The following is a 43,997-nucleotide window of genomic DNA, read 5'->3' on the forward strand; positions in this document are numbered from 1 at the left end:
TCCAGCACCGTCCACGCCTGCTCGGACAACCAGAACAACCGCGCCATGGCCAATCTCCACCGCTGAACCTCAATCAGTGGCGAAACGCACAAACGATTCAATGGGTTGTATTGGTTCCCTACCTAGGGCGTGATCCCGCCTGCCGGGATCACGCCTTGGCGCGCGTGAGAAGGCGATCCGCCGCGATGGCGACCCGCCGCCGCGGACCGCGCCCTAGTGAGCGCCGACGCCGGGCGGGAAGGGATACTGCCCCGGGCGCGTCTCCACGGTGATCCAGCGCAGCTCGGTGAACTCCGCCACGCCGGCGCGGCCGCCGAAGCGGCCATAGCCGCTGGCCTTCACGCCGCCGAAGGGCATCTGCGCCTCGTCATGCACGGTGGGGCCGTTGACGTGGCAGATGCCGCTCTCGATGCGCTGCGCCACCGACAGGCCGCGGCTGACATCGCGGGTGAACACGGCGGCCGACAGCCCGTATTCGGTGTCGTTGGCCACCCGCACCGCCTCCTCCTCGTCGCGCACGCGGATGACCGCGACGACGGGGCCGAAGGATTCCTCGGCGTAGAGGCGCATCTCCGGCGTCACCTTGTCCACGATCCGCGCCGGCATCACCGTGCCCTGCCGGGTGCCGGCGCCATGGATTTCAGCCCCCTTGGCGCGGGCGTCCTCCACCAGCCCATCCACCATGGCGGCCGCGCCCTCATCCACCACGGAGCCGAGGAAGACCGGCCCGCCGCGCGGGTCGCCCACCGGCAGGGTGGCGGTGAACCTGGCGAAGCGGCGCACGAACTCGTCGGCCACGGCGTCCACCACCACGATGCGCTCGGTGGACATGCAGATCTGGCCCTGGTTCATGAAGGCGCCGAAGGCCGCGGCCTTCACCGCCTCGTCCAAATCGGCATCCTCCAGCACCACCAGCGGCGCCTTGCCGCCCAGTTCCAGCAGCACCGGCTTCAGGTGCCTGGCGCATTCGGTGGCGATGATGCGGCCGACGCGGGTGGAGCCGGTGAAGCTGATGCGCCGCACCGCCTTGTGGCCGATCAGCGCGTTCACCACCGCCGGCGCGTCCTCCGCCGCATGGGTGACGACGCCGACCACGCCCGGCGGCAGCCCCGCCTCCTCGAACACCTGGGCGATCAGCGCGTGCACGCCCGGGCAGGTCTCGGAGGCCTTGAGCACCACGGTGTTGCCGCAGGCCAGTGGCAGCGCCACGGCGCGGATGCCCAGGATCACCGGCGCGTTCCACGGCGCCATGCCGAACACCACCCCCACCGGGGCGCGGATGGTCATGGACAGGCAGCCCGGCTTGTCGGAGGGGATAGTCTCGCCCACCACCTGGGTGGTCATCGCCGCCGCCTCGCGCAGCATGCCGGCGGCGAGGTGGACGTTGAAGCCGGCCCAGCCGGCGGTGGCGCCCAGTTCCTCCGCCATCAGGCGGATGAACTCGGGGGCCTTGGCGGCCAGGGTGTCGGCGGCCTTCAGCAGGTGGGCGCGCCGGGCGTTCGGGCCCAGCGCGGCCCAGGCGGGGAAGGCGGCGGCGGCGGCATCGGCCACCGCCGCCGCCTCCGCCACGCCCATGGCGCGCGCCGTGGTGGCGACGTCGCCGGTGATGGGGTTGCGGCGCGTGAAGCCGTCATCGGGCATGGTCGTCTCCTCCGGGTTTCGGGCCGAAGGTGGGATGCGCCGCCCCGCACCGCAAGCCGATCAGCCCTTCCAGAAGTCCCGCACCTTGGCGAAGAACCCCTCGCTCTCGGGCGAGGAGGTGTCGCCCTTGGCGCTCTCGGCCTCGAAGGCCTCCAGCAACTCGCGCTGGCGGGGCGTGAGGTTCTGCGGCGTCTCCACCACGATCTGCACGTACATGTCCCCCCGCGCGGCGGAGCGCAGCACGGAGAAGCCCTTGCCGCGCAGGCGGAAGCTGTCGCCGGTCTGGGTGCCGGGCGGGATCTTCACCGCGGCGCGCCCGCCCTCGATCACCGGCACCTCCACGCTGCCGCCCAGCGCGGCCTGGGCCATGCGGATGGGCACGCGCACCATGATGTTCGGCCCCTCGCGGGTGAACAGGGCGTGCGGGGCGATGCCGATGTCCACGTAGAGGTCGCCCGCCGGGGCGCCGCGCAGCCCGGCCTCCCCCTCGCCGGACAGGCGGATGCGCGTGCCGTCCTCCACCCCCGCGGGGATGGAGACGGACAGCGTGCGGTCGCGCTGCACCCGGCCGGCGCCCTGGCACACCTTGCAGGGGTTCTTGATGGTGCGCCCGGTGCCCGAGCAGGTGGGGCAGGTGCGCTCTATCAGGAAGAAGCCCTGCTGGGCGCGCACCTTGCCCGCGCCCCGGCAGGTGGCGCATTGCTGGACATTGGCCGAGCCGCCCTCGGCGCCTGAGCCCGAGCACGCCTCGCAGGAGACGCTGCTGGGCACGCGCACGGTCTTCTTCAGCCCGGCGAAGGCTTCCTCCAGCGTGATCTGCACCTCGGTCCGCAGGTCGGCGCCGCGGCCGGCCGAGGCGCGGCCTGCCCCGCCGCCCTGCCTGCCGCCGAAGCGGCCGAACATCTCCTCGAAGATGTCCTCGAAGCCGCCGCCGCCGAAGCCGCCCGCGAAGCCGCCGCCGCCCGCGCCCGGCCCGCCGCCCTCGAAGGCGGCGTGGCCGTAGCGGTCGTAGGCGGCGCGCTTCTCCGCGTCCTTGAGCGTGTCGTAGGCCTCGTTCACTTCCTTGAACTTGGCTTCCGCCTCCGCGTTCCCCGCGTTGCGGTCGGGGTGCCACTTCATGGCGAGCTTGCGGTAGGCCTTCTTGAGGTCCTCCTCCGCGGCGTCGCGGGCGACGCCCAGCACCTCGTAGTAGTCGCGCTTGGCCATGGGCCTGGATTCCTCAGCCTGAACGAAGCGACGCCCGGTTCATCGCTGAACCGGGCGCCCGAAGGGTGATGCGGTCGCCCGCCCTCACGGCTTCTGCTGCTTCTTCGGGTCCACTTCCTCGAAGTCGGCGTCCACCACCTTGTCGCCGTTCGGGCCGGTGCCCGCGGCGTCGCCCTGCGGGTTCGCCTGCTGGCTGGCCTGCTCGGCCTTGTACATGGCCTCGCCCAGCTTCATGGACGCCTGGGAGAGCTTCTCCGCCGCCGCGTTGATGGCGTCGGCCTCGCCGCCCTCCATCGCCGCGCGCGCCTCGGCGATGGCGGCCTCGGCGGCCTCCTTCTCCGGGCCCGGCACCTTCTCGGCGTTGTCGCGGATGGTCTTCTCCGTCGCGTGCACCAGGGCGTCGAGGCCGTTGCGCGCCTCCACCGCCTCGCGCCGCTTCTTGTCGGCCTCGGCGTTCGCCTCGGCGTCGCGCACCATCTTCTCGATGTCGGCGTCGCTCAGGCCGGACTTGGCCTGGATGCGGATCTGCTGCTCCTTGCCCGTCGCCTTGTCCTTGGCGGAGACCGACACGATGCCGTTGGCGTCGATGTCGAAGGTGACCTCGATCTGCGGCACGCCGCGCGGCGCGCCGGGGATGCCGGTCAGGTCGAAGTTGCCCAGCAGCTTGTTGTCCGCCGCCATCTCGCGCTCGCCCTGGAACACCTTGATGGTCACGGCCGTCTGGTTGTCGTCCGCGGTGCTGAAGGTCTGCGACTTCTTGGTGGGGATGGTGGTGTTGCGGTCGATCAGGCGCGTGAACACCCCGCCCAGCGTCTCGATGCCGAGGCTCAGCGGCGTCACGTCCAGCAGCAGCACGTCCTTGACGTCGCCCTTCAGCACGCCGCCCTGGATGGCGGCGCCGATGGCCACGACCTCGTCGGGGTTGACGTTGCGGGCCGGCTCCTTGCCGAAGAAGCCCTTCACCGCCTCCACCACCTTAGGCATGCGCGTCATGCCGCCGACCAGGATCACCTCGTCGATCTCGCCCGCGGCGAGGCCGGCATCCTTCAGCGCCTGGCGGCAGGGCTCCAGCGTGCGCTGCACCAGGTCGTCCACCAGGGCTTCCAGCTTGGCGCGCGTCAGCTGCATCACCAGGTGCTTGGGCCCGGAGGCGTCGGCGGTGATGAAGGGCAGGTTGATCTCGGTCTGCTTGGACGACGAAAGCTCGATCTTCGCCTTCTCGCCGGCCTCCTTCAGGCGCTGCAGCGCCAGCTTGTCGCCGCGCAGGTCGATGCCGTTCTCGCGCTTGAACTCGTCGGCCAGGTAGTCGATCACGCGCTGGTCGAAGTCCTCGCCGCCCAGGAAGGTGTCGCCATTGGTGGACTTCACCTCGAAGACACCGTCGCCGATCTCCAGGATGGAGACGTCGAAGGTGCCGCCGCCGAGGTCATAGACCGCGATGGTGCCGGTGGCCTTCTTGTCCATGCCATAGGCCAGCGCGGCGGCCGTCGGCTCGTTGATGATGCGCAGGACTTCCAGGCCCGCGATGGCGCCGGCCTCCTTGGTGGCCTGGCGCTGGGCGTCGTTGAAGTAGGCGGGGACGGTGATGACAGCCTGCGTCACCTTCTCGCCCAGGTAGGCCTCGGCGGTGTCCTTCATCTTGGTCAGCACGTTGGCGCTGATCTGCTGGGGGGCGTACTTCTTGCCGTCCACCTCGACCCAGGCGTCGCCATTGTCGGCGCGCACGATGTTGAAGGGGGCGAGGCCCTTCTCCTTCTGCACCATGGCGTCGTCGAACTTGCGGCCGATCAGGCGCTTGACGGCGTACAGGGTGTTGGTGGGGTTGGTGACGGCCTGGCGCTTGGCGCTCTGTCCCACCAGACGCTCGCCGGTCTTGCTGAAGGCGACCATGGAGGGGGTGGTGCGCGCGCCCTCCGCGTTCTCCAACACCTTCACCTCGCCGCCTTCCATGATGGCGACGCAGGAATTGGTGGTGCCGAGGTCGATGCCGATGACTTTGCTCATCCGTCTTCTCCTGGTGCGGCGGCGTGGGAGGCGGCCCTGAGGAGGCACCGCGTCCCGCCCCTCGCGGATGGGGTGGAAACAAGGATGGGTGGGACATATTCACCGCGCCGCGCCGCCGCAAGGGGGCGGTCTGGACGCCCCGCCCACATGCGCGCATGGTCCGCCGCCGAAGGGGGAAGCGCGCATGGCATCCTACGTCCACATCCCGGCCCTGGAGCTGCAGGGCTTCGTCACCCGCATCTTCCTGGCCGCCGGCTGCACGGAAGCGGAGGCCGGGCGCATCAGCCACCACCTGGTCGGCGCCAACCTGGCCGGGCATGACAGCCACGGCGTGGTGCGGGTGCCGCGCTACGTGGAATGGCACCGCGCCGGGCACATCGTCGGCGGCCGCAAGGCCGAGGTGGTGACGGATGGCGGCGGCTTCCTGCTGCTCGACGGCGGCTACGGCTGGGGGCAGGTGGTGGCGGAGCAGGCGACGCGCCTGGCCATCGCCCGCGCGCGGCAGCTCGGCGCCTGCGTCATGGGCCTGCGCAACTCCGCCCACCTGGGGCGGGTGGGCGACTACGCCGAGATGGCGGCCGCCGAGGGCCTGATCTCCATCCATTTCGTCAACGTCGGCGGCTCGGTGCTGGTGGCGCCCTTCGGCGGGGCGGAGCGGCGCTTCTCCACCGCGCCGTTCAGCGTCGGCGTGCCGCTGCCCGGCGGGCCGGTGGTGCTGGACTTCGCCACCTCCCTGGTGGCGGAGGGCAAGGTGCTGGTGGCCAGCAACGGCGGCAAGGCGCTGCCCGAGGGCGCGCTGGTCAGCCCCGACGGCACGCTCTCGGCCGACCCGCGCACCCTGTACGGCGACTACGCCCCGGTCGGCCCGCGCAACCCGGAGAACGGGCTGGGCGCCATCCGCGCCTTCGGCGAGCACAAGGGCTCCGGCCTCGCCTTCATGTGCGAGCTGCTGGCCGGCTGCCTCACCGGCTCGCCCACCTCCGGCCCGGTGGAGGCGCGCGGGCGCGTCGTCAACGGCATGCTGTCCATCCACCTCTCGCCGAAGCATTTCGGCGACGAGGCCGCCTTCCACGCCGCCGCGCAATCCTACGTGGACTGGGTGAAGACCTGCCGCCCGGTGCACCCGGACGAGCCGGTGCTGGCCCCGGGCGAGATGGAGTCCCGCCGCCGCGCCGAGCGGCTGGTGAGCGGCGTGCCGCTGCCGGAGGAGGCCTGGGCCAACATCCGCGCCACCGCCGCCGCCCTGGGCGTGGAGGCCCCCTGATGGACCACGCCGCCGTCTCAGCGCTGCGCGCCCGCCTGCTCTCGGCGGCGGCCAAGCGCATCCCCAAGGCGGCCGCGGCCTCCTGCGCCCGCGCCCTGGGGCTGTGGCGCGACGAGGAGGTGAAGTTCACCACCGAGGCGCAGTTCCTGCTGGTGCTGGACCTGGGCGTCTTCGCCCCGCCCGGCGGCCACACCCCCGCCCTGGCGAGGGAGGCGAGGCAGCCGCACGACGCCGAGGAGGCGGCGGTGCTGGCCGCGCTGGCCGATGCGCGCTTCACCCTGTTCCGCCTCGGCGCCGCCCACCCCGAGGGCGGCGCCCGCGCCGAGGACCTGCTGCGCGGCACGGAGATCCGCCTGCGCGACGACCGCCTGCAGCAGCCGGAGTTCGAGGGCGTGGCCTTCGCCGGCCGGCTGATGCGGCTGGACGGGCTGGACTGGACCTGCGGCGCCGTCGCCCCGCTGACCGACGAGGTGCTGGAGGAGCTGCTGGGCCGCCCGGTGGCCCGCCCGCCCGCCCCGCGCATGCTGCCCCCGCTGACGCCCCCGGCGCCGGAGGACCTGGCCGTGCTGCGCGCCGCCGCCCTGGCGGAGGACTTCGCCGCCCGCACCTACCGCGCCGCGCTGGACCACGGGCTGCTGGGCAAGCGGCCTTGATGCGGCGCGCCTGAGGCGCCACCCTCCGGGCAACGAGAACCCTGGAGGCGTCCCATGTCCATCCCCCGCCGGCTGCTGCCCGGCCTCGCGCTGCTGCCCGCCGCGCCCGCCCTGGCCCAGGGCTTCCCCGAGCGGCCGATCACCCTGGTCACCGGCTTCGCGCCCGGCGGGTCCACCGACATCGCCTCGCGCCTGATCTCCGAGCGGTTCGCCGCCAACATCGGCCCCGGCGCGCGCATGGTGGTGGAGAACCGGCCCGGCGCCTCCGGCACGGTGGCGGCGGACTGGCTGCGGCGGCAGGCCCCGGACGGCCACACCATCATGCTGATCGAGGTGTCGTCGCACGCCATCGCGCCCGCCGCGCTGCAGGGCGGCACGCCCTTCGACCCGGTGGGCGACTTCACGCAGATCGGGCTGGTGGGCACCGCGCCGCTGATCCTGATCACCCAGCCTTCCTTCCCGGCGCGCACGGCGCCGGAGGCGGTGGCCCGGCTGCGCGCCTCGCGCCCGGAGGAGTTCGCCTACGCCACCTCCGGCGTCGGCTCCATCCCGCATCTGGCGGTGGAGATGCTGGGCGCGGCCATCGGCGCGCGCTTCACCCACGTGCCCTACCGCTCCGGCGGGCTGATGCTGACGGCGATCCACCAGGGCGAGGGGCAGTTCGGCATCGCCGTGCTGGCCAGCGCGGCGGCGCAGGTGCGCGACGGCATGGTGCGCGGCCTGGCGGTGACGAGCCGCGAGCGCTTCCCCTCCTTCCCCGACGTGCCGACCTTGCACGAATCCGCCCTGCCGGGCTTCGAGATGACCACCTGGAACATGATCATCGGCCCGCCGCGGATGAACCCGGCCATCCTCGCCACGCTCAACCGCGCGCTGGCCGCCACGGTGGCCGAGGAGCCGGTGCGCGAGCGCCTGCTGGGCGCCGGCGTCTCCGCTTGGAGCGGCGCCAACACCCCGGAGGTGGCGCGCGACTTCCTGCAAGGGGAGGTGCGCAAGTACCAGGAGGTGGTCGCCCGCACCGGCATCCGGCTGGAGCGCTGACGGGGCGTTGTTGATGCACGGGGCGTTCCGCGCTTCACTCGCGCCAAGCTGAGGAACGCCCCGACATGGATGGACTGACCGCCAAGACGCCCGCCCGCCCGATGGCGCGCGGGCGCCTGTTCTTCGCCAATCCGGGGCCCACCAACATCCCGGATTCCGTGCTGCTGGCCACCGCGCGCGCCAGCGTGGACTTCAACGACCCGGCCTTCATGGCGGTGTACGAATCCTGCATGGCCGGGCTGAAGAAGGTGCTCAAGACCGAGGCCGGCACGGTGTTCTGCATGACCACCTCCGGCCACGGCGCCTGGGAGGCGTCGCTGGTCAACGTGCTGAGCCCCGGCGACACCGTGCTGATCCCCGAGACCGGGCATTTCTCCGACACCTGGGCGAAGATGGCGCAGCGCCTGGGCTACCATGTGCAGTGGCTCCCGGCCGACTGGCGCCAGGGCATCGAGATGGCGCGGGTGCGCGAGGCGCTGGCGGCGGATGCGGCGCACGCCATCAAGGCCGTGTGCTGCGTGCACAACGAGACCGCCGCCGGCACCCGCCTGCCCATCGAGCGGGTGCGCGCCATCCTGGACGAGCACGGCCATCCGGCGCTGCTGATGGCCGACACGATCTCCTCGCTCGGCTGCTTCGATTTCCGCATGGACGAGTGGGGGGTGGATGTCTGCGTCGGCGGCTCGCAGAAGGGGCTGATGCTGCCCACCGGCTTCGCCTTCACCGGCGCCAGCCCCAAGGCGCTGGAGGCCCACCGGGCCGCCACCACGCCGCGCTTCTACCTCGACTGGTCGCAGATGCTGGCGCGGCCGCAGAAATCCTTCGTGGGCACCGTGCCGGTCACCCTGTTCTACGGCCTCGCCGAGGCGCTGCGCCTGATGCTGGAGGAGGAGGGGCTGGAGAACGTGTTCCGCCGCCACGCCCGGCTGGCCCGCGCCGTGCGCGCCTGCGTGGCCCATTGGGGCGAGGGCAACAGCGGCCCGCAGCTGTTCTGCCAGAACCCCGAGCGCGTGTCGGACAGCGTGACCACCGTGCTGATGCCCGAGGGCCACGACGCCGAGGCGGTGCGGAAGATCGCGCTGGAGCGGTTCAACGTCTCCACCGGGGCGGGGCTGAACGTGCTGGCGGGCAAGGTGTTCCGCATCGGCCACCTGGGCGACTTGAACGAGCCGATGATCCTGGGCACCTTGGGCGCGGTGGAGATGGCGCTGGAGCTGGCCGGGGTGCCGCACCGCCCCGGCGGCGTGCAGGCGGCCATGGCCAGCCTGACCCGTCCGCCCGCCTGAGCCACCCCCGGGCCGGGCCCAACCCTGGGCCGCCGCGCGGCGTTCGCCCTGGCAGGACAACGCCAGAAAGGAGACCGCGGCGATGATGCACGACATCGGTGAGCACATGGAGATCGTCGGCAGCGACGGCACCATGGTCGGCAAGGTGGACAAGGTCGAGGGCGACCGCATCAAGCTGACCAAGGACAGCGACCCGCATGGGCAGGGCCACCACCACTACCTTCCCGTCTCGGCCGTGCAGTCCACCCAGGGCGGCAAGGTCATGCTGGAGATGAGCGGCGCCGAGGCGAAGCAGAAGCTGTCCTCCCAGATGGGCTGAACTCCATCCCCCGCGCGCGGCCGGCGTTCACCGTCAGCCGCGCGCCCTCCACCCGCACGTCCCACCACATCTCCCCGAGGATGGAGGGGGCATGGACGCGGGCCAGGCCGGGCGCCACCGCCTCCAGCCGGCCGGGAACGCCGCGGCGCAGCGGGCCGCCGATCTCGACATGCTCGCCGGCGATGCGCCATTCCGCCTGCGCCTCGGCGCAGCGCCAGGTGCCGTCCAGCGCCGGCAGCTTCCCGCCGGGGGCGCGGTCGAAGCGCAGGGTGACGCCCGCGTCCATCTCCACCGCCAGCGCCCCGTCCTCCTGCCGCAGCGCGAAGGGGAAGGCGGCGCGCCGTTCGTGCCAGCGGCCATCCTCGTGCGGGACCAGGGCGAAGGGGGTGCCGTGCATGCGCGCCACCGGGCCGGGGCCGATGTCGAGCGAAAGCCCGGCCTCCAGGCAGGCCCAGCGCCCTTCCAGCCCGTCGGCCGGCGGGGCGGGCGGGGCGGGGCGCAGGCCGGCATCGCCGGCCAGGGCGGCGGCCAGCACCTCCAGCGCCATCGCCAACGGGTCCAGCCCGGCGGAATTGGCCAGCACCATCACCGTCAGCCGGCGCGACGGCACGCGCAGGAAGGCCGAGCGGTAGCCCGGCCACAACCCGCCATGGGCGTGCAGGCGCAGCCCGCGCCACTCCCCCACCTCCAGGCCCAGCCCGTAGCGGCCGGGGGCGCCGCCGGGGAAGGGCGGGGCCTCGGCCAGGGCGGCCTCCAGCGGGCCCAGCGTTTCCAGGGACAGCGCCCGCGCCCACAGCGCCAGGTCCTCGACGGTGGAAACCAGCCCGCCCTCGCCGCCCAGGGGGAAGCCGTGCGGGGCGCGCCGCCCATCGGCCAGGTGGCCGGTGGCGAGGCCCGGCACCGGGGCCAGCAGGTCCGGCGCGTGGCGGGTGCGCGTCATGCCCAGGGGGGCGAAGATGCGGCGGTCCAGCACCTCGGCCAGCGGGGCGCCCTCCACGGCCTCGATCGCCTGGCCGAGCCAGCGGAAGCCGGTGTTGCTGTACAGGAAGCGGGTGCCGGGCGCGAAGTTCAGCCCGGTGGCCGGGGCGATCAGCCCGTCCAGCTCCGCCTCCGACACCGGGTGGGACAGGTCCAGCCCGCCCAGCCGCGCCAGCTCGAACATGTCGCGCAGGCCGGCGCGGTTCTGCGCCAGCAGGCGCAGCGGCAGCGGGTGGAAGGCGGCGGGCAGGGCGGGCAGGTGCTTGCCCAGGGGGTCGTCCAGGCGCAGCCTGCCCTCGCGCTCCAGCAGCAGCAGGGCGGCGCAGGTGACGTGCTTGGAAACGGAGGCGATGCGGAAGGCGGTGTCCGGCCCGATCGGCACCTGGTGCTCCAGGCTGGCCAGCCCGCCGCCGCGGCGCAGCAGCAGCGCGCCGTCGCGCGCCACCCCTACCGCCGCGCCCGGGCCGCCGGCCAGCGGCGCCAGCATCAGGCCGACGCGGCGCTCCAGCCGCAGCAGGTCGAGGTCTCGCATGGAGGGCAATGTAAACCCGACTTGGTGGCAAGGATACTGGCCGGGCGCGGCCCGGCCGCTCAGAACACCAGGGTGAAGCTGGTGCCCTGGCCGGGGGCGCTGTCCACCCGGACGTCGCCGCCCGACTGGGTGACGAAGCCATGCACCTGCGCCAGCCCCAGCCCGGTGCCCTTGCCGGCCGGCTTGGTGGTGAAGAAGGGCTCGAACAGCCGCGCCATCACCTCCGGCGGCATGCCCTCGCCGTCATCGGCCACGGTCAGGCAGGGGCGGCCGCCCGCCAGCCCGGTGGCCAGGCGCAGCCTGCCGCCCTGCGGCATGGCGTCGCGCGCGTTCATCACCAGGTTCAGGATGGCGGTCTCCAGCTGGGCGGGGTCCAGCGTCACCGCGGGCAGGCCCTCGGCCAGCGCGGTTTCCAGCCTGATGCCGCGGCCCAGGGAATGGCGCAGCAGCTCCGTCATCCCGCCGATGCGCGCCGACAGGTCGAAGGCCACCGGCTCCAGCGGCTGCTGCCGCGCGAAGGCGAGCAGCTGGCGGATCATCCGCCGGGCGTTGTCGAGCGAGGCGCCCACCCCCTCGGTCACCTGCTGGCGCTCCTCGGGCGTCAGCCCCTCGGCCGAGAGCAGGTGCATGCCCGAATCCACCACCTGCAGCACGTTGCCGAAATCATGCGCCAGCGAGCCGGTGAGCTGGCCCATGGCCTGCAGCTTCTCCGAGTGGCGCAGCGCCTGCTCGGCGCGCATCAGCTCCGCGGTGCGCTCCTGCACGCGGCGCTCCAGCTCCGCCTCGCGCTCGGCCAGGGCGCGCTGGGCCAGCACGCGGTCCGTCGTCTCGACCACGGTGTTCAGCAGGCCGCGCACCACCCCCAGCGCGTCGCGCAGCGGCGAGTAGGAGAAGGTGAACCAGGCGCGCTCGGGGTGGCCGTTGCGCGCCACCTCCATCTCCAGGTCCTCGAACCACAGCGCCTCGCCGGCATAGGTGCGGCTGATGAGGGGGCCGAGCTGGCCGCGCAGCTCGGGCCAGACCTCGTCCACGGGGCGGCCCAGGGCGGCCGGGTGGCGGGCGCCGAGGATGGCGGCGTAGCCGGCGTTGTAGACCATCGCCCGCTCCTCGCCCCACATCACCAGCATGGGGAAGCGGGAGGCGAGGATGAGGTCCACCGCCAGGCGCAGCGCCAGCGGCCAGTGCAGCTGCGGGCCGAGCGGCGTCGCGGCCCAGTCGGTCTCCGCCACCAGGCGGGCCAGGGCGGCGGGGCCCTGGGGGCCGGGCATCCCGTGATCCATGATCAAGAAGATACGCCATCGGCTTGAACCGCGCCACAAGGCCCTGCCAGGATACGGGAAACCCCGGAGGAAACCCCATGACCGCCACCACCCGCCGGGCCGCCCTGGCCCTGCCGGCGCTGATGCCCGGCCTCGCCGCCGCGCAGGCCGCCCGGCCCGTGACCATCGTCGTGCCCTTCGCGCCCGGCGGCTCCACCGACACCGTCTCCCGCCTGATGGCCGAGCGCATGGGCCAGGTGCTGGGCGCCAACGTGCTGGTGGAGAACCGCCCCGGCGCCAACACCGCCATCGGGGCGGAGGCGGTGTCCCGCGCCCAGCCGGACGGGCAGACCCTGCTGATGGCCGCCGGCACGACCCTGACGGTGAACCCGGTGATCCAGCGCAACCTGCCCTACCGGGTGGAGGATTTCGCGCCGGTCGTGCTGGCCTCCACCTTCCCCTTCGCCGTCATCGCACGCCATGACGGCCCGGCGGACATCGCCGCCCTGGCCGCCGCCGCCCGCGCCCGGCCCGGGCGCATCACCTACGGCACCAACGGCCCCACCACGCTGACCAACATCGCCATGCTGATGGTGCTGGAGCGCCTGGGCGTGACCATGCAGGACGTCACCTACCGCGGCGACGCCCAGGCGCTGTCGGACTTCCTGGCCGGCAACCTGGACCTGCTGGTGGTCGCGGGCTCCACCGCCGTGCCGGTGTTCCGCAACAACCAGGGGCGCATCCTGGGCTGGACCAGCGCCCAGCGCGTGCCCTCCACCCCCGGCGTGCCCACCTTCGCCGAGTCGTATCCCGGCTTCGAGGCGCTGTCCTGGTTCGGCCTGCTGGCGCCGGCCCGCACCCCGCCCGCCCAGGTGGCGCGGCTGAACGCCGCCGCCAACGAGGCGCTGAACGAGCCCCGCGTGCGCGAGCGCCTGACCAACGAGGCCCAGTTCCTGCGCGGCGGCAGCCCGGAGGACTTCGCGGCCTTCCTGCGCGAACAGGACCGCATCTGGCGCCCCGTGCTGTCCCGCATGGAGGTCCCGTCCTGACGCCGCGCGGCCCGTCGGGGCAAGAGCCTTGCGTTTCCGCGCCTCCGGCCCGACATGGCGCCCGGTTGAATCTGTATGGAGCGAAACGCATGACCCTGTCCCGGCGCGCCCTTCCGGCGCTCGCCCTGGCGCCCCTCGCGGCCCCGGCCCTGGCCCAGCCCCGCTACCCCGACCGGCCCATCACCATCATCGTGCCCTTTGCCGCCGGCGGCCCGACCGACACGGTGGCCCGGCTGGTGGCCGAGGCGATGGGCCGCGACCTGGGCGGCACCGCGGTGGTGGAGAACGTGGGCGGGGCCGGCGGCACGCTGGGGGCGCAGCGCGTGGCCCAGGCGCGGCCGGACGGCTACACCCTGCTGGTGCACCACATCGGCATGGCCACCATCCCCACCCTCTACCGGCGGCTGGCCTATGACCCGGTGAACGGCTTCGAGCCGGTCGGCCTCATCACCGAGGTGCCGATGACGCTGGTGGGCAAGCGCGCCCTGCCGGCCAACACCATGGCGGAGCTGGTGGCGCTGGTGCGGCGCGAGGGCGACCGCATCAACCTGGCCAATGCCGGCGTCGGCGCGGCCAGCCACCTGTGCGGCATCCTGTTCCAGGCGGCGCTGAACCTGCCGCTGACCACCGTGCCCTACCGCGGCACCGGCCCGGCGATGAACGACCTGGTGGGCGGCACGGTGGACCTGATGTGCGACCAGACCACCAACACCACGGAGCAGATCCGCGCCGGCACCATCAAGGCCTTCGCCACCACCACCAGCACCCGCGTGCCCTCCCTGCCCGACATCCCCACGGCGCGCGAGGCCGGGCTGTCCAACTTCGAGGTGAGCGTCTGGCACGGCCTCTACGCGCCGCGCGGCACCCCGGCCGAGATCGTGAACCGCCTGTCCGCCGCGCTGCAGGTGGCGCTGCGCAACGAGGCGCTGGTGCGCCGCTTCAACGACCTGGGCACCGAGCCGGTGGCGCAGGACAAGGCCACCCCGGCCGCGCACCGCGCCTTCTGGCAGGCGGACGTGGCGCGCTGGCGCCCCATCATCCAGGCCGCGGGCCAGTTCGCCGACTGAGGCGTCGCCCGCCTACAGGACCCGGCCGCTGGCCGGGTCCAACAGGTGCATGTTGGACAGGTCGGCGGTCAGGCGCAGCGGCGCGCCGGGCGCCGCCGGCACCGTGGGGTCCAGCCGCGCGCAGAGGTCGCGCGCGGCACCCAGGTGGAAGTGCACCAGCGTCTCCATGCCCATGGGCTCGATCACCTCCGGCACCACCTGCAGGTCGGCGTAGCCGGGGCGGCCCTGGCGCGGCTCGGTCAGGTGCTCGGGGCGCAGGCCCAGCAGCACCTCGCGCCCACCATGGCCGGCGTAGCGCGCGCCCCGCGCCTCCGGCACCGGCAGGACGATGCCGTCCGGCAGGCGCAGATTCAGCGCGCCCGAGGCGGGCTCCAGCATCGCCGGGATGAAGTTCATCGCCGGGCTGCCGATGAAGCCGGCGACGAAGCGGGTGGCCGGGTGGTGGTACAGCTCCTGCGGCGGGCCGGCCTGCTCGATGCGGCCGTTGTTCATCACCACCACGCGGTCGGCCAGCGTCATCGCCTCCACCTGGTCGTGGGTGACGTAGACGGTGGTGGTGCGCACCGCCTGGTGGACCTTCTTGATCTCGGTTCGCATCTGCACCCGCAGCTTGGCGTCGAGGTTGGACAGCGGCTCGTCGAACAGGAAGACCTTGGGGTTGCGCACGATGGCGCGGCCCATCGCCACGCGCTGCCGCTGCCCGCCCGACAGCGCCTTGGGCTTGCGCTCCAGCAGGGGCGCGATGTCGAGGATGCGCGCCGCCTCGCTCACGCGCTTCTGGATCTCGGCCCTGGCGAACTTCCGCAGCGTCAGCCCGAAGGCCATGTTGTCGAACACGGTCATGTGCGGATACAGCGCGTAGTTCTGGAACACCATGGCGATGTCGCGGTCGCGCGGCGGCACGTCGTTCACCACGGCGCCGCCGATGGACACCTCGCCGCCCGAGATGTCCTCCAGCCCCGCGATCATCCGCAGCGTGGTGGACTTGCCGCAGCCCGAGGGCCCGACGAGGACCACGAACTCGTGGTCGGCGATGTCGAGGTCGATGCCCTTCACCGCCTGCACGCCGCCCTCGTATTCCTTCACCAGCCCGCGGAGGGAAAGCTGCGCCATGCGTGTTCAGCCCTTGGTTGCGCCGGCGGTCAGCCCGGCCACGTAGTAGTCCATCAGGAAGGCGTAGACGACGACCGGCGGCAGCGCCGCCAGCAGCGCGCCCGCCATCAGCTGCCCCCAGGCGAAGGTGTCGCCGCGGATGAGCTGGGAGACGACGCCGATGGTCAGCGGCATCTCGTCGGGCCGGGTGATGAAGGCGGTGGGATAGACGAAGGCCGCCCATGAGACGGTGAAGGCGAAGATGGTGGCGGCGATGATGCCCGGCAGCGCCACCGGGATGAAGATGCGCCACAGCATCTGCAGCCAGCCCGCGCCGTCGATCAGCGCCGCCTCGTCCAGCTCCTTGGGGATGGAGGCGAAGTAGCCGATCATGATCCAGGTGCAGAAGGGCACGGTCAGCGTGGGATAGACCAGCACCAGCCCCCAGGTGGAGTTCAGCAGCCCCAGCCCGCCGACGATCTGGTAGAGCGGGATGAACAGCAGCGTGTCCGGCACCAGGTAGGTGAGGAACACCCCCGTCGCCAGCCATTGCGAGCCCCAAAAGCGCATGCGCGACAGCGCGAAGGCCGCGGGCACCGAGATGAGCATGGTAAGCGCCACCACCAGCACCGTCACCTGGATGGAGTTCCAGAAGAAGCCGCGGAACATCGGGTTGCCGATGATGGCGGCGAAGTTCTCCAGCGTCGGGTTCAGCACGATCCAGGGGTTGCCCGTCTGGTCGGCGATCTCGCTGCTGGTCTTGAGCGCGGTGACCAGCATGTAGAAGGGCGGCGCCAGCATCACCACCGCGGCGATGACGAGGGAGACGTAGGCGCTCCACAGCGCCCAGCGCCGCTCCGCCGCCAGCGAGCCGATCCTCACGCGCCGATCTCCTTCGTGCGCTGGTTGATGCCGCGCAGCACGAAGAAAGCGATGACGGCCAGCAGCGGGAACATGAACAGGCTCACCGCCGCGCCGCGCGGGATGTTGCCGCTCAGCACGCCCACCTGGAAGGCGTAGGAGGCGAAGACGTGCGTGAGGTCGCGCGGCCCGCCATTGGTGAGCACGCGCACGATGTCGTAGTTGGCGAAGGTGACGATCAGGCTGAACAGCACGGTGATGGAGATGATGTTGCGCATCATCGGCAGGGTGACGTAGCGCAGCCGCTGCCAGGAGGAGGCGCCGTCGATGTCGGCCGCCTCATACAGCTGCTCGGGCACCGACTTCAGCGCGGCGAGGTACATGATCATGAAGAAGGGCGCGCCGTACCACACGTTGACCATGATGACGGAGATGCGCGCCCACCACGGCTCGCCCAGCCAGGGCACGGCCGGCACCGCGAAGATGGCCAGCAGCCAGTTGAGCGAGGAGTAGGAGGGCTCGAACATCCACCACCACCCCAGGGTGGACAGCGCGGGCGGGATCACCCAGGGCACCAGCAGCACGCCGCGCCACAGGCGCTGCCCCTTGGTGGGGATGTGGTGCAGCATGTGCGCCAGCCAGAAGCCGATCAGCGCCTTGAGGATGACGGCGGTGACGGCGAAGAAGCAGGACTGCCAGATCACGCCGCGGAAGGTGTCGTTCTCCAGCAGGATGGCGAAGTTCTCCAGCCCGATGAAGGCCGTCATCCGACGGTTCAGCGTGGACAGGTAGATGGCGTAGGCGGCGGGCCAGGCGACCAGCCCGCCGATCACCGCGATCAGCGGCAGGGTCAGCAGGAAGGCGACGGTGGATTTCCGCCGCGCCATCCGCCGCATCGTGCCGGCGCCGGCCGCCGCGCGCGGCGCCGCCATCGCCCCGCCATCCATGCGCGCCTCAGCCGCGCCGCATGTTGTTGATCTCGCGCTCCAGCCAGGCCAGCGCCTGCTCGACCGTCTCGCCGCCCTGGGCGGCGCGGGCGATCACCTTGGTGTTCAGCGCCTGGATGTACATCTGCGTCGCCAGTTCCGGCGGGGCGGGCGCGAAGGCGATGGAGGGCGTCGCCTGGTGGTGCGGCTTCAGCGGGTAGTTGTAGATGGTGCCCACCGGCGGCCCCTCGCTGGCCCAGACGCGGAAGTCGGTCATGCTGGCGAAGGGCGGGATGTCGTAGCCCTGCGAGGTCTGGGTGGTCAGCTCGGCGCTCTCGCGCTCCGTCAGGAATTCCAGCAGCTGCTTGGCGGCGTTCTTCTGCCGGCCGAAGGCCCAGATGGCGCTGTTCCAGGGCAGGTAGGCCAGGAAGCGGCCGCGCGGGCCGGCGGGCATCGGGATGGTCCAGCACTTCTCCGCCACCTGCGGCGCGTCGCGCTTGGCCACCGCCCAGGCGGAAGGCGGGTTGAACACCAGCGCCGAGCGGCCGGAGATCAGCGCGCGGTTGTTGGACGCGTCATCCCAGGCCCAGACGTCGTTGGGCAGGAAGCGCGCCAGGCGCACCGCGTAGTCCATCACCTGCCGCAGCTCCTGGTTGCCGCGGATGGTGGGGTTGCCGCGCTCGTCGGTCACGCGCGCGCCGTAGGAGGCGAACAGCGCGCCCACCCAGTCCACCGCGTCGGTGAACTGGCCCATCGGCAGGCCGAAGGGCACGCCCGCGCGGTGGCAGGCCTCGGCGGCGCGCAGGAAGGTGTCCCAGGTCCAGTTGTCGGCGCCGGGGCCGCGGCGGTCCTCGGCTGGCCACATCGCGCGCACGTCCAGCCCGGCGTGCTGCTCCAGCAGGTCGAAGCGGCACAGCGCCGGCTTGTTCTGCGTGCCCGAGGTGGCCGGGACCGCGCGCCAGGAGCCCCGCTGCTTGCCCAGGAACTCCGCCACCGGGTTGATGGCGCCGTACTTGGCGATCAGCCGGCCCATCACGTCGTCCACCGGCTCCAGCTGGTCGGCGTAGGTGCCGACATCCCAGGGCGCCAGCGAGATGATGTCGTGGCCCGAGCGGCTCTGCGCCTGCGCGGCGGCGGTGAGCTGCAGCTGGTTGCCGGTGGTGTTGATGAAGTCGAGCGAGACGGTGACGCGGTTGCGCTCGCCCCAGCGGCCGCACAGCTCGCGCAGCGCGCCGTTGCCGGTGGGCACCCAGTGGTCCCAGAAGGCGCAGCGCAGCGTGGGCATGGCCTGGCCGAACACGGCGGGCGCCTGCAAGGCGGTGATCGCCGCGCCGCCGGCGAGCACGCCGCGGCGCGACAGGGTCGCGTCTGCCATCCTGGAACTCCTCCTGCATCGCGGTCTGCCGCCGCTGCGCGAAGCCTACGCAGCGCGGCGCGCGCGGCGCAAGCGCCTTGCCGCCCTCGCTGCGCCGCAGCAGGATGACGGCATGGACACCCACCGCTTCGACGCGCTGGTGATCGGCGCGGGCATGGCCGGCGCCACCGCCGCCGCCCACCTGGCCCCCACCCACCGCACCGCCATCCTGGAGGCCGAGGAAAGCGCCGGCTACCACACCACCGGGCGCTCGGCGGCCATCTGGATCCTCAACTACGGCAACACCGACACCCGCATCCTCACCGGCGCCTCGCGCGGCTTCTTCGAATCGCCGCCGGAGGGGTTCGGGGTGCTGGCGCAGCCGCGCGCCATCCTGTCCCTCGCGCCCGCGGAGCAGCTGGAGGCGATGGCGATGATGCGCCGCGTCGGCATGGGGCTGACGGAGATCAGCGTCGCCGAGGCGCGCGCCCTGGTGCCCGCCATCCGCGAGGACTACGCCGTGGCCGCGCTGATCGAGCGCGACGCCTTCGACATGGACGTGGCCGCCCTGCACGAGGGCTTCCTGCGCGCCGCCCGCCGCAACGGCGAGCTGGCGCTGCGCCGCCGCGCCGGCCGCGTGTGGCGCGAGGCCGGCGACTGGTGCGCCGAGACCACGGGCGGCGAGGTGTTCCGCGCGCCCCTCCTGGTCAACGCCGCCGGCGCCTGGGGCGACGAGGTGGCGCGCAACGCCGGCGTGCGCCCGCTGGGGCTGCAGCCCAAGCGCCGCACCGCCTGCATCCTGGACCCCGCGCCCTACGACGCGCGGGACTGGCCGCTGGTGGGCGACGTCGCGCACTCCTGGTACGCGCGGCCCGAGGCGCGGGCCAAGCTGATGGTCTCCCCGGCGGACGAGACGGACAGCGAGGCCACCGACGCCCAGCCCGACGAATACGACGTGGCGGTGGGGGTGGACCGCATGCAGCAGGCGCTGGACATCGAGGTGCGCCGGGTGGAGCACAAGTGGGCCGGGCTGCGCACCTTCGCCCCCGACCGCTCGCTGTGCATCGGCGAGGGCAGCGAGCGCGGCTTCCTGTGGATGTGCGGCCAGGGCGGCTACGGCATCCAGACCGCGCCGGCCGCCGGCCGCCTGCTGGCCGCCCTGGCGCGCGGCGAGGCGCCCGACGCCGACATCGCCGCCGCCGTGCCGCTGGTGGACCCGGGGCGCTTCGCGTGACGCCCGGCTTCGCCGAGGTCCAGGCCGCCGCGGCGCGCATCGCCGGGCGGGTGCGCCGCACGCCGCTGCTGCGCCACCGCGCGCTGGACCAGGCCGCCGGCCGCCCGGTCTGGGTGAAGCCGGAGCCGCTGCAGGCCACCGGCTCCTTCAAGCTGCGCGGCGCCACCAACGCCCTGCTGCTGGAGCGCCCGCGGGCGGTGGTGACGCATTCCTCCGGCAACCACGGCCAGGCGGTGGCCTGCGCCGCCGCCGCGCTGGGCATCCCCGCCCTGGTCGCCATGCCGGCCGACGCGCCGCAGGTGAAGGTGGCGGCGACGCGCGCCTGGGGCGCGGAGATCCACCCCTTCGACCGGCACGGCGTGGACCGCGACGCCCTCGCCGCGCGGCTGGCGGCCGGGCGCGGCGCCGTGGTCATCCCGCCCTTCGACCACCCGGCGGTGATCGCCGGCCAGGGCACCGCGGTGCTGGAGGCGCTGGAGGACATGGAGGCCGCCCCGGCCGACATCCTGGTCTGCACCGGCGGCGGCGGGCTGCTGGCCGGCTCCGCCCTCGCGGCCGAGGGGCGGGCCCCGGCGGCGCGGCTGTGGGCGGTGGAGCCGGAAGGCTGGGACGACTACGGCCGCTCGCTGCGCGCCGGCCGCCGCCTGGCCAATGACGGCGCGGCGGAGGGCTATTGCGACGCCCTGCTGTCCCGCGCGCCGGGCGAGATCACCTTCGCGGTCAACGCGCCGCGGGTGGCGGGCGGGCTGGCGGTGGGCAAGGCGCAGGTGCAGGCGGCGATGCGCTTCGCCTTCACCCACCTGAAGCTGGTGGTGGAGCCCGGCGGGGCGGTGGCGCTGGCGGCGCTGCTGGCCGGGCTGGCGCCGGGCGAGGGGCCGGCGCTGGTGGTCCTGTCGGGCGGCAACGTGGACCCCGCCACCTTCGCGGAAGCCCTGGCCGCCGCCTGACGTTGGCGGGGGCATGAGCAAGATCTGGACCCACGGCTTCCTGCTGCACGCCGCGCTCGCCGGGGGGCTGGCCTTCCTGCTCGCCTGGGCGGTGCTGCGGACCATGGACGCGGTGATGGTCGGCTGGTGCGTCCACGTGCTGACGCACGGCGCCCTGCTGTGGCGCCACCTGTGGTGCGCCACGTCGGAGAAGATGCGCCACCGCGCCGCCGCCCTGGCCGAGGGCCGGCGCACCGTGCTGCTGGCGGCGCTGCTGGCCGCCGCCGTCGCCGCCGGGGTGCTGGTGGCGGAGCTGGTGGGCGACCGCGGCGCCCGCCCGTGGGAGCGGGTGCTGGCGGTGGTGGCCATCGCCCTGTCCTGGTGCCACGTCCACGCGCTGTTCGCGCAGGAATACGCGCACGAGTACTGGCACCACGAGCAGGGGCTGGGCTTCACCGGCGGCGACGGCACGCCGGAGTTCAGCGACTTCCTCTACGTCGCGGTCACCATCGGCACCTCGGCGCAGATCAGCGACACCGAGACGACCTCCACCTCTATCCGCCGCGCCGTGACGCTGCACTCGCTGGTGGCCTTCGCCTTCAACGCGGTCATCCTGGCCGCGGGGGTCAACGTGCTGGCGGGACTCGCGGGGGAGTGACAGCCTCCGCCGCATGATCATCCCGCATGTGCGCCCCTGGGGCGGCCCGCCCGCCGACCTCCACCTGGATGGGGCGCGCATCGCCGCCGTCACCCCCAGCGCGGCGGCGGGGCCGGCGCCGCTGGCGCTGCCCGGCTTCGTGGAGGGCCATTGCCACCTGGACAAGACGCTGTGGGGACGCCCCTGGTGGCCCAACGCCATCGGCCCCGAGCGCGAGGACCGCATCCGCAACGAGCAGGCGATGCGCGGCCCGCTGGGCCTGGACCCGTTCCGCGAGGGGCTGGCGCTGTGCGAGGCGCACCTGCGCGCCGGCACCACCCGCCTGCGCTCCCACGTGGACGTGGACGGCGAGAGCCGGCTGCGCCACGTCGAGGCGCTGCTGCGGCTGCGGGAGCACCTGGCCGGGCGGCTGGAGATCCAGCTGGTCGCCTTTCCGCAGGACGGCATCCTGCGCACGCCCGGCGCCCGCGAATGGCTGGAGGAGGCGCTGCGCCTGGGCTGCGACGCGGTGGGCGGCATGGACCCTTCCGTGGTGGATCGCGACCCGGTGCGCCACCTGGACGCCGTCTTCGCCCTGGCCGAGCGCCATGGCCGCCCGGTGGACATCCACCTGCACGAGCCCGGCGAGCTGGGCGCCTTCGCGCTGGAGCTGGTGGCGGAGCGCACGCGGGCGCTGGGGCTGGCCGGGCGCGTCGTGGTCAGCCACGCCTTCGCCCTGGGCGACGTGCCGCCCGCGCGGGCCGAGGCGCTGCTGGCGCTGCTGGCCGAAGCCGGGGTGGCGCTGTGCTCCACCGCCGCGCCGTCCCGCCCGGTGCCGCCGCTGCGGCGGGCGCGGGCGCTGGGCGTGACGCTGTTCGCCGGCAACGACAACATCCGCGACATGTGGGCGCCCTACGGCCAGCCCGACATGCGCGAGCGCGCCAGGCTGATGGGGCTGAAGCACGAGCTGCGCCGCGACGAGGAGGTGGCCTGGGCGCTGGCCACCGTGACCACCGAGGCGGCGCGGGGCTGCGGCTTCGGCGCCTATGGCCTGGAGCCCGGGGCGCGGGCCGACATCGTGCTGCTGGACGCCGCCACCCTGGCCGAGGCCGTGGTGTCGCCGCGCGCCCCGCTGCGCGTCGTCAGCCACGGGCGGGAGGTTCAGACCAGCTGGTAGCGCGCCCGCGCCGCGCGCTCGATGGCGCCGGCCACCAGCCGGTCCAGCTCCAGCCCGATGCGGAGCTGCTGGAGGAAGACCAGCTCCTCCTGCGTCGCCTCGCCATCGGCGGCGGCGATTTCGCAGGCCAGCAGGTAGGCGGTCTCGCGCAGGCGCGGGGGCAGGGCGTCGTGGATGAGGTCGATGGCGCGGTCCACGCCGTCGGTGGCGGCCAGCAGGGGCAGGCAGGCCTCGGTGGCGGCCGCCACCTCCTGCGCGTCCACCCCGGCGAAGGCCGGCAGCTCGCGCACCAGCCGCGTCATCTTGCCGATTTCGGCGTCGTCCACGTGGGCGCCGGAGGCCGCCATGAACAGCATGGCGCCGATCAGCGCCTCGTGCGGCGTCAGGCGGTCAGGGATGGCGTTCATGTCTCTCCTCCATGTGCCGGGGCATAACCTTCCAGCAAGGAACGGGTTTCGCGGATGGCTTCGGCCAGGCCGACGCGGCGCACCGCCACGCCCTCGGGCAGCGCGGCCAGGATGCGGCTGGGCGCCGCGCGGTCCAGCAGCACGAAGACGCCGCGGTCGTCGGCGCGGCGCACGAGGCGGCCGAAGGCCTGGCGCAGCTTGTGGCGGGCATGGGCGTCGTCCAGCCCCTGCGGCTGCCCGCCGCTCAGGTGCAGCCGGCGCTCGCGGTGCAGGATGGTCCGCCGCGGCCAGGGCACGCGGTCGAACACCAGCAGCCGCAGCGAGCGCCCGGGCACGTCCACGCCGTCGCGCATCGCATCCGTGCCCAGCAGGCAGCTGTCCTCCTCGGCGCGGAACACGTCCACCAGGGTGGCGTTGTCCATCGCGTCCACGTGCTGGGCGTAGAGGGGGATGCCCTTCTCCTCCAGCGCCGGGCCGATGCGGCGCGCCACCTCCCTCAGCCGGCGGATGGCGGTGAACAGGCCCAGCGCACCGCCGCCGGCGGCCAGGAACAGGTCGCGGATGGCGGCGCTGGTCTGGCCGGCCATCCTCACGTCCACATCCGTCACCACGAAGGCGCGGGTGTTGGCGGCGTAGTCGAAGGGCGAGGGCAGGGCGGCGCGCACCGCCGGCAGCGGCAGGTGGGAGGCGCCGGTGCGCGCCTCCGCCTCGCGCCACGCGGCCTCGGGGTCGGCGCGCTTGGCGCTGTCGGTCAGGGTCGCGCTGGTGACCAGCAGCCCGTGCGCCGGGCCGGCGACCACGCGGGCGAAGGGGATGGTGGGGTCCAGCCAGTGGCGGTGCATGCCGGCGTCCCAGTCGCGGCCCTCGCGCCGGTCCAGCTGCAGCCAGTCCACCATCAGCGGGCGGGTGCCGGGCTCGGGCGCCGGGCCGGTCAGGGTGCCCAGCATGCCGCGCCAGGCCTTCACCGGCGCCAGGGCCCGGCGCTCGATGCCCAGGATGGCGGTTTCCAGGCGGATGCGCTCGGAGGTGTCCATCTCCTCCTGGTCCTCGGCCTCCAGCCGGGCCTGCAGCAGGTCGCGCAGGCGGGCCAGCGGGCGCTCCAGCAGGTCCAGCGCGGCGTCCAGCGCCCGCCCGGCCTCCAGCAGCGCCTCGCCCACCGGGTGCAGGTCGCACTCCAGGGAATAGACGCCGTCATCCTCCGGGGCGCGGGCCAGCACCTGGCGGCGGGCGGCATGCAGGAAGGCCTCGCCCGGGTTGCCGGCCAGCGGCGCCTCGTCGCCGATGCGGCCGAACCAGCCCGGGGTGGGCAGCGCGTCGCGCGCGGTGTTCAGCGCCAGCTCCAGCGGCGGCGTCAGCTCCGGCAGCTCGCCGGCCAGCTCCTCGATGCGCGCGCGCAGGCCCTTGGCGCGCGAGCGCCCGCCCTCGTTGCCCAGCAGCCAGCGCCGCAGCTCCAGCGCCTCGATGCCGGTGAAGGCGGCGGAGAAGGCGCCGTCCGCGGCGTCGAAGATGTGGTGTCCCTCGTCGAACACGTAGCGGGTGGGGCGGCCGTCCTCGCCGCCACCCAGCGCCGCCTGCACCATCACCAGCGCGTGGTTGGCCACCACCAGCCGCGCGGTGCGGGCGCGGCGGATCGAGTGCTCGACGAAGCACTTCCTGTAGTGCGCGCAGGCCGAGCGGATGCACTCGCCACGCCGGTCGGCGAAGCCTCCCAGCGCGCCGGGGGGCGAGAGCTCCAGCAGCCAGCCCGGGAAGTCGCCGCCGACGATGTCGCCGTCGCGCGTCGCGCCGGCCCAGCGCGCCACCAGGGCGATGGGCAGCGCCATGTCGCGCATGCCCGACCGGCCCAGGCTTTCCTCGAAGTTCAGCAGGCAGAGGTAGTTCTCGCGGCCCTTGCGCACGGCAATGCGCTGCCGCCGTTCCTCCGGGTCGGGGTAGAGGCGGTGCAGCTCGTGGTCCAGCTGGCGCTGGAGGTTGCGGGTGAAGGTGGAGAGCCAGACTGGCGCGCCGTTCCTTTCCGCCCACAGGGAGGCAGGCGCGATGTAGCCCAGCGTCTTGCCGGTGCCGGTGCCGGCCTCGGCCAGCACCATGCGGGGCTCGCCCTCGGCCTCGCGCGGGGCGAAGGCGGCGGCGGCGGCGGAGGCGTAGTCGGCCTGCTGCGGGCGCTGCTCGGCGCCCGGGCCCAGCATCTCGGCCAGGCGGCGGCGGGCCTCCGCGGGCTCGACGGCGTGGGAGGAGGGGGGCGGGGGCGGGGGCGTCTCCTCCCATTCCGGCAGGCGGCGCCAGGCCTTCAGCGCGTCGCGCCCCGCCTTCAGCCCGGGCTGCGCCAGGGCGGCCAGCACAGCCTCCGCCCAGGGCCATTGCGCGGCGTCGCGCAGGTGGGCGGCGATGGCGGCCGCGCCGCGCCCGGCCTCCGTGCCGGCCTGCCCGGCCAGGCGGCGCAGCAGGGTGACCGTGATCTCCGGCAGCAGGGCGGCGGCGGCCTCGTCATCCGCCGGCAGGGGCAGGCCCAGAACCAGGGCCAGGCCGCGCGGGGTGGGCGGGGCGGGCTCGGCCGGGCAGGCGAAGGCGAACAGCTCCAGCAGGTCCAGCGCGCCATCCAGCGGCGGGATGTCCAGCCGGCGGGCGGCGGCGGGGGCATGGACCAGCAGGGGAGGCGGGTTCTCGGCCAGGAAGGCGGCGGCCTCGCGCGCCGTCATCGCCAGCACCTCGCCATCCGCCGTCAGCACGGTGGCGCGGCCGAATCCGGCCACCAGGGCGGGGCCTTCCGGCAGCAGCAGGCGTGGGGAGGAGGGCGACATGTTCTTGTCTTGTGCGCCGGGCCAACCGATGCGTCCAGACGGGCGTTGCGGCGGCACCATTCCCTTTCATGGAGCCCCGACGTGGCCAACAGCCTGCACGACACCTACCTGACCGGCCTGAAGAACGCCCATGCGCTGGAGGCCCAGGCCATCCAGCTGCTGTCCCGCCAGCTGGAGCGCATCGAGAACTACCCCGACCACGCGATGATGATCCGCACCCACCTGGCGGAGAGCGAGGCGCAGCAGAAGCGGCTGGAAGCCATCCTGGAGCGGCACGGCACCAGCCATTCCATGCTGAAGGACTTCATGACCAGCCTGAGCGGCAACCTGGCCGCCCTGGCCCACGCCCCGATGCAGGACGAGATCCTGAAGAACACCTTCGCCAACTACGCCTTCGAGCACTTCGAGATCGCCGCCTACCGCTCCCTCATCGCGCTGGCGGAGGAGGCCGGCGACAGCCAGGCCATCCCCCTGCTGCGCGAGAGCCTGGCCGAGGAGGAGAAGACGGCGGAGATGATCGGCGCCGTGATCGAGAAGACCACGCTGGAATACGCCCGGCGCGAGGCGGCGGGCCAGACCGCCGGCATCTGACTTGGACGGCGCCGGGGCGGCGTGGTAAGCGCTGCCCCGGCGTCTCCGTAGCTCAGCAGGATAGAGCACAGGATTCCTAATCCTGGGGCCGTGGGTTCGAATCCCGCCGGGGACACCAGCTCCCAGAATCCCGTCACCCCACCCGGTCCCGCCCATGCGGCGCCGCGAAGTCCAGGGCCGGCCCGGCCGGCACCACGCCGCTCGGGTTGATGGTGCGGTGGCTCTCGTAATAGTGGCGCTTGATGTGGCCGAAATCCACGGTCCCGGCGACGCCGGGCACCTGGTACAGCTCGCGCGTCCAGGCCCAGAGGCGGGGGTAGTCCACCAGCCGCCGGATGTTGCACTTGAAGTGGCCGGCATAGACCGCGTCGAAGCGCAGCAGCGTGGTGAACAGGCGCCAGTCCGCCTCGGTCAGCCGCTCGCCGCACAGGTAGCGTCGCGTCGCCAGCCGCGCCTCCAGCCAGTCCAGCGTCTCGAACAGCGGGCCGACCGCTTCCTCGTAGGCCGCCTGCGTGGTGGCGAAGCCGGCGCGGTACACCCCGTTGTTGACGGTGGCGTAGATGCGCTCGTTCAGGGCCTCGATCTCGCCGCGCAGCGCCTCGGGGAAGAAGTCGCCCGGGCGGGCGCCGAGGCCGTCGAAGGCGCCGTTGAACATGCGGACGATGTCGGCGGATTCGTTGTTGACGATGCGCCGCGCGGCCTTGTCCCACAGCACCGGCACCGTCACCCGGCCGGTGTAGCCGGGGGCGGCCGCGGTGTAGACCTCGTGCAGCACCCGCGCGCCGTTCACGGTGTCGGGCACCACCCCCGGCCCGTCCTCGAAGGTCCAGCCCTGCTCCAGCATGCGCCAGTGCACCACCGAGACGCCGACCATGCCCTCCAGCCCCTTCAGGGCGCGGAAGATCAGCGTGCGGTGGGCCCAGGGGCAGGCCAGCGAGACGTAGAGGTGGTAGCGCCCGGCCTCGGCCGGGAAGCCGGCTGCGCCGGTCGGCCCCGGCGCGCCGTCCGGCGTCACCCAGTCGCGGAACTGGCTTTCCTTGCGCACGAAGCGCCCGCCGGTCTCGCGGGTGTCGTACCACTGGTCGTGCCAGGTGCCGTCGATCAGCAACCCCATCGCGTCCTCCTCAATCCAGCGGCTTCAGCCCGGCCTCGATGGCAGCGCGCCGCGGCTCGAGGAAGGGCGGCAGCGCCAGCCGCTCGCCCAGCGTCTCCATCGGCTCGTCCACGGCGAAGCCGGGGCCGTCGGTGGCGATCTCGAACAGGATGCCGTTGGGCTCGCGGAAGTAGAGCGAGCGGAAGTAGTAGCGCTCCACCTCGCCGCTGGAGCGCAGGCCGAAGCCGGCCACGCGTTCCGCCCAGGCACGCAGCTCCGCCGCGTCGGCGGCGCGGAACGCGACGTGATGGACGCCGCCCGCGCCCTCCCGCGCCGCCGGCAGCTGCGGCTGCACCACGACGTGCACCTCGGCGGCCGGCCCGCCCGGGCCCATGGCGAAGACGTGCACCGGACCGTCGGCGGAAGCGTGCTCGCGCTCGGCGCGCATGCCGAGCACGGTGGTCAGCACCGCCGCGGTCGGCCGCAGGTCGGGCACGCTGAGGGTGACCGGGCCCAGGCCGCGGATCTGGTGCGCGGCGGGCACCGGGCTGCGCTCCCACGGATGCGCCTCGCCGGCACCGCCGTCGTCGAGCAGGCGGAAGCGCTGGCCCTCCGGGTCCTCGAAGTCGAGCGAGAGGTGGCCGGCGCGCTCCGCCACCTCGGACACGGCGACGCCCTCGGCCCGCAGCCGGCCGGCCCACCAGTGCAGGCTTTCCGCGCTGCCGACGCGCAGGCCGGTGCGCGCGATGCTGCGCGTGCCGCGCCGCTCGGGCGGCGCCGGCCAGTCGAAGAAGGTGAGGTCGGTGCCCGGCGTGGCCGCGCCATCGGCGTAGAACAGGTGGTAGGCGGTGGTGTCGTCCTGGTTCACCGTCTTCTTCACCAGGCGCAGGCCCAGAATCTGCGTGCAGAAGCGCAGGTTGCCGGCCGCCCGCGCGGTGATGGCGGTGAGGTGGTGGAGGCCGCCCAGCCGGGGGGCCTCCGTGGTGGCCCCGGCGGGGTCGGTGCGCTGCTGCTCGGACATGGTCGCTTTCCTTTCCGTCTGGTCGCCGCGGGGTCAGCCGGGCTTGGCGGGGGCCAGCTCCGCCATGTTGCGGGCGATGACGCCGGCGTAGCGGGCGACGCGCGCGCCCAGGTAGCGGGCGGCGGCCAGCTTCTCCTCCGGCTGCGGGGCGCCGCCGGCATCGGTGAAGCTGACGCCGTAGGGGTTGCCGCCGGCCGCGTAGAGCAGCGGGTCGGTGTAGCCCACCGGCACGATGACCGAGCCCCAGTGGTAGAACACGTTCTGCAGCGCCAGCAGCGTCGCCTCCTGGCCGCCATTGACGTTGCCGGCGCCGCCGAACACCGCGGCCGCCTTGTTGGCCAGGGCGCCGCGCGCCCACAGCCCGCCGGCGGTGTCGATGAACTGCTTCACCTGGGCGGCCGGCAGGCCGAAGCGCGTCGGGGTGCCCAGGATGTAGCCGTCGGCCCACTCCAGGTCGTCCAGCGTGGCGACCGGCACGTCGCGCGTGGCGTCCACATGGGCCTGCCAGGCGGGGTTGCTGGCGATGGCGGCGGGCGGCGCCAGCTCGGGCACCTTGTGCAGCCGCGTCTCGGCGCCGGCGGAGCGCGCGCCTTCCTCGACCGCGCGGGCCATCTGATGGGTGTTGCCGGTGCTGCTGTAGTAGAGGATGGCGATCTTGGTCATGGGTGGCCTCTGCTCGGGTTCGGGGCGGCGGCGACCGGGGTGCCCGGCTGGGGCGAGGGTCCGGTCCGCAGCTCCTGCGGTGGGATATGGGGCGCGCGGTGCATCTGCGGAAGCGATAACGTCTTGATGGTCTTCATCGGGAAAGCTGATGAAGCGGGCGGGGAGGGGAGGCGCGCCGCCCCCGCTCCCCGCCGTCCCTTTACCCGGCGGCCTGCCCGGCGCGCTGGCCGGCCATGTAGGTGCCGATGACGTTCTGGTAGCCCGGCAGGTGGCCGGCGATGAGCTTGCCGAAGCCCTCGGCGTCGTGGCGCCAGTCGCGCTGCAGCTCGCCCGCCACGGCGAACCAGCTCACCAGCTGGACGCCGGCCTGCGCCATCCGGTGCCAGGCAGCGTCGCGCACCGCCGGGCTGAAGGTGCCCGAGGCATCGGTCACCACGAAGACCTCGTAGCCGGCCTTCACCGCGGCCAGCGCGGGGAAGGCGACGCAGACCTCCGTCACCACGCCGGCGATGATGAGCTGCCTGCGGCCCGTCGCCTCCACCGCCTTCACGAACTCCTCGTTGTCCCACGCGTTGATCTGGCCCGGGCGGGCGATCAGCGGCGCGTCCGGGAACTTCTCCCGCAGCTCGGGCAGGATGGGGCCGTTGGGGCCGTTCTCGAAGCTGGTGGTCATCACCACCGGCAGGTCAAAGAACCGGGCGGTGTCGGCCAGGGCGCCGACATTCTGCGCGAACTCGTCGGGCGTGTGGTCGCGCACCAGGCCGGAGATCAGGCCGGTCTGGTGGTCCACCAGCAGCACGGCGGCGTTGTCCCCGGAAAGGCGGTTGTAGAGGTCGGCCATGTCGCGGCTCCTTGTCGCTCGGGTTGGGGTGGTGGCCCGGCCCGGCGGATCGTCTGGAGGACGACCGGCCCGGCGGGACCACCGCGCTGCCTGCAAGCTAGGGGTCCGCCTCTCCCGGAAGAAGTGATATAAAGTCGGTCATCTCCATCAACCGAGCTGATGATGATCGATGCCCTGACCCTGGACCAGCTGCGCATCCTGGTGGCCGTGGTGGATGCCGGCAGCTTCTCCGCCGCGGCGCGCCGCCTGGGCCGCGCGCAATCCGCCGTCAGCTACGCCATCGCCAATTTGGAGGCGGCGCTGCGGATCCCCCTGTTCGACCGCGGCGACTGGCGGCCCCGGCTGACGGAGGGCGGCCGGGCGCTGATCGCCGATGCGCGCGCCATCCTCGCCAAGGCGGACGACCTCAAGGCGCGCGCCAAGGGGCTGGCCGAGGGGCTGGAGGCCGAGCTGTCCATCGTGGTGGACATCATGTTCCCCACCCGCGCGCTGGTGGAGTTGGTGGCCGGCTTCCAGGCGGAGTTCCCCGGCGTCGCGCTGGACCTGCGGGTGGAGGCGCTGGGCAGCGTGCCGCAGATGGTGCTGTCCGGCGCCTGCCGGCTGGGCGTGCAGGGCTCGCTGCCCGACATCCCGCCCGAGCTGGAGCACCTGCCGCTGCCGGAGGAGGTGGCGGTGGAGCCGGTGGCCGCCCCGGCCCACCCCCTGGCCGGGGCGCGGCGCCCGCTGCCGGACGCCGCGCTGCGCGAGCAGGTGCAGGTCGTGCTGACCGACCGCAGCCGCCGGACGGAGGGCCGGGACTTCGCCGTGCTGTCCCGCCGCTCCATCCGGACCGCCGACCTGGGCGCCAAGCACGCGTTGCTGCGGGCCGGCCTGGGTTGGGGCTTCATGCCGAAGGAACTGGTGCAGGACGACCTGGACGCCGGGCGGCTGGTCGTGCTGCGGCTGGGCAACCGCCGCCCGGAAACCCGGAGCATGCCGCTCTCGCTCATCTTTCTTCGCGCCGACCCGCCGGGGCCGGCCGGGCGCTGGGTCACCGCCCGGCTGACGGGCCGGGGCGGGTGAGGCGCGCCGGGCGGCGGCACCGCGGCCAGCGTCGCCCCCACCAGGGCGCGGGCCCGATGGCGCCGGTCACACGTGCAGGAAGCGTTCCCGCAGCTCCGGCGCCGCGGCCAGCGCCGCGCTGTCGCCGCTCCAGACCGTGCGGCCCTTCTCCAGGATGACGTGGCGGTCGGCCAGGCGCAGCACGTGGGACAGGTTCTTGTCGATCAGCAGGATGGACTGCCCCTCGCGCTTCAGCCGCTCCAGGCAGGCCCAGATCTCGGCGCGGACCAGCGGCGCCAGCCCCTCCGTCGCCTCGTCGAGGATGAGCAGGCGGGGGTTGGTCATCAGCGCCCGGCCCACCGCCAGCATCTGCTGCTCGCCGCCCGACAGGTTGCGGCCCAGGTTGGCGGCGCGCTCCTCCAGCCGGGGGAACAGGCCGTACACCGCCCGCAGGTCCCACGGGCCGGGGCGGGCGGTGGCCACCAGGTTCTCGCGCACGCTCAGCGTGGGGAAGACCTGCCGCCCCTCTGGCACCAGCCCCAGCCCCAGCCGCGCCACGGCGTGCGGCGGGCGGCCGCCCAGCGCCGCGCCGCCGAAGGCGAGGCGCCCGCCGGTGACGCGCCCGCCCACGGAAGGCAGCAGCCCCATGATGGCGCGCACCGTGGTGGTCTTGCCCATGCCGTTGCGGCCCAGCAGCGTCACCACCTCGCCCTCGCCGACCGAGAGCGCCACGTCGGCCAGGGCCGGCGCGGGACCGTAGGCGGCGGCGAGGGCCTCGACCTCCAGCGTCACTCGTCGTCATCCCCCAGGTAGGCGGCGCGCACCTGCGGGTCGGCGCGGATCTCCTCCGGCGTGCCGGCGGCGATGACGCGCCCCTGCGCCAGCACCGAGATGCGATCGGCCAGGGCGAAGACCGCGGGCATGTCGTGCTCGATCAGCAGGATGCCGTAGCGCGGCTTGATGGCGGTGAGGATGCGCACCAGGCGCTCCGCCTCCTCCGCCCCGGTGCCGGCCAGGGGCTCGTCCAGCAGCAGCACGCGCGGCTCCATCGCCAGCGCGATGGCGAGTTCCAGCTGGCGCTTCTCGCCGTGGCTCAGCGCGGCTGCGGGCACCTGGGCGCGGGCGCCCAGGCCCATCTCCTCCAGCGCGGCCATGGCCCGCGCGTTCAGCGCCGCCTCGTCGCGCGCGGCGCGGAAGAAGCGGAAGGAGGAGCCGGCGCGCGCCTGCACCGCCAGGGCCACGTTCTCCAGCGCGGAGAAGCCCGGCAGCACGCAGGTGATCTGGAAGGACCGCGCCAGGCCGCGGCGGGCGCGCTGCGCCAGGTCCAGCGCCGTCACGTCCTCGCCCGCGAAGACCACCTGCCCGGCATCGGGGCGCAGCGTGCCGGAGACCTGGTGCACCAGCGTGGTCTTGCCGGCGCCGTTGGGGCCGATCAGCGCGTGGATCTCGCCCCGGGCGAGGGTGAGCGAGACGTCCTGCGTCACCGCCAGCCCGCCGAAGCTCTTGCGCAGGGCGCGCAGTTCCAGCAGCGCGCTCATCGCCGCAGCACCCCCACCAGCCCGCCGCGCAGGAAGAACACGCACAGGATCAGCAGCGGGCCGAAGATCATCCGCCAGTGCTCCGTCAGGTGGGCCAGCCACTCCTCGATGAGCACGAAGGCCAGGGCGCCGACCAGGGCGCCGTGCGGCCCCGCCAGCCCGCCCAGGATCACCATGAACAGCAGGTCGCCCGAGCGCTGCCACGCCAGGTAGGCGGGCGCCACGAACTCGGTGGCCTGGGTCAGCAGCACCCCGGCCAGCCCGCCGATGGCCCCGGCGATGACATAGGCCACCAGGCGGTAGGGATAGGGCCGGAACCCCACCGCCTGGGCGCGGACCTCGTTCTGCTGGGCGGCGCGCAGCACGCGGCCGAAGCGGCTGCCCAGCAGGGTGTGCACCAGCCACCAGGTGCCCGCCAGCAGCCCCAGGCAGGTGAAGTGGAAGGCCAGCCGCCCCTCCAGCCAGCGCGAGCCCGCGACCTCCAGCCGGTTGTAGAGGGTGTAGCCGTCATCCCCGCCGTAGAGCGCCAGCGAGGAGGCGGTGAAGAACGCCATCTGCCCGAAGGCCAGGGTGATCATGATGAAGTGCACGCCCGAGGTGCGCAGCGCCACCGCGCCGGTCAGCAGCGCGAACAGCGCCGCGCCGGCCACCGCCAGCGGCACCACCAGCGCGGCGTCGGCGATGCGCGCGTGGTCCAGCACCACCACCACGTAGGCGCCCACCCCCAGCATCGCCGCGTGCCCGAGCGAGACCAGCCCCGCGCCCCCCACCAGCAGCGAGAGCGAGATGGCGGCCATGCCGAAGATCATCGCCCGCGCCAGCAGCGTCATCACCCAGCCCTGGCCGAAGCCGGCGAAGGGGGCGACGGCCAGCGCGGCGAACACCAGCAGGGGCAGCCAGGCGTCGCGCCAGCGCATCAGCGCCGCACCGGGAACAGCCCCGCGGGCTTCACGGCGAGGATCAGCGCCATCACCACGTAGACCAGCATGGAGGCCAGCGCCGCCCCCGCCTGCCGCGCCGCCGAGGCGTCCAGCACCAGCCGCAGCAGGTCGGGCACCAGGGAGCGGCCCAGCGTCTCCACCAGCCCCACCAGCAGCGCCGCGATGAAGGCGCCGCGCACCGAGCCGATGCCGCCGATGACGATGACCACGAAGGCCAGGATCAGCAGGTTGTCGCCCATCCCCGGCTCGACGGACAGGATGGGCGCGGCCATCACGCCGGCGAAGCCCGCCAGCATGGCGCCGAAGCCGAACACCAGCATGAACAGCCGGTCCACGTTCACCCCCAGCGCCGAGACCATGGGGGCGTTGGTGGCGCCCGCGCGCACCAGCATGCCGGCGCGCGTCTTCTCCACCAGCAGCCACAGCAGCCCCGCCGTCGCCAGCCCGGCCAGCAGGATGGCGAGGCGGTAGGTGGGATACAGCAGCCCTTCCATCAGGCGCACGCCGCCCGACAGCGCCTCCGGCACCGGCATCTGCAGCGGGGCGGCGCCGAACAGGAACTTCACCCCCTGGTTCAGGAACAGGATGACGCCGAAGGTGGCCAGCACCTGGGACAGGTGGTCGCGCGCATACAGGTGCCGGAACACCAGCCATTCCAGCAGCAGCCCCAGCAGCAGCGCCGCCGGCAGCGCCAGCAGCAGCCCGCCCCAGAACGAGCCGGTCCAGGCCGCCAGCACCGCGCCCAGGTAGGCGCCGACCATGTACTGCACGCCGTGCGCCAGGTTGATGAAGTCCATCACGCCGAACACCAGCGTCAGCCCGGCCGCCACCAGGAACAGCAGGATGCCGAACTGCAGGCCGTTCAGGGCCTGCACCAGCAGCAGCGTCGTGCTCATCGCCTCAGATGCGCGCGGGCATCCGGCACTCGCCCGCCCAGGGGTCCACGTTCGCCTCCATCACCCGTCGCTGCATCTCGGTCTGGAAGCGGCCGTCCGGGCGGCGGCCGACGCGGGCCAGATAGAAGTCCTGCACGGGGAACTGGTTGGCGCCGAAGCGGAAGGCGCCGCGCAGGCTCTGGAACTCCGCCGCCGCCAGCGCCGCGCGCATGGCGTTCTTGTCGCCCAGGTTGCCCGCCACCCGGCGCACCGCGGAATCCAGCAGCCGCGCGGTATCGTAGGCATGCGCGGCGTAGGAGGCGGGGACGTAGCTGAACTCCCGCACGAAGTCCTCGACGAAGCGGCGGTTGGGCTCGTTGGGCAGGTCGGGCGTCCAGTTGGTGCCGGACTGGAAGCCCAGCGCGGCCTCGCCCTGCGCGGGCAGCGTGCTCTCGTCCACCGTGAAGGAGGACAGGAAGGGGATGTTGGCCAGCCCGGCCTGGCGGTACTGCCGCACCAGGTTCACCCCCAGCCCGCCCGGCATGAAGGTGAACACGGCGTCGGGCCGCAGGGAGGCAATGCGCGCCAGCTCGGCCGAGAAGTCCAGCTGGGTCAGCGGCACGAAGACCTCGTCCACCACCTCGCCGCGGAAGCGGGACTTGAAGCCGGCGAAGGCGTCGCGCCCGGCCTGGTAGTTGGGGGTGAGCAGGAACACGCGCCGGTGCCCGGCATCCTGCGCCGCCTGGCCGGTGGCGGCGTGCACCTGGTCGTTGTTGTAGGAGGCGCAGAAGAAGAACGGGCTGCAGCCGCGCCCGGCGAAGGTGGACGGCCCGGCATTGGCGGAAATCAGGAAGGTGTTCGCCTCCGTCACCGGGCGCATGATGGCGGCGAGGATGTTGGAGAACACCACGCCGGCCACCACGTCCACCCGGTCGCGCTCCAGCGCGGCGCGCACCTTGGTCACGGCCACGTCGGGGCGCAGCTCGTCGTCGATGACGATGGTCTCCACCGCGCGGCCGCCGAACTGGTTGTTCAGGTGGCGCATCCCCAGCGCCCAGCCGTCGCGCATCTGCGTGCCCAGCGAGGCCTGCGGCCCCGTCAGCACCACCACCAGCCCGACCCGGATGGGCGCCGCCTGGGCAATGGCGGGCGCGGCCAGCGGCAGGGCGGCGGCGGCCCCCAGCAGCGCGCGGCGGGACGTGGTCGGCTGGGTCATGGGGCTCTCCCGGAGGCCGGATGTTTCAAGGTTCAAGCAATTCGTAGACCAGCGCATGCCTGCCATGCAAGCATCGCGGCGCGCCGCACCAGCGGGTGCGCCGGGTCTTCCAGCGGCTCCAGCACGGTGAAGTGGTCCAGCCCGGGCAGCGCTTCCCAGGTGCCGTCCCAGGCGGCGGCGAACTCGCGGCTCTGGCGCAGGAACTCGTTGCTCTCGGCGCCGCCCACCGCGGCGTGCAGCGGCTTGCACGGCGCCGGCCACAGGGCGGGCGAGGCGGCGCGCGCCGCCGCGGCGTCCAGCCCCAATGCGCGGTTGACCGAGGTGTCCAGCAGCGGCTCCAGGAAGAACACGCCCGAGATGGGCAGCGCCGCCGCCACGCAGGGCATCCGCGCCAGCAGGCAGGCTGCCAGGTGCCCGCCCGCCGAATGCCCGGTGGCCAGCAGCGGCATCCCCAGCCTGCGGTGCAGCGCGCCGGCCGCCGCCTCCAGCTGCGCGCCGATGCCCGCCAGCGTCGCGCCGGGGCAGAGGTCGTGGGAGGGCAGCGCCACCGCCACCCCGTGCGCCAGCAGCCCGCCGGCCCAGTGCGAGCCCCATTCGCGCCCCAGCGCCTGCCAGTAGCCGCCATGGACCAGCAGCGCAGCGCCGCGCGGCGGGCCGTCGGGCAGGAATAGGTCCATCGCCTCGCGCGGGCCGGGGCCGTAGGCCAGCACCTCCGGCGGGCGCCGCGCGCGGAAGGCGGCGGCGCGCCCGGCCCAGCCGGCGATGATGGCGCCGCTGCCCGGCACCCGCGCGCGGTTGTTGTACTCGGCTTCCGGGTCCATCGCGGCGGCAGCCTTGCCCGGCGGGGCGCGGGCGGCAAGACTCCCCGCCATGCGCATCTACCTGGCCGGCCCCGAGGTCTTCCTGCCCGACGCCCGCGCCGTGGGCGCGGCCAAGAAGGCGCTGTGCGCCCGGCTGGGCCACCAGGGCGTCTTCCCGCTGGATGAGGACGGGCCGGAGGACTGGCGCAGCATCGCCGCGCGCTGCGAATCCATGATCCGGCGCTGCGACGCGCTGGTGGCCAACCTGTCCCCCTTCCGCGGCACCGGCGCCGACCCCGGCACGGTGTACGAGTTGGGCTTCGCCCGCGCCCTGGGCCTGCCGGTGCGCGGCTTCACCGCCGACCCCCGCGCGTTGAGGGAGCGCGTGGGCACCTGCCCGCACGGCATGGCGGTGGAGGATTTCGCCCTGGCGGAGAACCTGATGCTGGAAGGCGCCATCGCCGCCACCGGCGGCGCGCTGGTGCGCCTGGCCGCCGCCGACCCCTGGCGCGACCCGGCGCCGCTGGAGGCGGCGCTGCGTCAGCTGTGATCCCAGGCGGGGCGGCGCTTCTCGCGGAAGGCGGCCAGCCCCTCGCGGCCCTCGGCGCCGGCGCGGGCCATCCAGCTCTCGTTCGCCAGCTGGGTGACGTCGCGCTCGCTCAGCGCCAGGCCGTTGGATTCCAGCAGCGAGCGCTTGGTGGCGGCGATGCCGGCCGGCGAGGAGCGCAGCGTCTCGCGCAGGATGTGGTCCAGCCGCGCCTCGATGGCCTCGGGCGGGTGGACCTCGTGCACCAGGCCGATGCGGCGGGCTTCCTCGGCGTCGAAGCGCTCGCCGGTGATGGCGTAGCGGCGGGCGTGGCGCAGCCCCATGGCGTGGACCATGTGGGTGGAGATGGGGGTGGGGGCCACGCCCACCCGCACCTCGGTGATGCCGAAGGCGGCGGTGGTGGTGGCCAGCGCCACGTCCACGCAGCAGGCGATGCCGGTGCCGCCGCCGAAGCAGGCTCCGTGGATGACGGCGAAGGAGGGCTTGGGGAACTCGTTCAGCCGCTGCATGGCGCGGGTGGTCAGCAGGGAGGCGGCGAAGGCCTGTTCCGGCGGCGCGACGGCGGCGGCGGACAGCCAGTGGATGTCCGCCCCGGCCTGGAAGTGCCGCCCCGCGCCGCGGATCACCAGGGCGCGCACCGCCGTGTCGGCCGCCAGCCGCTCCAGGCCCGTGATGAGGGCCTGGAGCATCTCGCCATGGTAGGCGTTGCCCAGGGAGGGGCGGTTGAGGGTGGCGGTGGCGACGCCGCGGGAATCCACGGCCAGCAGCAGGGGCGTTTCCATGCCGGCAGCATCGCCCGGGGCGCGGCGCGGCGGAAGCCGCCGTTGCCGCCGGCCCTTCGCGGGCGCAGCATGCCGGCCATGCTGCGCGTGATCCTGGTGCTGGGGCTGCTCTCGGCCTTCGCGCCGCTGTCCATCGACATGTACCTGCCCGCCCTGCCCGCCATCGGCGAGGAGCTGGGCGGCGGCACCCGGGCGGCGCAGGCCACGCTGGCGGCGTATTTCGCCGGCATGGCGGCGGGCCAGCTGCTGCACGGCCCGCTGAGCGACCGCTTCGGCCGGCGCCGGCCGCTGTTCGCCGGGCTGGCGGTCTACGTGCTGGCCTCGGCCGGCTGCGCCCTGGCCACCGGGATGCCGGCGCTGGTGGGGCTGCGGCTGCTGCAGGCGCTGGCCGGCTGCGCCGGCATGGTGATCGCCCGCGCCGTGGTGCGCGACCTCGCCGACCGCACCGACCCGGTGCGGATGATGGCGCGGCTGATGCTGGTGATGGGCGCTGCCCCCATCCTGGCGCCGCTGCTGGGCGGCTGGGTGGCGGGGGCGCTGGGCTGGCGCGCCATCTTCTGGGTGCTGGCGGCGGTGGGCCTGCTGGCGCTGGTGCTGTGCGCGCTGTTCCTGCCGGAGTCGCTGCCGCCCGGGCGGCGCCAGCGCGGCGGGGTGCGGGCGGCGCTGCGCGGCGCGGCGCGGCTGCTGGCCGATGCGCGCTTCCTGCGCGCGGCGCTGCCAGGCGCGCTCGCCATCGCGGGGATGTTCGCCTACATCGCCGCCTCGCCGCACGTCTTCATCGAGCTGCACGGCGTGGCGCCGGACCGCTACGGCTGGCTGTTCGGCGGCGCCGCCTTCGGCATCATCGCTGCCTCGCAGCTGGCGGGGCGGCTGGCGGAGGCCTGGGGGCGGGAAGGGCTGCTGTCCCGCGCGCTGCTGGCGCTGGCGCTGACGGGGCTGGCCATCCTGGGGCTGTCGGGCGCGCCGCTGCCGTGGCTCTACGGCGCGATCTGGCTCTACGTGGCGCTGATGGGGCTGGTGCTGCCGACGGCGGGGGTGCTGTGCATGCAGCCCTTCCCGGCGCTGGCCGGCACCGCCTCGGCGCTGCTGGGGGCGCTGCAATTCGCGCTGGGGGCGCTGGCCGGGGGCGCGCTGGCGGCGCTGCACGACGGCACGGCGCGGCCGATGGGGCTGGTCATCGCCGCGGCGGCGGGGGCGGCGCTGCTGGCCCGCTGGGCCCTAGTGGCCGCATCGCGGGGCACGAGCACACCACCCGCCCGTCGCTGAGGCGCGTGGCCATCGTCGGCTCGGCGCAATGCGGGCATTCGCGCATGCCTTCCAGCGTCACTGCGCCGCGCCGCGCTCGGGCAGGGGCTGCATCGCGCGCAGGCGCGCGGCCAGCGCGGCGGCGCCGGCGCGCTCGGCCAGCAGGGCGGCCTCCTCGCGCGCGGCCTCGAAGCCCAGGCGGTAGCCCTCGTAGGTGGCGCGGTCCAGGCTGCGCGCCAGGCCGCGGGCGATGGTCTCGGTCATGGCGGCCCTGTCTTGCGCGGTGCGGGCGATGCGGCTAAACGGCGCTCTCCCGGGCGATTAGCTCAGCGGGAGAGCACTACCTTGACACGGTAGGGGTCACTGGTTCAATCCCAGTATCGCCCACCATTTCCATTCCATGCCATCGTGTTCGCGCCGGCTCCGCCCGGTGCGGTGACGCCTGCCGCGTTCGCGATTTGGAAAGCTGCGCGCCGCTACACCTGCCTCTGCGCAGGCCCGAAACCCGGGCCGAGTTCGGAGGAGAAACCGCGCATGAACCGCATCCTGACCACGACGCTGGCCCTGGGCCGCGACAGGCGGGGCGTCACCGCCCTGGAATACGCGCTGATCGCCGCCTTCACGGCGGTGGCCATCGCCGGCGTGCTGGCCCTGCTGGGCCCGCGGCTGAGCGGCGTGTTCCAGACCATCGTGAACGCGCTGCCCTCCGTGTGACGGCGCGGCGGGGCCAGGACAGGCCCCGCCCCATGGCCCGCGGCTCACAGAAGGTGACCCCGTTGCACCACCTGCTCGTCCTCGCCGCCTGCGTGGCGCTCGCCCTGGCCTGCTGGGCCGACCTCGCGGCGCGCCTGATCCCTGACCGCGCCCCCGCCACCCTGGCCGCCGCGGGGGCGGGGCTGCAGGCCCTCCAGGGCGGCGCCGGCGCGGCCGCGCTCGCCCTGCTCGCCGCGCTCCTCCTGCTGGCGCTGGCCGCCGGCGCCTGGCGCCGCGGGCTGATGGGCGGCGGCGACGTCAAGCTGCTCGCCGGGGCGGCGCTGCTCGCCGGCTGGCAGGGCGTGCCGGCGCTGCTGCTGGGCACCGCCGTGCTGGGCGGGCTGCTGGCGCTGCCCTACCTGCTGGCGCGCCGGCCGGGGGCCGCCCTGCCGCCCGCCGGCCGCGCCGCCGGCCGACTGCGCCGCGTCCTGCGCGCCGAGGCGCGGCGGCTGCGCCGCGGCGGCCCGCTTCCCTACGGCCTCGCCATCGCCGGCGGCGCCGCCCTCTCCCTCGCCACGCCGGGAGTCCTGCCCTGATGCGCCTCCTCCTCCTGGGCCTGCTCGGCCTGTCCATGCTCGGCGTGCTGGGCCTCGGCGCCGCCATGCTGCTGCCAGGGCGCGACGCCCCGCCGCCGGAAGCCGTGGTGGCCGAGGCGCCGCGCCCGGCGGTGCTGGCCGCCGCGCGGCCGCTGCGCGCCGGCAGCCTGCTGCGCCCCGAGGATCTCGCCGCCGCCGCGCCGGGCACGGAGCATCCCGGCGACGCCCTGCCCGACACGCCGGCGCTGCGCGCCGCCCAGCTGGGCGCCATGGTCCGCCGCCCCGTCGCGGCGGGCGAGGCGCTGCGCGCGGGCGACCTGCTGCCGCCGGGCGACCGCGGCTTCCTGGCCGCCGTGCTGGCGCCCGACCGCCGCGCCATCGCCGTGCAGGTGGACGCGGCGCAGGGCGCGGCCAACCTGATCTGGCCGGGCGACCGGGTGGACGTCATCCTCACCCAGCAGCTGCAGGAGGACGGCACCCCCGCCCACCGCCGCGTGCTGGGCGAGACGGCGCTGCGCGACCTGCGCGTCATCGCCGTGGACCAGGGGCTGGTGCAGGGCGCGGTGGCCGAGGCGCCGGACCCCGGCAACCGCCCCGTCCGCCTCATCACGCTGGAGGTGACGCCGCCGGAGGCCGAGCGCCTGGCCGTCGCCGGGCGGCTGGGCCGCCTTTCCCTGGTCGTGCGCGCCGCCATCGAGGGGCCCGCGGCCGCCCTGCCGCCGCCGGGCGGCACCTGGGGCGGCGACGTCTCGCCCGGCCTGCGCCTGGGCCGGGAGGAGGGGGCGCCCCAGCGCCCCGTGCAGGTGTTCCTGGGAGCCACCCGCCGCGAGGAGTTCCGCTTCTGATGCGCGCCATCCTGGCCGTCCTGGCCGCCCTGCCGCTGGCTGCGCACGCGCAGTTGGCGGAACTCCCGCCCCTGCCGGGCAGCCAGCCCGTGCTGCTGCAGCCCGCCGTCGCCGTGCCCTCCGTGCGCCGCGCGACGGAGCAGAACAGCGTCGCGCTGCGCGCCGGCGCCGCCCTGGGCCTGGAGGCCGGCAGCGGCCGCATCCTTCAGCTCGGCCGCTCCGTCGCCTCCGTCTTCGCCGCCGACCCACGCGTCATCGAGGTGCGCCCGGCCAGCCCGACCAGCCTGTTCGTGTTCGGCGTGGCGCCCGGGCGCACCACCATCGCGGCGCTGGACGCCGCCGGCGCGCCCATCGCGCAATATGAGGTGACGGTGCGCCCCTCCGCCTACGGCGCCACCGAGGCGCAGGCGGCGATCGCGCGCATCCTGCCCGGCAGCCGCATCCGCGCCGAGCCCCGGCCCAACGGCATCGCCCTGACCGGCGAGGCCGCGACGGCCGACGACGCCCAGCGCGCCGCCACCATCGCCCAGGGCTTCGTCGCCGAGAACCAAGTGGTGGACAACCGCCTGACCGTGCTGGGCCAGGTGCAGGTGAACCTGCGCGTGCGCATCGCCGAGGTCTCGCGCGAGGTGACGCGCCAGCTGGGCGTGGACTGGCAGAGCATCGGCACGCTGGGCCGCTTCAGCGCCTCGCTGATGACGCCGAACACCCTGGCGGACGTGCTGAACCCGTCCTCCCGCCTCGGCCTGGGCTTCGTCAGCGGCGGCACCGACGTCAACGCCTTCATCGACGCCCTGGCGCAGGACCGCCTGATCACCGTGCTGGCGGAGCCCAACCTCACCGCCATCAGCGGGCAGACCGCCTCCTTCCTCGCGGGCGGCGAGTTCCCCATCCCGGTGGCGCTGCGCGACAACGTGGTGAGCATCCAGTTCCGCCAGTTCGGCGTGTCGCTCGCCTTCGTGCCCACGGTGATGAGCCAGGGCCGCATCAGCCTGCGCGTCCGCCCGGAGGTGAGCGAGTTGTCCGACCAGGGGGCGGTGCGGCTGGGGGCGGGCAACGGCTCCATCCAGATCCCCGCGCTGACGGTGCGCCGGGCGGAAACCACCGTGGAGCTGGGCTCGGGCCAGAGCTTCGCCATCGCCGGGCTGCTGCAGGACAGCTCGCGCAGCCTCGCGCGCGCGGTGCCGCTGGTGGGCGAGGTGCCGCTGCTGGGCGCGCTGTTCCGCTCCAGCCGCTACCAGCGCAACGAGACGGAGCTGGTCATCATCATCACGCCCTACGTCGTCTCGCCCGTCAGTGACCCCGGCGCGCTGCGCGCCCCCACCGACCGCTTCCGCCCGGCCAGCGAGGCCGAGCGCGTGGCGGAAGGGCGGCAGCTGGCGCGCCAGCGCGCCCCCGGGCCGCAGGCGCCGGGCCGCGCCGGCTTCGTGATGCAATGAGGGGGGCTGCGATGCGCGTGCGCACCCTGCTGCTGCTGCCCGCGCTGCTGGGCGGCTGCGATGCGCTGGGCCCCTGGCGCGAGGGGCAGTGGCGCCCCGGCGGCGCCAACACCGCCAACCTGCTGGTGATGGTCGCCGAGCCGCGCGAGCTGGTGCGCGGCACCGGCGCCGTGGGCGCCGACGGCCAGCAGGCCGCGGAAGCTGTGGCCCGGCTGCGCGCCGACCGCGTCCGCCCGCTGCCGGACAACGCCGTGGTGCGCATCGGCACCAGCGGGGGAGGCGCCCCATGAGCGAGGTGGCCGACGCCGTGCGGCCCGACCGCCGCCCCCTGCTGTGCTTCGCGCGCGACCCCGCGACGCTGGACACGCTGCGCGCCGGGCTGGCCGCCGCGGCCCCGCCGGGCAGCGAGTTCCTGCGCGGCGACCTGGAAGGCGCCATCGCGCACCTGCGCGGCCACCCGACGCCGCAGGTGCTGGTGGTGGACGCCTCCGGCGACCCGCAGCCCCTGGCGCGCCTGGAGGACCTGGCGGCGGTGGTGGAGCCCGACGTGCGCGTGCTGGTGATGGGCGACCGGCCCGACCTGGGCTTCTACCGGCACCTGACGCGCGGGCTGGGCGTGCTGGAATACCTCTACGCCCCGGTCACGCCCGCCATGGTGGCGGAAACCTTCGGCCCGCTGGTGGCGCCGCGGGCCGAGGCGGCGGGCCGCGCGCGCGGCGGCCGCCTGATCGCCGTCACCGGGGCGGCGGGCGGCGCGGGCGCCTCCACCGTCGCGGTGGCGCTGGCTTCCCACCTCGCGGGGCGCGCCTTCCGCCACACCATGCTGCTGGACGCGGAGATGCAGCGCGGCACCGTGCCGCTGCTGCTGGGCCTGTCCGCCGCCCCCGGGCTGCGCGCCGCCATGGAGGCGCCGGAGCGCGTGGACGAGCTGTGGCTGGAGCGCACCGCCCAGCCGGTGACGGAGCGCCTGCACCTGCTGGCGGCGGAGGAGCCGCTGGACGCCACCCCGCCCTGGCGCGACGGCGCGGCGGAGCACCTGATGGCCGCGCTGCGCCGCCGCTACTCCTTCGTGGTGGCGGACGCGCCGTTCCACGCCGGCCCCTTGGCGCGGGCGCTGGCGGCGCTGGCCCACCAGCGCGTCATCGTCGCCCCGCCCAGCCTGGCCGGGCTGCGCGACGCGCTGCGCATGCTCCAGGCGCATCCGCAGCAGGCCGGCGGCCACCGCCCGCTGCTGGTGCTCAACCGCGCCGACCGGCGCGGCGCCCTGCCGCCCGCGCGCGTGGCGGAGGCGCTGGGCATGGCGCCCGACCTCCTGCTGCCCGAGACGCCCGCCGTGGCCGCCGCCGCCGTGATGGGCGAGCCGCCGCTGGCCGCCGGCGGCGCCTTCGCGCGCGGCATCGCCCGGCTGGCGGCGCTGGCGGCCGGCGTGCCGGAGGCGCCGGCCGGCCGTGGCCTGCTGGGCCGCTGGTTCGGCCGATGAGCGCGCCGCCCGCCTTCGGCCGCCGGGTCGCCCCGCCCG

At 74.3% G+C, this 43,997-nt stretch carries 44 protein-coding genes and 2 tRNA genes; 23 read left to right on the forward strand and 23 right to left on the reverse strand.

The window, feature by feature from the left end; genetic code table 11:
• Positions 1 to 213: 213 nt before the first annotated feature.
• From ACI6QG_RS17490 to dnaK, 3 genes are all read right to left on the reverse strand, one after another.
• Complete coding sequence (locus ACI6QG_RS17490) at positions 214 to 1,641, reverse strand: aldehyde dehydrogenase (RefSeq protein WP_407025874.1); 1,428 nt, start codon at positions 1,639 to 1,641, stop codon at positions 214 to 216.
• Between the two features lie 60 nt (positions 1,642 to 1,701).
• A complete protein-coding gene (gene dnaJ / locus ACI6QG_RS17495) occupies positions 1,702 to 2,847 on the reverse strand; it encodes a molecular chaperone DnaJ (protein ID WP_407025875.1) in 1,146 nt (381 codons plus the stop codon).
• A gap of 84 nt (positions 2,848 to 2,931) precedes the next feature.
• Positions 2,932 to 4,851 (reverse strand): molecular chaperone DnaK, encoded by a 1,920-nt coding sequence (gene dnaK / locus ACI6QG_RS17500; protein ID WP_407025876.1) that lies wholly within the window; start codon positions 4,849 to 4,851, stop codon positions 2,932 to 2,934.
• Positions 4,852 to 5,035: 184 nt separating this feature from the next.
• Here dnaK and ACI6QG_RS17505 point away from each other — a divergent pair, with 184 nt between their 5' ends.
• The 5 genes from ACI6QG_RS17505 (at position 5,036) to ACI6QG_RS17525 (ending at position 9,414) form a co-directional block, all read left to right on the forward strand.
• Positions 5,036 to 6,115: a malate/lactate/ureidoglycolate dehydrogenase gene (locus ACI6QG_RS17505; protein ID WP_407025877.1), complete on the forward strand. Its 1,080-nt coding sequence runs from the start codon at positions 5,036 to 5,038 to the stop codon at positions 6,113 to 6,115.
• A complete protein-coding gene (locus ACI6QG_RS17510) occupies positions 6,115 to 6,768 on the forward strand; it encodes a DUF7986 domain-containing protein (protein ID WP_407025878.1) in 654 nt (217 codons plus the stop codon). Before ACI6QG_RS17505 ends, ACI6QG_RS17510 begins: the two co-directional genes overlap by 1 nt.
• A 54-nt stretch (positions 6,769 to 6,822) precedes the next feature.
• Complete coding sequence (locus tag ACI6QG_RS17515; protein WP_407025879.1) at positions 6,823 to 7,809, forward strand: Bug family tripartite tricarboxylate transporter substrate binding protein; 987 nt, start codon at positions 6,823 to 6,825, stop codon at positions 7,807 to 7,809.
• 65 nt (positions 7,810 to 7,874) lie between these two features.
• Positions 7,875 to 9,095, forward strand: coding sequence for a pyridoxal-phosphate-dependent aminotransferase family protein (locus ACI6QG_RS17520; protein WP_407025880.1), 1,221 nt, complete (start codon positions 7,875 to 7,877; stop codon positions 9,093 to 9,095).
• An 82-nt stretch (positions 9,096 to 9,177) separates the two neighbouring features.
• Positions 9,178 to 9,414 carry a DUF2171 domain-containing protein gene (locus ACI6QG_RS17525; RefSeq protein WP_407025881.1) on the forward strand — a complete coding sequence of 79 codons (237 nt, stop codon included), beginning with the start codon at positions 9,178 to 9,180 and terminating at the stop codon, positions 9,412 to 9,414.
• Here ACI6QG_RS17525 and ACI6QG_RS17530 read toward each other — a convergent pair.
• Both ACI6QG_RS17530 and ACI6QG_RS17535 read right to left on the reverse strand, forming a co-directional pair.
• Positions 9,356 to 10,924 (reverse strand): serine hydrolase domain-containing protein, encoded by a 1,569-nt coding sequence (locus ACI6QG_RS17530; protein ID WP_407025882.1) that lies wholly within the window; start codon positions 10,922 to 10,924, stop codon positions 9,356 to 9,358. The two genes, ACI6QG_RS17525 and ACI6QG_RS17530, sit on opposite strands and share 59 nt — an antisense overlap.
• A 59-nt stretch (positions 10,925 to 10,983) precedes the next feature.
• Positions 10,984 to 12,204, reverse strand: a complete 1,221-nt coding sequence (locus ACI6QG_RS17535) for a sensor histidine kinase (RefSeq protein ID WP_407025883.1) — start codon at positions 12,202 to 12,204, stop codon at positions 10,984 to 10,986.
• A gap of 77 nt (positions 12,205 to 12,281) precedes the next feature.
• Between ACI6QG_RS17535 and ACI6QG_RS17540 the strand changes: the two genes are divergently transcribed.
• Both ACI6QG_RS17540 and ACI6QG_RS17545 read left to right on the forward strand, forming a co-directional pair.
• The gene (locus ACI6QG_RS17540) at positions 12,282 to 13,232 is read left to right on the forward strand and encodes a Bug family tripartite tricarboxylate transporter substrate binding protein (RefSeq protein ID WP_407025884.1); all 951 of its coding nucleotides are present in this window, start codon (positions 12,282 to 12,284) and stop codon (positions 13,230 to 13,232) included.
• 89 nt (positions 13,233 to 13,321) lie between these two features.
• Positions 13,322 to 14,299 carry a tripartite tricarboxylate transporter substrate binding protein BugD gene (locus ACI6QG_RS17545; RefSeq protein WP_407025885.1) on the forward strand — a complete coding sequence of 326 codons (978 nt, stop codon included), beginning with the start codon at positions 13,322 to 13,324 and terminating at the stop codon, positions 14,297 to 14,299.
• 12 nt (positions 14,300 to 14,311) lie between these two features.
• Here the strand turns inward: ACI6QG_RS17545 and ACI6QG_RS17550 are convergent, their stop codons facing one another.
• The 4 genes from ACI6QG_RS17550 to ACI6QG_RS17565 are packed head-to-tail and all read right to left on the reverse strand — an operon-like array spanning position 14,312 to position 18,553.
• Positions 14,312 to 15,412, reverse strand: coding sequence for an ABC transporter ATP-binding protein (locus ACI6QG_RS17550; RefSeq protein ID WP_407025886.1), 1,101 nt, complete (start codon positions 15,410 to 15,412; stop codon positions 14,312 to 14,314).
• Positions 15,413 to 15,418: 6 nt separating this feature from the next.
• Entirely contained in the window at positions 15,419 to 16,273 is an 855-nt protein-coding gene (locus ACI6QG_RS17555) for a carbohydrate ABC transporter permease (RefSeq protein ID WP_407025887.1), read from the reverse strand.
• The gene (locus ACI6QG_RS17560) at positions 16,270 to 17,184 is read right to left on the reverse strand and encodes a carbohydrate ABC transporter permease (RefSeq protein WP_407025888.1); all 915 of its coding nucleotides are present in this window, start codon (positions 17,182 to 17,184) and stop codon (positions 16,270 to 16,272) included. The genes ACI6QG_RS17555 and ACI6QG_RS17560 overlap by 4 nt, the downstream gene beginning before the upstream one ends.
• 22 nt (positions 17,185 to 17,206) lie before the next feature.
• The gene (locus ACI6QG_RS17565; protein WP_407025889.1) at positions 17,207 to 18,553 is read right to left on the reverse strand and encodes an ABC transporter substrate-binding protein; all 1,347 of its coding nucleotides are present in this window, start codon (positions 18,551 to 18,553) and stop codon (positions 17,207 to 17,209) included.
• A 112-nt stretch (positions 18,554 to 18,665) separates the two neighbouring features.
• On the opposite strand from ACI6QG_RS17565, the gene ACI6QG_RS17570 reads away from it, so the two are divergent.
• From ACI6QG_RS17570 to ACI6QG_RS17585, 4 genes are read left to right on the forward strand one after another with little or no spacing between them, the layout of a single operon-like run.
• Positions 18,666 to 19,766: an NAD(P)/FAD-dependent oxidoreductase gene (locus ACI6QG_RS17570; protein WP_407025890.1), complete on the forward strand. Its 1,101-nt coding sequence runs from the start codon at positions 18,666 to 18,668 to the stop codon at positions 19,764 to 19,766.
• The gene (locus tag ACI6QG_RS17575; RefSeq protein ID WP_407025891.1) at positions 19,763 to 20,713 is read left to right on the forward strand and encodes a threonine ammonia-lyase; all 951 of its coding nucleotides are present in this window, start codon (positions 19,763 to 19,765) and stop codon (positions 20,711 to 20,713) included. Before ACI6QG_RS17570 ends, ACI6QG_RS17575 begins: the two co-directional genes overlap by 4 nt.
• A gap of 13 nt (positions 20,714 to 20,726) precedes the next feature.
• Positions 20,727 to 21,350: a DUF1345 domain-containing protein gene (locus tag ACI6QG_RS17580; protein ID WP_407025892.1), complete on the forward strand. Its 624-nt coding sequence runs from the start codon at positions 20,727 to 20,729 to the stop codon at positions 21,348 to 21,350.
• 13 nt (positions 21,351 to 21,363) lie between these two features.
• Positions 21,364 to 22,506: an amidohydrolase gene (locus ACI6QG_RS17585; RefSeq protein ID WP_407025893.1), complete on the forward strand. Its 1,143-nt coding sequence runs from the start codon at positions 21,364 to 21,366 to the stop codon at positions 22,504 to 22,506.
• Here the strand turns inward: ACI6QG_RS17585 and ACI6QG_RS17590 are convergent.
• Positions 22,491 to 22,913: a tellurite resistance TerB family protein gene (locus ACI6QG_RS17590; RefSeq protein ID WP_407025894.1), complete on the reverse strand. Its 423-nt coding sequence runs from the start codon at positions 22,911 to 22,913 to the stop codon at positions 22,491 to 22,493. The genes ACI6QG_RS17585 and ACI6QG_RS17590 overlap by 16 nt on opposite strands.
• Entirely contained in the window at positions 22,910 to 25,711 is a 2,802-nt protein-coding gene (locus ACI6QG_RS17595; protein WP_407025895.1) for an ATP-dependent DNA helicase, read from the reverse strand. Before ACI6QG_RS17595 ends, ACI6QG_RS17590 begins: the two co-directional genes overlap by 4 nt.
• Positions 25,712 to 25,792: 81 nt before the next feature.
• Between ACI6QG_RS17595 and ACI6QG_RS17600 the strand changes: the two genes are divergently transcribed.
• The gene (locus tag ACI6QG_RS17600; RefSeq protein WP_407025896.1) at positions 25,793 to 26,302 is read left to right on the forward strand and encodes a ferritin-like domain-containing protein; all 510 of its coding nucleotides are present in this window, start codon (positions 25,793 to 25,795) and stop codon (positions 26,300 to 26,302) included.
• 41 nt (positions 26,303 to 26,343) lie between these two features.
• Positions 26,344 to 26,420: transfer RNA gene (locus ACI6QG_RS17605), tRNA-Arg, on the forward strand.
• 15 nt (positions 26,421 to 26,435) lie between these two features.
• Here ACI6QG_RS17605 and ACI6QG_RS17610 read toward each other — a convergent pair.
• The 4 genes from ACI6QG_RS17610 to ycaC all read right to left on the reverse strand — a co-directional run bounded on the left by ACI6QG_RS17610 (position 26,436) and on the right by ycaC (position 29,920).
• Positions 26,436 to 27,416, reverse strand: coding sequence for a glutathione S-transferase family protein (locus tag ACI6QG_RS17610; protein WP_407025897.1), 981 nt, complete (start codon positions 27,414 to 27,416; stop codon positions 26,436 to 26,438).
• A gap of 10 nt (positions 27,417 to 27,426) precedes the next feature.
• Positions 27,427 to 28,416 carry a ring-cleaving dioxygenase gene (locus ACI6QG_RS17615; protein WP_407025898.1) on the reverse strand — a complete coding sequence of 330 codons (990 nt, stop codon included), beginning with the start codon at positions 28,414 to 28,416 and terminating at the stop codon, positions 27,427 to 27,429.
• Between the two features lie 33 nt (positions 28,417 to 28,449).
• A complete protein-coding gene (wrbA, locus tag ACI6QG_RS17620) occupies positions 28,450 to 29,079 on the reverse strand; it encodes an NAD(P)H:quinone oxidoreductase (RefSeq protein WP_407025899.1) in 630 nt (209 codons plus the stop codon).
• A gap of 199 nt (positions 29,080 to 29,278) precedes the next feature.
• Complete coding sequence (ycaC, locus tag ACI6QG_RS17625) at positions 29,279 to 29,920, reverse strand: isochorismate family cysteine hydrolase YcaC (RefSeq protein WP_407025900.1); 642 nt, start codon at positions 29,918 to 29,920, stop codon at positions 29,279 to 29,281.
• A gap of 159 nt (positions 29,921 to 30,079) precedes the next feature.
• On the opposite strand from ycaC, the gene ACI6QG_RS17630 reads away from it, so the two are divergent.
• Complete coding sequence (locus tag ACI6QG_RS17630; RefSeq protein WP_407025901.1) at positions 30,080 to 30,982, forward strand: LysR family transcriptional regulator; 903 nt, start codon at positions 30,080 to 30,082, stop codon at positions 30,980 to 30,982.
• A gap of 66 nt (positions 30,983 to 31,048) precedes the next feature.
• On the opposite strand, the gene ACI6QG_RS17635 is transcribed toward ACI6QG_RS17630, so the two are convergent.
• From ACI6QG_RS17635 to ACI6QG_RS17660, 6 genes are read right to left on the reverse strand one after another with little or no spacing between them, the layout of a single operon-like run.
• Positions 31,049 to 31,753: an ABC transporter ATP-binding protein gene (locus ACI6QG_RS17635; protein WP_407025902.1), complete on the reverse strand. Its 705-nt coding sequence runs from the start codon at positions 31,751 to 31,753 to the stop codon at positions 31,049 to 31,051.
• Entirely contained in the window at positions 31,750 to 32,499 is a 750-nt protein-coding gene (locus ACI6QG_RS17640; protein WP_407025903.1) for an ABC transporter ATP-binding protein, read from the reverse strand. Before ACI6QG_RS17640 ends, ACI6QG_RS17635 begins: the two co-directional genes overlap by 4 nt.
• Entirely contained in the window at positions 32,496 to 33,416 is a 921-nt protein-coding gene (locus tag ACI6QG_RS17645; protein WP_407025904.1) for a branched-chain amino acid ABC transporter permease, read from the reverse strand. The genes ACI6QG_RS17640 and ACI6QG_RS17645 overlap by 4 nt, the downstream gene beginning before the upstream one ends.
• Positions 33,416 to 34,336: a branched-chain amino acid ABC transporter permease gene (locus ACI6QG_RS17650; protein ID WP_407025905.1), complete on the reverse strand. Its 921-nt coding sequence runs from the start codon at positions 34,334 to 34,336 to the stop codon at positions 33,416 to 33,418. The genes ACI6QG_RS17645 and ACI6QG_RS17650 overlap by 1 nt, the downstream gene beginning before the upstream one ends.
• Before the next feature lie 4 nt (positions 34,337 to 34,340).
• On the reverse strand, positions 34,341 to 35,531 hold the full coding sequence (locus tag ACI6QG_RS17655; RefSeq protein WP_407025906.1) for an ABC transporter substrate-binding protein: 1,191 nt from the start codon (positions 35,529 to 35,531) through the stop codon (positions 34,341 to 34,343).
• Positions 35,532 to 35,563: 32 nt separating this feature from the next.
• On the reverse strand, positions 35,564 to 36,352 hold the full coding sequence (locus ACI6QG_RS17660) for an alpha/beta hydrolase (protein ID WP_407025907.1): 789 nt from the start codon (positions 36,350 to 36,352) through the stop codon (positions 35,564 to 35,566).
• 49 nt (positions 36,353 to 36,401) lie between these two features.
• Here ACI6QG_RS17660 and ACI6QG_RS17665 point away from each other — a divergent pair, with 49 nt between their 5' ends.
• Positions 36,402 to 36,881, forward strand: a complete 480-nt coding sequence (locus ACI6QG_RS17665; RefSeq protein ID WP_407025908.1) for a nucleoside 2-deoxyribosyltransferase — start codon at positions 36,402 to 36,404, stop codon at positions 36,879 to 36,881.
• Here ACI6QG_RS17665 and ACI6QG_RS17670 read toward each other — a convergent pair.
• Entirely contained in the window at positions 36,872 to 37,660 is a 789-nt protein-coding gene (locus ACI6QG_RS17670; protein ID WP_407025909.1) for an enoyl-CoA hydratase-related protein, read from the reverse strand. The genes ACI6QG_RS17665 and ACI6QG_RS17670 overlap by 10 nt on opposite strands.
• A 78-nt stretch (positions 37,661 to 37,738) precedes the next feature.
• Here ACI6QG_RS17670 and ACI6QG_RS17675 point away from each other — a divergent pair, with 78 nt between their 5' ends.
• Complete coding sequence (locus tag ACI6QG_RS17675; protein ID WP_407025910.1) at positions 37,739 to 38,926, forward strand: multidrug effflux MFS transporter; 1,188 nt, start codon at positions 37,739 to 37,741, stop codon at positions 38,924 to 38,926.
• Between the two features lie 57 nt (positions 38,927 to 38,983).
• Here the strand turns inward: ACI6QG_RS17675 and ACI6QG_RS17680 are convergent, their stop codons facing one another.
• Entirely contained in the window at positions 38,984 to 39,169 is a 186-nt protein-coding gene (locus ACI6QG_RS17680) for a hypothetical protein (RefSeq protein WP_407025911.1), read from the reverse strand.
• Between the two features lie 51 nt (positions 39,170 to 39,220).
• Here ACI6QG_RS17680 and ACI6QG_RS17685 point away from each other — a divergent pair.
• The 7 genes from ACI6QG_RS17685 (at position 39,221) to ACI6QG_RS17715 (ending at position 43,958) form a co-directional block, all read left to right on the forward strand.
• Positions 39,221 to 39,295: transfer RNA gene (locus ACI6QG_RS17685), tRNA-Val, on the forward strand.
• A 144-nt stretch (positions 39,296 to 39,439) separates the two neighbouring features.
• Positions 39,440 to 39,619 carry a Flp family type IVb pilin gene (locus ACI6QG_RS17690; protein WP_407025912.1) on the forward strand — a complete coding sequence of 60 codons (180 nt, stop codon included), beginning with the start codon at positions 39,440 to 39,442 and terminating at the stop codon, positions 39,617 to 39,619.
• 62 nt (positions 39,620 to 39,681) lie between these two features.
• Entirely contained in the window at positions 39,682 to 40,194 is a 513-nt protein-coding gene (locus ACI6QG_RS17695; RefSeq protein ID WP_407025913.1) for a prepilin peptidase, read from the forward strand.
• Positions 40,194 to 41,039, forward strand: a complete 846-nt coding sequence (gene cpaB, locus ACI6QG_RS17700) for a Flp pilus assembly protein CpaB (RefSeq protein WP_407025914.1) — start codon at positions 40,194 to 40,196, stop codon at positions 41,037 to 41,039. Before ACI6QG_RS17695 ends, cpaB begins: the two co-directional genes overlap by 1 nt.
• Entirely contained in the window at positions 41,039 to 42,478 is a 1,440-nt protein-coding gene (locus tag ACI6QG_RS17705) for a type II and III secretion system protein family protein (protein ID WP_407025915.1), read from the forward strand. The genes cpaB and ACI6QG_RS17705 overlap by 1 nt, the downstream gene beginning before the upstream one ends.
• Positions 42,479 to 42,489: 11 nt before the next feature.
• Positions 42,490 to 42,768, forward strand: coding sequence for a hypothetical protein (locus tag ACI6QG_RS17710; protein WP_407025916.1), 279 nt, complete (start codon positions 42,490 to 42,492; stop codon positions 42,766 to 42,768).
• Positions 42,765 to 43,958 carry a CpaE/TadZ family protein gene (locus ACI6QG_RS17715; RefSeq protein WP_407025917.1) on the forward strand — a complete coding sequence of 398 codons (1,194 nt, stop codon included), beginning with the start codon at positions 42,765 to 42,767 and terminating at the stop codon, positions 43,956 to 43,958. The genes ACI6QG_RS17710 and ACI6QG_RS17715 overlap by 4 nt, the downstream gene beginning before the upstream one ends.
• Positions 43,959 to 43,997: the final 39 nt, after the last annotated feature.

This window comes from Sabulicella flocculans, from assembly GCF_045449635.1.
Taxonomy (GTDB): domain Bacteria; phylum Pseudomonadota; class Alphaproteobacteria; order Acetobacterales; family Acetobacteraceae; genus Roseococcus.

Coding starts and splice junctions, on each gene's coding strand:
- ACI6QG_RS17490 (WP_407025874.1), bottom strand. CDS start 1,641: ATGCCCGATGACGGCTTCACGCGCCGCAACCCCATCACCGGCGACGTC.
- dnaJ (WP_407025875.1), bottom strand. CDS start 2,847: ATGGCCAAGCGCGACTACTACGAGGTGCTGGGCGTCGCCCGCGACGCC.
- dnaK (WP_407025876.1), bottom strand. CDS start 4,851: ATGAGCAAAGTCATCGGCATCGACCTCGGCACCACCAATTCCTGCGTC.
- ACI6QG_RS17505 (WP_407025877.1), top strand. CDS start 5,036: ATGGCATCCTACGTCCACATCCCGGCCCTGGAGCTGCAGGGCTTCGTC.
- ACI6QG_RS17510 (WP_407025878.1), top strand. CDS start 6,115: ATGGACCACGCCGCCGTCTCAGCGCTGCGCGCCCGCCTGCTCTCGGCG.
- ACI6QG_RS17515 (WP_407025879.1), top strand. CDS start 6,823: ATGTCCATCCCCCGCCGGCTGCTGCCCGGCCTCGCGCTGCTGCCCGCC.
- ACI6QG_RS17520 (WP_407025880.1), top strand. CDS start 7,875: ATGGATGGACTGACCGCCAAGACGCCCGCCCGCCCGATGGCGCGCGGG.
- ACI6QG_RS17525 (WP_407025881.1), top strand. CDS start 9,178: ATGATGCACGACATCGGTGAGCACATGGAGATCGTCGGCAGCGACGGC.
- ACI6QG_RS17530 (WP_407025882.1), bottom strand. CDS start 10,924: ATGCGAGACCTCGACCTGCTGCGGCTGGAGCGCCGCGTCGGCCTGATG.
- ACI6QG_RS17535 (WP_407025883.1), bottom strand. CDS start 12,204: ATGGATCACGGGATGCCCGGCCCCCAGGGCCCCGCCGCCCTGGCCCGC.
- ACI6QG_RS17540 (WP_407025884.1), top strand. CDS start 12,282: ATGACCGCCACCACCCGCCGGGCCGCCCTGGCCCTGCCGGCGCTGATG.
- ACI6QG_RS17545 (WP_407025885.1), top strand. CDS start 13,322: ATGACCCTGTCCCGGCGCGCCCTTCCGGCGCTCGCCCTGGCGCCCCTC.
- ACI6QG_RS17550 (WP_407025886.1), bottom strand. CDS start 15,412: ATGGCGCAGCTTTCCCTCCGCGGGCTGGTGAAGGAATACGAGGGCGGC.
- ACI6QG_RS17560 (WP_407025888.1), bottom strand. CDS start 17,184: ATGGCGGCGCCGCGCGCGGCGGCCGGCGCCGGCACGATGCGGCGGATG.
- ACI6QG_RS17565 (WP_407025889.1), bottom strand. CDS start 18,553: ATGGCAGACGCGACCCTGTCGCGCCGCGGCGTGCTCGCCGGCGGCGCG.
- ACI6QG_RS17570 (WP_407025890.1), top strand. CDS start 18,666: ATGGACACCCACCGCTTCGACGCGCTGGTGATCGGCGCGGGCATGGCC.
- ACI6QG_RS17580 (WP_407025892.1), top strand. CDS start 20,727: ATGAGCAAGATCTGGACCCACGGCTTCCTGCTGCACGCCGCGCTCGCC.
- ACI6QG_RS17585 (WP_407025893.1), top strand. CDS start 21,364: ATGATCATCCCGCATGTGCGCCCCTGGGGCGGCCCGCCCGCCGACCTC.
- ACI6QG_RS17590 (WP_407025894.1), bottom strand. CDS start 22,913: ATGAACGCCATCCCTGACCGCCTGACGCCGCACGAGGCGCTGATCGGC.
- ACI6QG_RS17595 (WP_407025895.1), bottom strand. CDS start 25,711: ATGTCGCCCTCCTCCCCACGCCTGCTGCTGCCGGAAGGCCCCGCCCTG.
- ACI6QG_RS17610 (WP_407025897.1), bottom strand. CDS start 27,416: ATGGGGTTGCTGATCGACGGCACCTGGCACGACCAGTGGTACGACACC.
- ACI6QG_RS17615 (WP_407025898.1), bottom strand. CDS start 28,416: ATGTCCGAGCAGCAGCGCACCGACCCCGCCGGGGCCACCACGGAGGCC.
- wrbA (WP_407025899.1), bottom strand. CDS start 29,079: ATGACCAAGATCGCCATCCTCTACTACAGCAGCACCGGCAACACCCAT.
- ycaC (WP_407025900.1), bottom strand. CDS start 29,920: ATGGCCGACCTCTACAACCGCCTTTCCGGGGACAACGCCGCCGTGCTG.
- ACI6QG_RS17630 (WP_407025901.1), top strand. CDS start 30,080: ATGATGATCGATGCCCTGACCCTGGACCAGCTGCGCATCCTGGTGGCC.
- ACI6QG_RS17640 (WP_407025903.1), bottom strand. CDS start 32,499: ATGAGCGCGCTGCTGGAACTGCGCGCCCTGCGCAAGAGCTTCGGCGGG.
- ACI6QG_RS17645 (WP_407025904.1), bottom strand. CDS start 33,416: ATGCGCTGGCGCGACGCCTGGCTGCCCCTGCTGGTGTTCGCCGCGCTG.
- ACI6QG_RS17650 (WP_407025905.1), bottom strand. CDS start 34,336: ATGAGCACGACGCTGCTGCTGGTGCAGGCCCTGAACGGCCTGCAGTTC.
- ACI6QG_RS17655 (WP_407025906.1), bottom strand. CDS start 35,531: ATGACCCAGCCGACCACGTCCCGCCGCGCGCTGCTGGGGGCCGCCGCC.
- ACI6QG_RS17660 (WP_407025907.1), bottom strand. CDS start 36,352: ATGGACCCGGAAGCCGAGTACAACAACCGCGCGCGGGTGCCGGGCAGC.
- ACI6QG_RS17665 (WP_407025908.1), top strand. CDS start 36,402: ATGCGCATCTACCTGGCCGGCCCCGAGGTCTTCCTGCCCGACGCCCGC.
- ACI6QG_RS17670 (WP_407025909.1), bottom strand. CDS start 37,660: ATGGAAACGCCCCTGCTGCTGGCCGTGGATTCCCGCGGCGTCGCCACC.
- ACI6QG_RS17675 (WP_407025910.1), top strand. CDS start 37,739: ATGCTGCGCGTGATCCTGGTGCTGGGGCTGCTCTCGGCCTTCGCGCCG.
- ACI6QG_RS17680 (WP_407025911.1), bottom strand. CDS start 39,169: ATGACCGAGACCATCGCCCGCGGCCTGGCGCGCAGCCTGGACCGCGCC.
- ACI6QG_RS17690 (WP_407025912.1), top strand. CDS start 39,440: ATGAACCGCATCCTGACCACGACGCTGGCCCTGGGCCGCGACAGGCGG.
- cpaB (WP_407025914.1), top strand. CDS start 40,194: ATGCGCCTCCTCCTCCTGGGCCTGCTCGGCCTGTCCATGCTCGGCGTG.
- ACI6QG_RS17705 (WP_407025915.1), top strand. CDS start 41,039: ATGCGCGCCATCCTGGCCGTCCTGGCCGCCCTGCCGCTGGCTGCGCAC.
- ACI6QG_RS17710 (WP_407025916.1), top strand. CDS start 42,490: ATGCGCGTGCGCACCCTGCTGCTGCTGCCCGCGCTGCTGGGCGGCTGC.
- ACI6QG_RS17715 (WP_407025917.1), top strand. CDS start 42,765: ATGAGCGAGGTGGCCGACGCCGTGCGGCCCGACCGCCGCCCCCTGCTG.